Below are 51,847 nucleotides of genomic sequence, written 5' to 3'. Positions count from 1 at the left end.
CACGCAGCCAGATCCTCATCAACCAGCACGAAAACACATGCTACCCAACAACATCACGAAGTGATGCTGGAGTACTAATTGGCGAAGGTGCGCTCCCCCCGCGCCGGAGCGTGCGCGGACACCGCTCCCGCGGGAATGACGATGCGCCAGCTCGGTTGTTTCCGAACCGGAAACGGCGGGAGTTCGGCGGCGCTCGGTGCGGGCTCGTGCCGCTCCGCGGTGATATCCCCGAATTCGACAACGGGCGCCGGGGGTGTCGCCGGTGCGGGCGGCGCCGGATTGGGTGCTGTCGGAGCCGGGTGCGTTGCCGCCGGCACCGGATCGGGAGCCGTCGGCACCGGCTGCGGTCCCGCCGGCGCCGGAGTGGGTGCGGCCTGGACCACCTGCGATGCGGCCGACGTCAAATGAGATGCGGCCGGAACAAGCTGCGTTGCCACCGGAGCCAGCGGGGATGCGGCCGGAGCCGGGTGCGGTGCCATCGGCATCGGATTGGGGGCGGTCGGCACCGGCTGGGATGCGATCGACGCCGGATAGAGCGCGGCCGGCGCCACGTGAGGTGCGGTCGGCGCCGACGGAGATGCCGGCGGCACGAGCTGCGGTGCGGTTGCTGCGGGCGACACCATTTGCAGGGCTGCCGGTACCGGACGAGGTGTGGTCGGTGTCTGCGGCCGTGCGGTCGGTGTCGAGGGGTGTGCGACTGCGACCGATCGCGTCGTCGGCCGGGCAGCGGTGCGCACAATCGGATTGTCGCGCAGGTGATTCGTCAGCACACAGGCCGCGGCGCCGAAAGCCGTGATTCCGGCGAGCATCGCGGCGAAATCGAGATGGGCCCCCGCCAGTTGATGCGCGGCATGTGCCCCACCGAAGAGACCGCGGAGGATGCCGGAGAAACTGCTGTCGTCCGCGACCGCCGCGCGCATCTCGGATTCCTTGTTGTCGAGGTACAGCACATCCGCGAGGACGAACACCGCCACACCGGTCCCCGCCACCGCGGCCGCGGCGGAGAATATCGACGCGCGGGTGCGCAGATAGGCCACCGCGGCGAAGATCGTCGCGAGCACCGCGACACAGGTCAGCACCGCCCACGTGCCGCTGATATCGGTGTCGCGCAGCCCGGCACCCGCCCAGTCCTGCTGGGACACGGTGGTACCGGTCAGCCTGCCGAAGGCATCCGACCGGATCGCGCCGCCCGGTCCGGAGGCCGACAACCAGGGCTGGAACAACAGGACGAGAGTCGCGGCGCTCAACACGGCCCCGCACAGGTATCCCCAGCTCGGACGGCGACCACCCGGTGGCGTCGGTAGTGAGCCGGACGATTCGAGGTCGCCGGTTCCGGGATGAACATCGCTCCAAGGCGTTCGGGTAGCCATAACTCCGGGTCTGTCTGTTACCGATGCGCCGGCCTCGTGGCGGCCGGCCCGGTAGGGGTGGGTGCGGAAATGCGTCGACGACCGCGCTGTACGTCTGCGAAAAATCACGGTAGAACCGCGTCCGAGTACGGGCCACCAGACCTCCCACGGCTGACTGGGGCGCAGGTCACAGCCCTTTTCCGGAGCACCGGCGAGATATGGTGAAAGAAGTTGTCCCGGAACATGTTTCGATCGTCGGCACCGGCGCCGGTAGTGCCCGGCCGGCGGGAAGCGCGGGCGCGAACGTGACCGGGTCGACACCGGCTACGCCGAGTGCCCCCGCGAAGCTAGGCGGTCGGGCACGCGGTGTCGACCGCTCCGAGCACACGGCCGGATTCGAAGGCCGCCGCACTCGCGGGCAGTTCACCGGCGCGGCCGCTGTTGTAGACCGTCACCGTGCCGGCGCCGGCGGTCGGCCGGCCCAGGGCGTCGATGCGCCGAAGTGTCTGGCCCGCAACAGCTTCCGCGCTGTCGAACAGCCGGACGCCCGAGGGCAGCGCGGCCACGATGGAATCGAGGACCAGCGGGTAGTGGGTGCAGCCGAGGACGACCGCCTCGGTGCCGGCGGGAGTCTGCTCGGCGGCGCGGGCGATGGCGTGCTCGACGGCCTGGAGATCTCCGCGGTCGATCGCGTCGGCGAGGCCGTGGCACGCCACACCGGTCACATCGGCGTCACCGCCGAAGCGAGCGATGAGATCGGCCTGGTAGCGGCTCGCGGTCGTGGCCGCGGTCGCCCACACCGCGACCGAGGCACACGCGGCGGCCGCCGGTTTGATCGCGGGGACGGTGCCGATCACCGGCACCTCGGGCCCGACCTCGGCCCGCACCTGTTCGAGTGCGGTGACGCTGGCGGTATTGCACGGCAGCACAATGGCCTCCGCGCCGAGCCGCAACGATCGGCGGGCCGCATCCAGCACCCGATCGATCACCCACTGCTCGGGTTTGGGCCCCCACGGCGCACCATCGGGATCCAGTTGCAGCAGCAGATCGAGGTCGGGACGCAACTTGCGCAGCCACGCCCCCGTCGGCAACAACCCCAGTCCCGAATCGATGAGCGCAACGATCACCCAGCCACTGTATTAGCGTCGCCACGAACCCTTACGCCCGACCGGGGTATCGACCGGACCTGTTCCGCGCGGCGCTGGCGTGCCGTCGCACCGACCGATCCGGGCGGCACGGCCCGTTGCGGGCGTTCAGCTCGCGGGTGCGGCGGACCTGGCGTTGGCTGCGAGTTCGGCGCGCATCTTCATCACCTGCGCGGTGCGACCGCCGCCGACCACGGCGGTCAGGACTCCGCCGTCGAAGTAGTGCGCCAGGAATTTGCGGCCGTCGTCCTCGACGATCCGGATCTCGTCGGCGCCCGCCGGGGTGCCGAGGACCTGGATCTTCAGGTCGTACTGGTCACTCCACACGTACGGCACCCGGGCGGCCGTGGGAACGTCGCCGCCGAGCAGCGCGGTCACCAGCAGCCGTGCCTGCTCGCCGGCGTTGGTCCAGTGCTCCACCCGCTTGTGCCGGCCGTTGTCGTGGCGCCACGCGGCGACATCGCCGACCGCCCACACCCCCTCGACCGAGGTGCGGCCCACCTCGTCGGCGAGGACACCCCCGCCCGCCTGCGGTTCCGCCAGCGGGATGCCGGATCCGGCCAGCCATTCGGTGATCGGCGCGGAGCCGACACCGATGACCACCAGATCGGCGGTGACCGTAGTGCCGTCGGTGAGGGTGGCCCCGGTGACCGCGCCGTCTTCGACCTGCAACGAGCTCAGTCCGACGCCGCAGCGCAGGTCCACCCCTTCGTCGCGGTGCATGCGCCCGACCAGGCGGCCGACCGCCTCGCCCAGCGCGGCGGCCAGCGGGGTGGGCTGTGGTTCCACCAGCACCACGTCGACGCCGCGGGAACGGAAGCTCGCCGCCAGCTCGCAGCCGATGAATCCGGCGCCGACCACCAGCGCCCGGCGCGCGGTGGCCAGTCCGTCGCGCAGCGCGGCCGCATCCTCGTGCCGCCGCAGGACGTGGACACCGGCGGCCTCGGGCAGACCCGGAATCCGCTTGGGGCGCAGGCCTGTTGCGATGATCAGCTGTCCGTACTCGAGCACGGAGCCGTCGTCGAAGGTCACGGTGCGCGCCGCGGTGTCGACTCCGGTCGCGGCCAGGCCCAGTCGCAGCTCGATGTTCTTCTCGGCGAAGAATTCGGCGGGGCGCAGCGTCGTATCCTCGGTCTCGCCGCGCACGAACTGCTTGGACAACGGCGGCCGATCGTAGGGCAGGCGCTGTTCGTCACCGACGAGGATCACTCCGCCCTCGTATCCGGCGCGGCGCAATTCCTCCGCGGTACGCAGGCCGGCCAGACCGGCGCCGACGATCACGATCGGGGCTGTCATCGCTGCGCTCCTGGCTCGGTTCCCACTGCTGGCACGTATTGCTGCACCAATCCACCATAAACTAGAACACGTTCTAGAATGCGGTGACGGGCGCCATATCCGACGCGAGTGCAGGAATTTTCCGGAACAAGTATTGATCGGGCGGTCAATCAGAGTTATACCGAGATCAGAACATAATTCCGCCCCCGAGGAGGCACCCATGCTCACCGAAAACCGCACCCTGAGTTCCGTGGCCGTGGCACTGGGCGTCTACACCGCCCTGTCCCCCATCTGGACCGACCACAGCAACCGCGCCATGTGGACCCTGATCGTGCTCGGCGTGCTGATCGCCCTGGCCGGCCTGGTCCAGTTCACCCGTCCGGGCATCGCCGGAACCGATTACGCGATGGGCCTGTTCGGCGTCCTGCTGTTCATCTCGCCGTGGGTGATGAACTTCAGCTCCTTCAGCGCGGCGTCGTGGACCGCGTGGATCGTCGGCGTACTGACCGTCGTGGTCGCCCTGGCCGCCCTTCCGCAGGTATCGGCACGGATGCATACTGCTCACTGATGCAGATGCCCAAACCCCGTCGAGCGGGGCGTCGCCGCAGCAGCAAGGTCGACGGCGACGCCCGCGCCCTGATTCTGGATGCCGCCGAAAGCCTGTTCGCGGCACACGGATTCGACGCGACCGCGACGGCTGCGATAGCCGCCGCGGCCGGCGTTCCGAAGGGGCTGGTCTTCTATTACTTCCCCACCAAGGACTCGATCCTCTCGGCGCTGATGGCCGAGCGAGTTCCCGCGCATCCGATCGACGACATCGCCACGGTGGTCCGGCCCGGCGATCCGGCGACCAGCCTGGTGAACCTCGACGCGGCACTGAATCTGCGCGACCACCATTCCTCGGTGCTGCGCGTGATCATGTGGCGCGAGGCCGATACGCATCCGGATGTGCGAAAACAGGTGCGCCGCATGCGCGATCAATTGCTCGACGTCACCGCCCGGGTATTGCAGGCGAGCGCGCCCGGGCAGGTACAACCCGGAACCCTGCGGGCCTGCGCAGCCGCCTGGGTGTCGGCCATGCTCACCATCGCGAGCACCGACCGGTTGCACGCACTGGACGGATTGACACTCGCCGGCGCCGAGGAGATCACGAACCTCTCCCGGGTCGTCGCGGCCGGCATGAGCAGCCTGGGCTGAGCCGGCGCCGCCGGTTCAGCGAGCCGGCAGCAGACCATCGACCAACGCGCGCAATCCCTCCGCGTAGGTGTCGGCCGCGGTGAGCGCGCCCCACCGGTCGGCCACGGCCGCCAGGCGCGGAAGTTCGCCGGCATCGATATCGGCGAAGACGCGCTCCCGGAACACCGGCCGGTCGTCGTCGCGACGCCGGCGAGCCGCGGCCCGAATCAGAATTTCCCCGGCGGTGTAGTACCAGATCGTCCGATAGGCGTGCACCGCCCGCTCGGCACCTCGCACTTGTCGACCTGTTCGCCCGCGGCATCCGAATGCTGCCCGACGGCCGGGTTTTCGACGAACAACGCCGTATGTCCGGAGATATGGAGGGGTGGACGCTGGCGACTTTCCGGGTGGCCACCGACGCCGACGTCCACGGCGACCACTGGGAAATGCATCCGAGCGGAGAGGAGTTGGTGGCGGTGCTCTCGGGCGGAATCCGGATGTATCTGCGTGAGCCCGGCGACGCGGCGGGACCGGTATCGCTGCGCGCCGGACAGGCGTTCATCGTGCCGCGGGGGTGTTGGCATCGCATCGAGGTGGACGAGCCGAGTGAACTGATGTCGCTCACCCTGCGCCGCGGTACCGAACTCGCAAAACGGACGGATTGAGCTGCGGCGCAAGGGCGGCGGGAACCGTCGCACACCCCCGCGAACTCGCACCCCGAAACGTGAGCGATAAGAATGGAGTGTATGACGGATCCCGCCAATGCCCGTTTCGGAGAACCCCATACTGCACGAGAGGGGCACCGACTGACCCGCTCCGAGGAGGAGCCGGGCCAGCAGACGGGTGGCGGCGGTCCCGCGCACGGCGGTGCCGAGAAGTTCGGACTGCGCTGGGACAGCGCCGAATTCGGTGAGTCCGGATCGGGTGAGAGCGTTTTCGGCCCGCCCCCGGTCGCCTCGCCCACCGATGTCCCGTCCTTTTCACCCGACTACCTCGCCGGCACCGCGGTTCCGGCACCTCCCGCCGCACCGCCGCTCCCGGTCCGCGACACATCGGCCCGCACGAACATCCCGCCGCTGGCCACCCGAGAACCCGCGCAGCGCAGCATGTTCGCCTCACCGTTCGATGCGGATTACGAGCAGGGTGCGGCGCAGTCGCGGAACAATCCTGCGGCCGACGACGAATCCGCTCCCACCTCCAGTTTCGCGGTGAGCGCGGCGGAGACGCCGGCGGTGGATCCGAGATCGGGTGTCCTGGGATCGTCCACGGCTCCCGGCGACAACGAGAACTCGACGCCGGAGAAGGCAAGCTGGGAAACCGAACTCGATGCCGGAGCCCAGGATCCGGAGGACACCGTCCGCCGCATCGCGGAGAGCCTGGGCATCGACCCCGGGCGGCAGAGTCGCTCCCGTACCGCCGAAACCGAGCCGGCCGAGGCGTCCGCCGAGCCGCCGGAACCGCGGCGATCCGATCCGGTCGAATCCGGTGCCCCGTCGACCGCATCCGTCCCGGCTCCGCCGAAACTCCCGATGCGGCTTCCCACTCCTGCTCACGGCATCGTCCGGACCGAACCGGCCGGTGCCGGAACGGGTCTCGCCGCCGACGCGACACCGGCGAGCACCGACCCGCGCCCGGACACTCCCCGCCGGCCCATTCCCCGTGCGGCTCGGCGGGCACGCGGCGACGAGCAGCCCGCCGCGAACACCGCCGCGGCCCGGCTGCCCGGCGACATCGCGGCAACCGAATCGGCAACCGGTGAGCAGCACACCACCGCGGTGACCGAACCGGCATCCGCCGGCAACGAGCCGCCCGCAGCCGCCTCCGGGAGCGAGAGTGAATCCCGCCCCGCGACAGCGGAAGGTGTGAACCGCACGGCGATCGGTCACGCGACATCGGCCGGCGGCGACGCCGATCCCGCACGGCTCGCCGCGACCCCACTGACCGACCGGTCGCCCGACGAAGCCCTCCGACCCACCGCGACCACCGAATCGGCAGCCGGGAGCGAGCACACACCACACCCCATTACGCGGGCCGAATCCGTCGCCGAGAGCGCCCAGGCCGCCGAACACACCGTCGCCGAGGCGAATACGGGCGCAGCGGAGGACGACAAGGGTGAGCCGGCGACCCCCGCGGCGCGGCTGCCGCACCGGCATTCGAACGAGCCGGCACACTCCCACCGCGCGGAGTCGACGCCCCCGGCCCACTCCGATCCGGCCGACCGAACGGACGAAGCCGGCTCCGGAGATCCGCAATCGTGGCAGAACACCGACATGCTCCCGGCGATCCGCAGCCGCGCGGACAACGCCCACGCCGCTTCCCACCAGCTTCCCTCCCGCAACGGGGCGACGGTGGGCCTGCGCTCGGCCCCGACGAGTACCCTCGCCGAACAGTCCGATACCGACGTCCTGCGACGACGCGCTGCGGAAGCCCGGGTGGCGGAGTCCGTTCCGACCAGCCGGCACCGGTCGCTCGCAGCGGAAACCCGAGCCGACGACTCGACGACCGAGGCCCCGGAAGACGGTGCGACACAGCCGGATTCGGCGATCGGCGCCGCCCACATCGAATCGTCCACCAGTGCCGCGGGTACCGGCGGTCGCCGAAATCGTCGCGCCACCGGGGATCAGCACTCCGGTGACACACCGGACGACATCGCTTCGCGCACCGGCCTGCCCCCCACCTCCCGCCGCGCGGCCCGCCGCCGGGCCGAGACCACCGGCGAACCCCCGGCCATCGACGTCGGCCTGGTGATGCAGTTATTGCTGGCCAGCCACACCCTGGAAAATGTGGCCCGCAACGCCGAAACCGGCGACGTCGACCTCAACGGCCTCATCACCGCCGCCCACCGAACCCGCACCGCCGCAGTCGAACTCGTCACCACCTGGTTCGGCGGCGCCGACCAGATGCGCGAATTCGCCGAAGCTCTCCTGGCGGCGACCGAGAACTGAGCCAGCGACGCGAAAAGGGCCGCTCCCCGAGGGGAACGGCCCTTTTCATGCTGTCACATGTCGTGACGGCCGATCACGAAGTCACTTGATGACCTTGGTGACGCGGCCGGCGCCGACGGTGCGGCCACCCTCGCGGATCGCGAAGCGCAGGCCCTCTTCCATGGCGACCGGCTGGATCAGCTTGACGCTCATCTCGGTGTTGTCGCCCGGCATGACCATCTCGGTGCCCTCGGGGAGGGTCACGACGCCGGTCACGTCGGTGGTGCGGAAGTAGAACTGCGGGCGGTAGTTGTTGAAGAACGGGGTGTGGCGGCCGCCCTCGTCCTTCGACAGGATGTACGCCTGGCCCTCGAACTCGGTGTGCGGGGTGGTGGTGCCCGGCTTGACGACGACCTGACCACGCTCGACATCTTCGCGCTTGATACCACGCACCAGCAGACCGACGTTGTCACCGGCCTGACCCTGGTCCAGCAGCTTGCGGAACATCTCGATGCCGGTGATGGTGGTCTTGGTGGTCTTCTCGCGGATACCCACGATCTCGACCTCTTCGTTGACGTTGATCACGCCACGCTCGACACGACCGGTGACCACGGTGCCACGACCGGTGATGGTGAAGACGTCCTCGATCGGCATCAGGAACGGCTTGTCGGTCTCACGGACCGGGTCCGGGATGGACTCGTCGACGGCGTTCATCAGCTCGACGATCGACTCGACCCACTTCTCGTCACCCTCGAGGGCCTTCAGGCCGGAGACGCGGACGACCGGAGCCTCCTCGTCGAACTCCTGGGCGGCCAGCAGCTCGCGGACCTCCATCTCGACGAGCTCGAGGATCTCCTCGTCGTCGACCATGTCCGACTTGTTCAGCGCGACCAGGATGTAGGGCACGCCGACCTGACGGGCGAGCAGCACGTGCTCACGGGTCTGCGGCATCGGGCCGTCGGTGGCGGCCACGACCAGGATGGCGCCGTCCATCTGGGCCGCACCGGTGATCATGTTCTTGATGTAGTCGGCGTGACCGGGGGCGTCGACGTGCGCGTAGTGACGCTTCTCGGTCTGGTACTCGACGTGGGAGATGTTGATCGTGATACCACGAGCCTTCTCCTCCGGAGCCTTGTCGATCTGGTCGAACGCGAAGCTCTGGTTCAGGTCCGGGTACTTGTCGGCCAGCACCTTGGTGATGGCGGCAGTCAACGTGGTCTTGCCGTGGTCGACGTGACCGATGGTGCCGATGTTGACGTGGGGCTTCGTCCGCTCGAACTTCGCCTTCGCCACTGTTGTCCTCCTGGACTAGTTAGTGCGTGCTTTTGTGCAGCAGTGCGGTTTGTATTTACAGGGGGTCGTACGCGACCGAACGGGGCGGATTCTCGCAAATCCGCCCCGACTGCGATTACTCGCCGGTCGCCTTGGCGATGATCTCCTTCGCCACGTTGGCCGGAACCTCCGCGTACGAATCGAACACCATGGAGTAGTTCGCCCGGCCCTGGGTCTTCGACCGCAGGTCACCGATGTAACCGAACATCTCCGAGAGCGGAACCAGCGCCTTGACGACACGGGCACCACTGCGTTCCTCCATGGCCTGGATCTGGCCACGGCGGGAGTTCAGGTCGCCGATCACATCGCCCATGTAATCCTCGGGCGTGATGACCTCGACAGCCATGAGCGGCTCGAGGATCACCGGACCGGCCTTGCGGGCCGCTTCCTTCAGAGCCATCGAACCCGCGATCTTGAACGCCATTTCCGAGGAGTCGACCTCGTGGTAGGCGCCGTCGAGCAGGGTGGCCTTCAGGTTGACCAGCGGGTAACCGGCGAGGACACCGTACTGCATGGAGTCCTGGATGCCGGCGTCCACCGACGGGATGTACTCGCGCGGAACGCGGCCACCGGTGACCTTGTTCTCGAACTCGTAGGTCGCGCCGTCCTCGCCGGTGAAGGGCTCCAGGCCGATGATGACGCGGGCGAACTGACCCGAACCACCGGTCTGCTTCTTGTGGGTGTACTCGAGCTTCTCGACCTTCTTGGTGATGGTCTCGCGGTAGGCCACCTGCGGCTTACCGACATTCGCCTCGACCTTGAATTCGCGCTTCATCCGGTCGACCAGGATGTCGAGGTGCAGCTCGCCCATACCGCCGATGACGGTCTGGCCGGTCTCCTGATCCAGCTTCACCGAGAAGGTCGGATCCTCTTCGGCGAGCTTCTGGATCGCGGTGCCCAGCTTCTCCTGGTCGGACTTGGTCTTGGGCTCGATCGAGACCTCGATGACCGGGTCCGGGAAGGTCATGGACTCCAGCACGATCTGGTTCTGCGGATCGCACAGGGTGTCACCCGTGGTGGTGTCCTTCAGGCCGATGACCGCGTAGATGTGGCCGGCGGACGCCGAGGGAACCGGGTTCTCCTTGTTGGAGTGCATCTGGAACAGCTTGCCCAGACGCTCCTTCTTGCCCTTGGTCGAGTTGATGACCTGGGCGCCGGAGTCGACCTTGCCCGAGTACACGCGGACGTAGGTCAGCTTGCCGAAGAACGGGTGCACCGCGATCTTGAACGCCAGCGCCGCGAACGGCTCGTCAGCGCTCGGCCGACGGGTGATGACCTCGTCCTCCTTGCCGGGGACGTGGCCTTCCACGTTCTCGACGTCCAGCGGCGAGGGCAGGTAGTCCACGACGGCGTCGAGCATGGGCTGCACGCCCTTGTTCTTGAACGCCGAACCACACAGCACCGGGTAGAGCTCCGAGGCGACGGTCAGCTTACGGATGGCGCCCTTGATCTCGTCGATCGTGAGCTCCTCGCCGCCGAAGAACTTCTCCAGCAGCGCCTCGTCCGACTCGGCGACGGTCTCGAGCAGCTCCTGGCGGTACTGCTCGGCCTTCTCCTTCAGATCGGCCGGGATCTCGGTGACCTCGTACTTCTCACCGAGCTTGGTCTCGCCGGTCCACACCTTGGCGTTCATCTCGACCAGGTCGACGATGCCCTCGAAGGAGTCCTCCGCGCCGATCGGCAGCTGGATGACCAGTGGCTTCGCGCCCAGGCGGTCCTTGATGGTCTGGACGGTGAAGTAGAAGTCCGCGCCCAGCTTGTCCATCTTGTTGACGAAGCAGATTCGCGGCACGTCGTACTTGTCGGCCTGACGCCACACCTGCTCCGACTGCGGCTCGACGCCCTCTTTACCGTCGAACACCGCGACGGCGCCGTCGAGCACACGCAGCGAACGCTCCACCTCGACGGTGAAGTCGACGTGGCCGGGGGTGTCGATGATGTTGATCTGGTTCTGGTTCCAGAAACACGTCACCGCCGCCGAGGTGATGGTGATGCCGCGTTCCTGCTCCTGCTCCATCCAGTCGGTGGTCGACGCACCGTCGTGGGTCTCACCGATCTTGTAGTTCACACCGGTGTAGAACAGGATTCGTTCGGTAGTGGTCGTCTTGCCGGCATCGATGTGAGCCATGATGCCGATGTTGCGGACCTTGTTGAGGTCGGTGAGCACGTCCTGTGCCACGGAAATCTTCCCCGCTCTGCTCTGTTAGCGATCAGCTAGTTGGGATTTTCGGGAACGGCCCGGGCGGTTCCGCTTCGATGCGGGCCCCTGGCCATCACTATGTCAACGTCGGGTGCGGCTGATTGGTGCCCTGCTGAGCACGTGCCGCACCCGACTGTGACTCGCCTCCCGGCGCCGTTCCTTCACCGGCGGACCGGGTGACCAATCACCAGCGGTAGTGCGCGAACGCCCGGTTGGACTCGGCCATCTTGTGGGTGTCCTCGCGACGCTTCACCGAAGCGCCCAGACCGTTGCTCGCATCCAGCAGCTCGTTGGCCAGACGCTCGATCATGGTCTTCTCACGACGCGCGCGCGAGTAGTTGACCAGCCAGCGCAGCGCCAGGGTGTTGGCGCGACCCGGACGAACCTCGACCGGGACCTGGTAGGTGGCGCCACCGACACGACGCGGCTTCACCTCGAGGGCGGGCTTCACGTTGTCGAGCGCACGCTTGAGGGTCACGACCGGATCGGTGCCGGTCTTCTCGCGCGCCTGCTCGAGGGCACCGTAGACGATGCGCTCGGCGGTCGACTTCTTGCCGTCCAGCAGGATCTTGTTGACCAGCTGAGTGACCAGCGGCGATCCGTAGACCGGATCGTTGATCAGCGGACGCTTGGGTGCGGGGCCCTTGCGTGGCATATCAGCTCTTCTCCTTCTTGGCGCCGTAGCGGCTGCGGGCCTGCTTGCGGTTCTTCACACCCTGGGTGTCGAGCGAGCCGCGGATGATCTTGTAGCGCACACCGGGGAGGTCCTTCACACGACCACCGCGAACGAGCACCATCGAGTGCTCCTGCAGGTTGTGGCCCTCGCCCGGGATGTAAGCCGTGACCTCGACCGCGCTGGTCAGGCGAACACGCGCGACCTTACGCAGCGCGGAGTTCGGCTTCTTCGGGGTCGTGGTGTACACGCGGGTGCACACGCCACGACGCTGCGGGCTCCCCTTCAGGGCCGCAGTCTTGGTCTTGGCGACCTTGTCGCGACGACCCTTGCGGACCAGCTGGTTGATGGTTGGCATATACCGGCTTTCCTTATTCAGTAACCAGGTGTCTGGAACTCTTCGATGTCTGTTTGTCGGCGGTGCTGCCCGATTCCCCGGAGTTCACACCGACGTCATAGAGCTGTCACCACTTGCCCGGATCGCGTTTCCACGCGTCCCGAGGTCGGGCGTGTCGCGCGCAGTACATGCCTACTTTTCCGGGCACGCTGAAACGGTCGGCCGCTCTCGCTGGCTTACGTTCTACGCACAAACCTGCCCGCACGCTTCCGGGCACAGCGATCCACGATACCCGTCGGCGCGGCGGGGGGCAAAAGTGGGGTCCGGCAAGCACGCTTCACCACTCACGATGCACAACAACTATCTCTCGAGCGCTCCCCGGCCCCACACGCGGGCACCCGAGGCAATACATCTACCCTGCCGGAGCGAAGCGGAGGCCAAAATTACCGCGCCAGGTTCAAGGTCAACTCCGCCAGCTTCTTCGCCCCGGCGCACGGATCCGGATGACCACCCGGCCGGTAGTTCACCCACCAGCCGATGATCCCGGTGTCCGCGGCCGGCGCCATCACACCGCACGAATCCGGATCGCCCGGCCGCTGCACCTGCAGCGAGCGCCGGCCCTGCACGTTCACATCGGTGGTGGTGTAGCCGAGCCGATCGTTGTTGGCCTTCTCGTTCGGCAGCGAACCCATCTCGTACCAGTTCAGCGTGGCCATACCGTCGCCGCCGGGCGTACCCGACAGATCCCACATGCACACCGCGCCGTTGAACGAACCCTGCGCGTCCTGAGCACCGGTCGCCTTGGCGATGTCCTCCTGTTTGACGACCTCGCATTCGCGCAGCAACTTGTCGAAGTTCATGTTCACGCCGCCGCCGCTACCCGCCGGCAATGCGGTTCCCGAGACCGTGCGACCACAGCCGCCTACCGTCAGCCCGACCGCGAGTGCGAGGACCGCGATCCCGCCCGCCCGCACGCCGCGCCGGACGCGGCCCTGATCACGCATGCCGTCGCTCATTTCAGCCGCCCTCACTTCAGCCGCTGCACGGTCAGTTCGGCCAGTTTGCGGTTCTTGTCGCACGGTGTCGTCGACACCTGCCCGAATGCGCCGGCCGAGGTCGACCATTCGAAGAAGTCGTCGCCCAGCTGCACCGCGAAGTCACAGATGGTGCCGTCCGGGCTCGCATCCTGGAAACCCTGATGCCCGCCGACCTCGATCGACTCCGGATTGCGGCCCTGGGCGGTGACCCACGCCTTCTCCCGCCCGATCGGACTGCCCCGATACGACGCGAACGTCACGCTGGGACCGCCGATTCCGCCGGCCTGCCAATTGCAGCCGACCGAATTCTTGAACACCTGCGAGATCTGACCGAGCCCACCGAGATTCCGGACCTCGTCATCGGTGACATGCCCGCACTCCCCCACGAACGGGCCCAGCGCCGCCACCTTCGCGGGCGGACGAACCGACGGGGAATCACTGTCGGACTTGTCGCCCGAACCGCAGCCCGCCAGCAGTGCCGCGAGAGCCGTCCCGGTGACAATCGCCGCCGTCAATCGCATGATGGGCACTCTACTGGTTTCGGCGTCCTGGGCCCGGGTGTCGCGTAGCACAGGGCCACCACCTCAGTCGGCGGTCGGGTCGGCCAGGCCGTGGCGGTAGCTGTAGCGGACGGCGTCGGCGCGGTTGCGGGCGCCGATCTTGGCGAAGGCGTTGTTGATGTGAGTTTTCACCGTCGCCGGCGAGACGAACAGGTGGGCGGCTATTTCGGCATTGCTCAGTCCGCGCGTGATCAGCGCGACCACCTCCGCCTCGCGAGCGGTGAGGCCGTCGGGATTCGGCGTACCGGCGGCAGGGGCACTCGGCGTCGGCCGGTCCCGTGCTCCGATCAGGGCGTCCACCAGCCGCTGGGACACCGTGGCGTCGAAGGTGGACTGCCCGGCCGCCGCGGCACGGATGGCGGCGACGATCTCCGCCCGGCCGGCGTCCTTGGTGAGGTAGCCGCGCGCGCCCGCGCGCAGCGCGCTCACGATCGAGGCGTCGTCGGCGTAGGTGGTCAGTACCAGTACCGCGGTGCCGGGATGGTCGGCCGCGATCCGGCGGGTCGCCTCGACGCCGTCGAGTACGGGCATCCGCAGATCCATGAGCACCACATCCGGGCCGGTCTCGGCCACCGCCCGCAGCGCCTGTTCACCGTCACCGGCGGCGCCGACCACACGCACCTCGTCGACCAGGCCCAGCAGTGCGACCAGACCCTCACGCATCACCTGCTGGTCGTCGACCACCAGCACCCGGAGCGGTTCCTGTCCCTCACTCAAATCGGAACCTCCGCTGTCACAACCCATTCGCCGTCGGCCGCACCGGACGACAGCGTGCCCCCGGCCAATGCGATCCGCTCACGCATCCCGGTCAGACCGTACCCGCCGCCGGGCAGCGGCTCGCGATTCTTCTGCTCCGCGAACGCGTTTCGCACCGACAGTCGCACCTCGCCGGCCGCGAACTCGAGCGCGACCTGCACCGGCCGGCCCGGTGCGTGCTTGGCGGCATTGGTCAGCGCCTCGCGCAGGGTGCGCAGCAGCGATACCGCGGCACCGGAATCCATCGGCCGGGCGGGGCCGTCGCAGCGCAGTTCCACCGTCATCCGGTGATCGCGCCGATAACTCTCGACCAGTTCACGCACGGCATCGGGCAGCGGTGGCACGTCGCCCCGCAGCGCGGCCACCGCACCGCGCGCCTCGATCAATCCGTCGCGGGCCAGCCGGTGCGAGCGCCGCACATGCGCCAATGCGCCCGGTATATCGCCCCTTTCGTCGAGCAGCAGCTCCGCGACCTCCAACTGCATACTCAGCGCTCCCAGCGAATGTGCCAGTACATCGTGCAATTCCCGCGCGATCCGGGCACGTTCGTCCAGCGCGGCCGCCCGAGCCTGTTCGTCCTGTGCGCGCCGCGTCTGTTCGAGCAGCAGCTGGGTCTGGCGTACGCGCAGTCGATGCTGTCGGCGATACAAACCGAGCAGCAGCAGTATGACGAGCACGCCGACGTAGGTCAGCAGGTCGCCGAGGCTCTTCCCGGCCGCCGCACAACCGGCGATCAGAACCGCGACCTGTGCCGCGAAGCCGAGCAGGATGATTCGGGTAGCGGACCGGAACTGCTGGGCGAGCACACTGGCCGCCGCGCACAGCATGATGAACGCGGAGATGTCCGGGGCCGCTCCGACGACCGCCGCGCTCGACAAGGCGCACCAGGTCAACGCCAGGGTGGCCACCCGGGGATACCGGGATTCGACCACCGCGAACACGAGCCACCCGGCATAGGCGGCCGCCAGCACCGCCCACAGCCACGCCGCCGGCGCTCCCCGGTGGTTGAACACCAGATTGGCCGCGAGCAGCGTCGCGCCGATCGAACGCATCAACGGGCTGGCGTCGGGATCGTTGCCGATCAGCCTTCGCCCGAACTCCCGCAGCCCCTCTCGCATAACCCTCCTGGTGGCATGTCGTGCCGGTACCACGACGGTAGGCGCGGTCGAATCGTTGCCGGAACGACCGTCGGGCCGAGATTCGGCCGCGCAGGCTCCACCCGTGGGTGGAGATCCCGTGGTCCATCTCCCGGCCGAGGCGCACACATGCGCGAAATCCCTAGCGTGTCAACGACATAGCGCCAGTACTCACAGGGGAGATTCCGATGACCGACACCGCCACATTCACCGCCGCCGACACCGGGAGCGAACCACGCCGGCTGTGGCGGGTGCTCGGATTCGCGGCCGATATCGGCCTGTCGCCCGCGACCTACTATCTGCTGCTCGCGGCCGGGTTCACCAGCTATCGAGCGCTGGTGGGTTCGACGATCGTCGCGGGCGGGTGGGCGCTCGGTATCGCGGCGGCGCGCCGCAAGGCCGACGGCATCGCCGTGTTCGTCTTCCTGCTCAACGCACTGGGCCTCGTCCTGGCCGTACTCGGCGGTGACGAGCGAATGATGCTGGCCAAGGACCCGATCACCTCCGCTGTGATCAGTGTGCTGCTGGCGGGCAGCTGCCTGCTGGGCCGACCGGCGATGTTCGCGATCTCGCAGCGCATGCACGCGCTCGGGCCGGATTCCGCCGTGCACTGGGAGACGTTGTGGCACAACGACTCCGTCGTGCGCCGCGCGTTCACGATCGCCACGGCGGTGTGGAGCGCTGGACTCGCGGTCGATGCGGTGGTGCGCCTCCTGGTGATCTATTGCCTGCCGGTGCCGGCGGCGGTCGCGCTGATGAACCCGGTGCAGTGGACGATCATCGCCGCGCTGGCCGTCTACACCGTGCGGTCACGACGGCGCCTCGACATCAAGGCGCGCCTGCGCGCACTGCCCGACGCCGGGTGAGGACGCGCGCCCGGTCACAGGTTCCCGCGCGCGTGCTGTTCCCGCTCGATCGCCTGGAACAGGGCCTTGAAGTTGCCCTTTCCGAAGCCCAGCGAGCCGTGCCGCTCGATCAATTCGAAGAACACGGTGGGGCGGTCGGTGAGGGGCTTGCAGAAGATCTGGAGCAGGTATCCGTCCTCGTCGCGGTCGACCAGGATGCCGCGCGATCGCAGTTGTCGTACGGGGACGCGGACTTGGCCAATGCGGGCGCGCAGATCGGGATCGTCGTAATAGGCGTCCGGGGTGTCGAGGAATTCGATGCCCTCCCGGCGCAGGGCGTCGACGGTGCTCAGGATGTCGCCGGTGGCCAGCGCGATGTGCTGGACGCCCGGGCCGCCGTAGAACTCCAGATATTCGTCGATCTGTGAGCGTTTGCGCCCGGCGGCCGGTTCGTTCAACGGGAATTTCACCCGGTGGTTGCCGTTGGCCACGACCTTGCTCATCAAGGCCGAGTATTCGGTGGCGATATCGTCGCCGACGAATTCGGCCATATCGGTGAAGCCCATGACGCGCCGATAGAACTCCACCCATTCGTCCATCCGCCCGAGCTCCACATTGCCCACGACGTGATCCACGGCCTGGAACAGCCGATGCGGCGCCCGCGGCTGATAATTCGAACGGCGCGCGATATATCCCGGCAGATACGGACCGTGATAGCGCGACCGGTCGACGAGGGTGTGGCGGGTTTCGCCGTAGGTGGCCAGGGCAGCGATGCGGACCGTGCCGAATTCGTCGGACTCGTCGTGCGGCTCGACCAGGATCCGCGCGCCCTGCCGCCGGGCGTGCGCGATGCAGCGGTCCACATCGGGCACCTCGAGCGCGATATCGACGATGCCGTCACCGTGCCGGTCGTGGTGGGCGACCAGCGGACTGGCCGGATCCACCGCCCCGCACACCACGAATCGCGCACTGCCGCTGCGCAAGACGTAGGACTTGTGATCGCGGTTGCCGGTCTCCGGTCCGGAATAGGCCTCCAGCGCCATCCCGAATGCCTGCAGGTAGTGCGTGAACTGGGTCGCGTTGCCGACCACCCACACCAGCGCGTCCCAGCCGAGGACGGGAAACGGATCCGCACCGGGATCGTGGTCGACCAGACCGACGAGCCGGCGCAGCTCCGCATCGCTCGCCACCGCGGGCCGGGTGTCCCGGGAGATGTCCTCGATCGTCATGCATCCAGATAATCTCCGAGCCGTGGTGCTGGGCAATATCGAGGATTTCGAGTAGACACCCTGGCGTAATTGGTCACCATATGCCGCCGAGTGCTGGACAATTTGAATAGCTGCACCCGGTCCTCGTCCGGTGGCGCGGCGCCGGACCGAATACAGGAGACGACGATGACGCGCACCCCCGCCAAACTGGACGAACTGGATCTGGCGATCCTCACCGCCATGCACGAGTACCAGAAGGCGGGCGTACTCGAGCTGTCGCGACGCACCCGGGTGGCGCGGGCGACCGTCCAGTCGCGCATCGCGCGCATGGAGGAGGCCGGGGTCATCGCCTCCTACGATCCGCGGGTCGACGTCACCGCCGCCGGATTCGATGTGCAGGCCTTCGTGAGTCTGGAGATCGCGCAGGGCGCACTGGACGCGGTGACCACCGATCTGGACGCCATCCCCGGCGTGCTCGAGGCCTACGCGACCACCGGTTCCAGCGATGTCCTGTGCCGCATCGGCGCCGATTCGCATTCGAGCCTGCAGGCGGTGCTGCTGAGTATCGACCGCAGCGCCGCGGTGGTGCGCTCGCACAGCGTGATCGTGCTGTCCACGGTGGTCGCACATCGGACGCTGCCGCTGCTGCGCACGCTCACTCCGGCGGGGACGAGCAAGGCTCCGGCATACCGGAATTCGACGCCCTGAGCGCGCGTTTACTTCCCGGTTCTGAGATTCGCTCCGGGTGCGAGGATTTCGACCTCCGGCCGCAAATTCGGTTCCAGAAAGCCCAGCAGATTCCGGGCCTCCGCTTCGACCTCGGACGCTTCCCGCGCCGACCATTCCCGGCTCGGTGCGATGCGCAACCGCGCCGCCGACTTGTCGGCGAATATTTTGTAGATGCCGGCCAGAAACCCGTCGATGAGCACCGGACACACCTGGGCGGCCATATGTTGCAGGGGCAGTGGGGCATTCCCGGGAATGATCCGGCTGCGATCCCGATGCGACAGCAGCACATTGTCGTACCACCCCAGCAGCCGGACGGGTGCGGGCAGATCGGGATCGGCGAGTTCGGCGTCGGCGGCGTCGTAGAGAACGCGGCCGCGCTCGTCGGTGTAGGTGCGTACGCGCTCGCCCAGCCCGGCCAGTATTTCCCTGATTCCGAGCAGCCGCGACCAGGTCTGCACATCCATCGTGGTCGCGGGACCGAAGGCACGCAGATAGCGAAGGACCAACTCCTGCACCGGATATGCGTCATCGAGCGGCACGTCCAGCCACGGTTCGATGCGCGACCACACCGGCCGGCTGTTGTTCCGCCACAGGCCGCGCGGCGGGGTCTGCAGCACCGGGAGCTGGTAGAGCCAGGTCTGGGTCACGGCCGTGGCGTCGCGGTCGGGATAATTCTCGACGGCACGGGCCCGCAGATCCGCCGACGACATCGGCTCCGCTCCCAGCACCTTCTCGCCCCGGGCGCGAACATCCTCCGGATCCAGCCCGACCATCGCGCCGTAGAAGAAGCCCTTGCGAAACGGGATCTTCTCCAACTCCGGCTGGATGTGCGGCGCGATGCGCACCGCATCGGCCGCCGTCACCAGGTGAATCGTGGCGCGCATCAGGGTGATTCGCACCAGCGAACGGTTCTCGAGGCCGACCGAGACCGTCGCCGGATCGAAATCGCTGATCCGGCTCCACAATCCGACGTAGGGCGGCGTCACATCCTGGGCCTGCAGCCCGACCAGATGTTCACACAGCTGCGAGACCGGCACCGGGGACCGCTCGAGCAGGTGCTGCCGGGCCAGCAGGGTGCGATTCAGAATCCGGTCGGACAGTTCCATGATGCGCACACCCTACGGCCCGGCACCGACATCCAGCGGGTGCCGAACGAAGGCCCGCTCAGCGGACGGTGACGACGACTTTGCCCTTCGCCGAACGGTTGTCGAGCGCGGCCACCGCGGCCGCCGTCTCCGTCAGCGGGTACAGCACGGGCTGCGGCGCCGCGATCTTGCCCGATTCCAGCAGCGGCGCCACCTCGTCCCACTGCTCCTGCAGATACCCCGGATGGGTCATCACCCATTCGCCCCAGGCGGCGCCGACCACCTCGACGTTCTTGAGCAGCAGGCGATTCACCTTCACGGTGGGGATCTCGCCCGCGGTGAAGCCGACCACGAGCAACCGGCCGGCCGGGGCCAGCGAGCGAATGCTGTCGGTGAACCGGTCGCCGCCGACCGGGTCCAGCACGATGTCGACGCCGCGTCCGCCGGTCAATTCCTTCACCGCGGCCAGCCAGCCGTCGGTCAGCACCACATCGGATGCGCCGTTGGCCCGCGCGACCTCGGCCTTCTCCTCGGTACTCACCACGGCGATCACCCGGCTCGCGCCCAGCGCCTCGGCCATGCGCAGCGTGGAGGTGCCGATGCCACCGGCCGCACCGTGTACGAGCACGGTCTCGCCCTCGGCCAGCCGGCCCCGGTTGCGCAGGCAGAAGTGCACGGTCAGATCGTTGAACAGAATTCCCGCACCCGCTTCGAGGGAAATGTTGTCCGGCAGCCGGAACACCATTTCCTTCGCGGTCACCGCGGTTTCGGCGACCGCGTTCCCCAGCATGGTCAGCGCCACCACCCGGTCGCCCGCCTTCACGCGCGCGTCCTCGGGGGCCGAGCGCACGATTCCGGCCACCTCGCCGCCGACCACGAACGGCAGTTCGGGTTTCATCTGGTAGAGCCCCCGGGTCATCAGCACATCCGGGAACGCCACCCCCGCGGCATGGACGTCGATTACCACGCCACCGGGGAATTCCGCCGGTTCGGGGATGTCCACGACCTCGATGGATTCGGGCCCCTCGAGCTTGCTCACCTGGGCTGCGCGCATGAAACGACCTCTCTGTCCGCGGCTGCTTTCCAACAAGTTAACCGGTCTTCGCGCACCCCTGTCCACAGGTCCCCGATTTGCTACGCTTGGGCCCGCTGAACTGAGCGAAGAGGGGGATTTCTCATGGCCGGTCCCAACGATCCACCCGCGAACGCGATGAAGATCGATCCCGCGGCCCTGCAAAGTTTCGCGAAGACCCTGCGCGACGAGTCCGATGCCATCGGCAAACTCGACTCCGGACTGGCCGACGCGGCCGGCGCGCTCCCGGGCACCGGCTGGGACGCGGCCTGCACCGGCGCCAAGGATTCGGTCGAGAACGCGTTGAAGCGAATCGGTTCGCGCGTAACGCATATCGCCGACACCGTCGAACAGGCCGGCAAGGTCATCATCGATACCGACCAGCAGTTGCGCGACGATCTGAACAAGATCGGCATCCGCGCATGAGCGGCGCGGCATTGACCATCGGCGATGTCGAAAAATGGGCGCCGGAAAAACTCACCACCGCCGCCACTGCCGTCGCCAAACTCTCCGCAGACCTCGACCAAGCCGTCATCACCGCCGTCGACAGCACTCAAAAACTCGGCCAGGACCAGCAATGGGGCGGCGGCGCAGCCCAAGCCGCCGACGGGCGCATGCAACTGGAGAAGGGGCGTGCCTCGGCGGTAAGTCAGGCGGTGCTGGGGTTGCAGACGGCGTTGAACCAACAGGTCGAGAACCTGATACACGCGAAAGCCGAAGTGGCACGGTTGAAGAACATCGCCGAGACCCCGCCGAGTCCCGGCGTACCGGCGTTCAAGGTCAACGACGACGGCACCGTCTCGGCAACAGACCGCATCCAATGGCTTCGTGACAACAAGAAGGGCCCGCACGGCGAAGACCTGTTCAGCGACGCCAAACTTCAGCAGGAAATCCTGGTGGAGAACATCGACGCCTTGAACCAGCAAGTGGCGATTCAGCACGCCCTGTCCCAGGCGCAAGGCGTCGCCACCTCAGCGATCGACGCGCTCAATCAAGCCAAAACCACGGTCGACACGGCTTCGGTCGCGCTCGGCGACCCCGTGACCGGTGCGGGCGCCGCACCTCCGGCGCCACCCGCTCCCACCGCACCCGCCGCGGCGGCGCCGCCCGCCGCCCCGACCGCCACACCGGTCGCGAGCCATTCGGGCAGCCCGGCGTCCTCCAGCCTGATGGGCAACTCCCACCACGGCGGCGGCACCAGCGCCTACAGCGGCGGCAGCTACGGCGGCGGCAGCTACAACGGTCCAACCAGCGGTCCGCCGCCGACCGCACATCCGTCCGGTGATGTGCAGCAGTGGATCGCCCAGGCCAAGCAGGTCCTGATCGAGATGGGCTATCCCCCGGAATCGATTGACGAGAACGCGATCGCGCTCATCATCGAGCACGAATCCGGCGGCGATCCCAACGCGATCAACAACTGGGACAGCAATGCGGCGGCCGGTCATCCGTCGAAGGGTCTGATGCAGTGCATCGACAGCACCTTCAACGCCCACGCGGCCCCGGGCCACACCGACATCTGGAATCCGGTCGACAACATCGTGGCCGCCACACGCTACTCGATCGATCGCTACGGGTCGCTCGACAATGTGCCGGGAGTTTCCGCGGTCTCCGGTGGTGGCGGCTACGTCGGCTACTGATCGGCGGCCGGAACGCCGGTGGCCGCGACACAACTGGACATTTGCTACGTGTGAGTAGAGCCATCTCGGCGTAACAGTGTGACCTGCGCCCCGTAAAGTCATGTCACAAGAAGCACCGCATGAAGTACGCGGCACACCGTGCAGCGCGAGGAGCACCAGTGTCACTCGATCAGCCACTCGCCCCGCTTCCCCAGGAGGGCATGGGCTTCGCCTCGGCGTGGCCCATCCGGGCTGGCGATGTAGATCCCTACAGCCGGCTGCGGCTCGACGCCGTGGCTCGATATTTGCAAGACATCGCGTGGGAAGAGTTGCACAGCACGTTCTTCCACCGCACCGACCCGGCATGGATCGTGCGCCGCACCGTCATCGACGTGGTGCGTCCGATCGTCTGGCCGGATCGGGTGCAGTTGCGACGCTGGTGTTCGGCGATGTCGACCCGCTGGACGAATATGCGGGTGCGGATCACCAGCGACAGCGGCGGCCTGATCGAGACCGAGGGCTTCTGGATCAATATCAACGAGTCGACGAATATGCCGACCCGGATCAGCGACCAGGGATTGGCGCATCTGGCCCGCACCACCGACGAACATCGGCTGCGCTGGCGGCCGTGGCTGACCGATGCGGTGCCGCCGGAGTCGGATACCGATCTGACGTTCCCGGTGCGCGCGACCGATATCGACCAGTTCAACCACGTCAACAACGCCATGTACTGGCAGGCGGTCGAGCACTTCCTGGTGGACTATCCGAAGCTGGTGGCCGGGCCGCATCGCGCGGTGATCGAATATGTGGCGCCGGTGCTGGCCCGTCAGCACATCAGCGTGCGCAGCCGCTACGAGCCCGGTGACCGCAACGGCCAGCCGGTGCTGCGGCTGTGGTTCATGGTCGGTGGCACCATCACCACCACCGTGCGGATCGGCGCGTTACCGACCTGAGTGTGGATAGCGGAGAGTTCGCGAAGGAGCCCCGCCGAGGTCCGGACCCTCCCCGCGGGGAGGGTCCGGACGCACCGGTGTTCAGCCGCGCGCGGCTTTGAGCAGATCTTCGATGGTGGTGAACTTGACCCGCGGGCGGCCGCCGGACATGCCGGCGCTCTTCTCGGCCGCGTCGATGGCCTTCCAGCCCTCTCGGCCGACGGCGTCGGGCTGGCGCTGCGCGAGCAGGGCCTCGAGCGCGGCCCGATCACCTTGCGGGGCAGCCAGTTTGCCCGAGGTGAAGTCCTCGAGCAGCTGTTCCACGGTTTCGGTGGCATCCACGCGGTTGGAACCGATCACGCCGCGCGGACCGCGCTTGATCCAGCCCGAGACGTAGACGCCGGTGACGTGAGCGCCGTCGGCGACGACGCGGCCGTGCTCGTTGGGCACGATCCCGGCGCGCCCGTCGAACGGCAGATCCGCGATGGGAACACCGCGATAGCCGATCGAGCGCAACACCATCGACGCCGGCAGCGTCTCGGTGCGATCCGACGCCCGCGCCACGACGCGGCCGTCCTCGCTGACGAGTTCGTTGTGCACGAACTCGAGCTCGGCGACGTGACCCTCGCCGCGGATCTCGGTCGGTGACGCCAGGTAGCGGAACACGATGCGCTTGTTGTCCGGGTTCGGGGCCTTGGCCGCGTACTCCTGCGCCAGTTCGTACTTCAGGCGCAGCGAGGGCTCGATATCGGGATCGTCGAGCAGCGCCTGGCTGGCGGGATCCAGCTCCAGCTCGGCGGGGTCGATGATCACATCGACGCCCTTCAGATGTCCCAGCGCCAGGAACTCCGCCGAGGTGTAGGCGGCCTGCAGCGGACCGCGCCGGCCCAGCACCACGACCTCACGGATATTGCTCGAGCGCAGCGCGTCCAGGGCGTGGTCGGCGATATCGGTCTTGGCCAGCTCGTCGGGCGACAGCGTCAGCACGCGTGCGACGTCGAGGGCGACGTTGCCGTTACCGACGATCACCACGCGTTCACCGGACAGGTCGAAGCTGCGCTCGGCGTAGTCGGGGTGGCCGTTGTACCAGGCCACGAATTCGGTCGCCGAATGGCTGCCGGGCAGATCCTCACCGGGCACGTCCAGGCGGCGGTCGGTGGAGGCGCCCACGGCGTAGATCACCGCGTGGTGATGGGCGGCCAGTTCCTCGTGCGAGATGTGTTTGCCCACCTCGACATTGAGCCGGTACTGCAGGGTGTCACGCCGGAACGCGCTCTCGAACATGGCAGACACCGACTTGGTCCCCGGATGATCCGGGGCCACACCGGCGCGCACCAGACCCCACGGGGTGGGCAGCCGGTCGAACATCTCGACCTCGACATCGGCGCGGCGCAGCAGCTCGTCGGCGGCGTAGCAGGCCGCCGGACCGGCGCCCACGATCGCCACCCGCAGCGTGCCCAGCTCCTTGGGCGGGCGTGCCGGGGTCACCAGCGGGTCGAAATTCGACTCCAGCGGGTGGCGCTGGAAGTAGGCGGCGTTGATATCGCGGAAACGAGCCAGCGACGCCGTCAGATCGTCCTCGGAGAAGATGGCCTCCACCGGGCAGGCATCCACACACGCACCACAGTCGATACAGGTGTCGGGGTCGATGTACAGCTGCTCGGTCGTCGCGAACTCGGGTTGCTCCGGAGTGGGACGAATGCAATCGACCGGGCACTCGGGAACGCAGCTGGCGTCGTTGCAACAACGCTGCGTGATCACGTAGGCCATATCTCGCAGATCCTCGAAACATCATGGGACGTCCCCACCCGGGTTTGGACAGGGCGTGCATCGCACCGGTTGCCTTCGGCCCCCGCTGTGACACTACCTTCAGTGTGCCTCGAGAGTGAGTTACATCTCTCATCAGGTAGCGATTTAGATAACACCGTTTACTTTCTACGGCGCTACGGTATTGCTCATGGCGCGGACGCTGATCCTGATGCGACACGGTAAATCCGCATATCCGCCGGGTGTCGACGACCACGATCGGCCGCTGGCGCCCCGGGGGCGGCGCGAGGCCGCGCTGGCCGGCACCTGGCTGCGCGAGACCCAGCCGGCGATCGACGCGGTGTGCTGTTCGGACGCGGTCCGGACCCGCGAAACGCTCGACGCGACCGGCATCGACGCGCCGGTCGTCTACGAGCATTCGATCTACGAGGCCACGCCGCACACGCTGATCGAATTGATCCAGTTGACCGGCGACGAGGTGGAGACGCTGCTGCTGATCGGCCACTCGCCGGGGATGCCGTGGACGGCGTGGGAGCTGGCGGCCAATCGCGCCTCGCTGCCGGCGGAGGAGCTCAGCCGCAAATTCCCGACCTCCGCACTGGCGGTGCTGGAATTCGACCGGCCGTGGTCACGCGCGGACCCGGGCACCGGCGAATTGGTCCGGTTCCACGTGCCGCGCTGACGCGCTGGTGTCGAAAAGGCTTGTCAGCGTAGGAATTTGCCGCGCACGACGACGACCGCGCCGAGCAGCACGAGCACCAGCAACGCGACGAACCAGTTCGTCAGCGCCCAGACGACGCCCAGTACGACGATCACCGGGACCGCCGCGACGAGGGCGATGAACGGGCTTTCCTTGACCGTCTCCAGCGCCGACCGCGCCCGGACCCGATCGATTTCCTTGGCCATGTACTCAGAGTAGGTGCTCGGCGCTGGTTGTGCCCGAATTGTCCGGCAACCCGGATTGTCGGTGGTCGATGAGATGCTCCTCACATGGATTGGAAAATCGAACTCGTCGCCATCCCGGTCACCGACGTCGACCGGGCGAAGGACTTCTACACGAGCATCGGATTCAACGCCGACCACGACGCCAGCCCGACCGAGGACATCCGGTTCGTGCAGCTGACTCCGCCGGGTTCGGGGTGTTCGATCTGCATCGGCAAGGGCATCACCGACGCCGCGCCGGGCAGCGTGGTCGGTATGCAGATGGTGGTGTCCAGCGCCGAGGATGCCTATCGACAACTGGTGGCCGCCGGCGTCGAGGCCACGCCGGTCAAGGACGAGGGCTGGGGCCTGTTCACCTATTTCGCCGATCCCGACGGCAACAAGTGGGCCGTGCAGGAATTGCCGCAGCGGGGTTGAGCCGCCGCCGAGTCGGCCCGGGCTGTGCGTTCCGATGCGCTCGGGCTTGCATGGAGTGCACTCCAGGTGGGTACTGTCGAGGCGCAGATCCGGCGCAGCCGGTGCGGGTCGGCAAGCGGGGCTCAGGAAGGCGAGGGGCGATGACGGCAACCACGGCGAATCCGCTCGAGCACACCGAGGATTACGAGCGCCCGAAGTATTCGATCGGCGATGTCGCGGAGCGGTCCGGCCTCACCCGCGACACGCTGCGCTGGTACGAGCGAATCGGCCTGATGGACTACATCGGCCGCGATTCCAGCGGCAAGCGCCGGTTCAGCGATCGGGACCTGAGCTGGCTGCACCTGATCGGCTGTCTGCGCACCACCGGGATGTCGGTCGCCGATATGGTCCACTACGCCGAGCTGGTGCGCGCCGGCGACGAGACCACTCCGGAGCGGCTGGAGATGTTCCGCAAGACCCGAGAGGGCGTGCTCGCCCAGATCGAGGACCTGCACAGCACACTCGCCGTGCTGGACCGCAAGATCGGCCTCTACGAGGGCAGAGTGGCTGCCATGCAAGACATCTGAACCCGCGTGACGTCGCATACATCCCGCGCAAGGTGACGCAGCGCACGGTTAGGATGCCTCCGCTATGCAAACCCCCGCCGCCGATGCCCGCATCTGGATCGACAAACAGAGTCCCGAGCCCTTCCGCGCGCTCAACAGCGTCGCACTGGCCGTCCGCAACGCCGCCGCGGCCGCCGGTCTCGACCGCTCCCTGGTCGAGCTGGTCAACGTGCGCGTCTCGCAGATCAACGGATGCGCGTACTGCCTGGATCTGCACTCCCAGGCAGCACTGAAGGCAGGCGTGACCCGACAGCAACTCGACGTGTTGCCGGCCTGGCGGCGTACCGAGTTGTTCACCCCGTCCGAATGCGCCGCCCTCGCACTCGCCGAGACGACCACCACGTTGCCCGATGAGGACACCCTGCAACGTGTGTACGCCCATGCGCGGCAACAGCTCTCGGACGAACAGGTTTCGGTGATCGTCTGGGTCGCGACGACCATCGGCGCGTTCAATCGCGTGTCGATCATGAGCAGGCATCCGGTGCGGGAACGGAAGGAGTAACCCGATGATCGATCAGGCCGCGACCGCAGCAGTCGTCCGCAACGACGCGCAGCACCGCTACGAGGTGTGGTACGGCGACAAACTCGCCGGATTCGCCGAATATCGCGACAACGGCGAGGACACCACCTTCATCCACACCGAGGTGGATTCGGAGTTCAGTGGGAAGGGCCTGGCCGGCACGCTGGCGCAGCACGCGATCGTGGACACGATCGACCGCGGCCGTGCGATCGTGCCCCGCTGCTCGTTCATCAAGAGCTGGCTCGACAAGCACCCGGACTACGATGCTCACGTAGTGGGCAAAGGCATTCAGCGGTAACCGCGCCCGGCATCAGCGGTGACCCCGGACCGGAGGTGGCCGATGAGCGATCTCGAGGCGAATCCCGCCGAGGCGCTGTGCGAATCGTCGCCGACGCCCGGCCCGCGGGCGGATTTCTATCCGGCGCGGGAGGTGCCACTGGGCGGCGTGCGCGGCGTCACGGTGATGCGGGTGCTGCCCCAGCGCGATCTGCCGACGGTCGGGGCCTGGTGTTTCCTCGACCACTTCGGTTCGACCGAGACCTCGCATCGGCTGCCGCCGGATATCGATCCCCATCCGCATATCGGATTGCAGACGGTGACCTGGCCGTTCGACGGCCGGATCCGGCATCGCGACAGCGTCGGATCCGATGTGGAGATCGAACCCGGCCAGCTGAATCTGATGACCTCCGGACGCGGTATCGCGCATTCGGAGTACACCGTGCCCGGTGCGCCCGCCGGGCAGGGGCTGCAGTTCTGGATCGCCCTGCCGGACGCGCACCGCGATATCGACCCGCACTTCGAGCAGCATCGCGAGCTGCCCGTGCTGGCCCGCCCGGGACTGCGGGCGACCGTGCTGATCGGCTCGCTCGGGGATGTGCACTCCCCGGCGATCACCTACTCCCCGATCGTCGGCGCGGACATCACCGTCGGCCCGGGCGCGGACGCACATCTGCCGCTGGCACCCGAATTCGAGCATGCGGTACTGGTGATGTCGGGTGAGGTGCGCATCGACGACGTACTCGCCGAACCCGGTCCGCTGCTGTATCTGGGCAGCGACCGCGCCGAACTGCGGCTGCGCAGCGCATCCGGTGCGCGGGTGGTGCTGATCGGCGGCCGGCCCTTCGGCGAGGATCTGGTGATGTGGTGGAATTTCGTCGGCCGCAGCCACGACGAGATCGACGCCGCCCGCACCGCATGGGAGAAGCACGACACCGAACGCTTCGGCGACGTCGCGGGACATACTCCGCAGCAACGCATTCCGGCGCCGCCGCTGCCCAACCTGCGGTTGCGACCGCGCACCCGCCGCACGTTCCCGCCCCGCTGATCAGCCCCGATCGAAAACCGTGCTGCCCGAATCGGTCTCGTCGGTCATGGTCTGGGTTCCGATGACGCGCAACAGTTCCAGCCGCTCCTTGGCGTCGGTACCGGGGCGCGGATAGTAGACCAGCAGATGCTGGGCGGCATTCGGCGTCACCAGCGTTTCGCAGACCAGGTCGAGCAGCCCTACCTGCGGATGCCGGATCCGCTTGGCATCGCTGATCCGGACCGCCACCTCGTGCGCCGACCACAGCCGTTCGAATTCGGGACTGACCGCCCGCAGCTTGGTCACCAGTTCCGTCACGTCGGGGTCGCCCGCCCGCCGCGCGGCGGTCGCCCGCAGATCGGCGACGTGCCGGCGGGTCAGCCGGTCCCAGTCGGCGTCGGGGAACGTCTCCCGGCCGGCCGTATCGGTGAACCAGCGCCACAGCAGGTAGCGATCCATGCCGGTGAAGCGGGTGTGGTCACCCATCATGTTGATGTGCATGCGGTTCTGCGCGAGGATCTCGCCGAGATCCGACACCACGCAGGCGGGCGTGTCCTCCAGCTTGTCCAGCAGGTAGAGCAGCCCGGGTCCGACGTGCCGGTCGCCGCCGCCACGGTGGGGCGCCGCATGGCCGCACAGGTGGTAGAGATGGTCGCGCTCGTCGTCGGTGAGCCGCAGCGCGCGGGCGAGTGCGCCGAGAACCTGCACCGAGGGCCGCGGGCCCCGCGACTGCTCGAGACGGGTGTAGTAGTCGGTGGACATCCCGGCGAGCAGGGCGACCTCGTCGCGACGCAGGCCGGGAGTCCGGCGGCGGGTACCGGGCAGCAGTCCCACATCGGCTGGCTGTAGCTGTTCGCGCCGGCGCCGCAGGAAATCGGCCAGTTCATCGCGATCCATCACTCCACTGTGCCCCGGCGCGGCGGCCGCAGCCAGGGATCGCCGATCCCCCGATAAACGATCTCTGCCGAAGGCGGCGGATCGAGGCGCAGGATTCGAGCATGACTATCGAGCAGACACAACTGGGCGCGACGGGCCCGAAGGTCGGACGCATCGGTCTCGGCGCGATGGGGATGTCGGGCGCCTACGGGAAATCCGACGAGACCGAATCCATCGCCACCATCCACGCCGCCCTCGACTCCGGCGCCACCCTCGTCGACACCGGCGATTTCTACGGCGCCGGACACAACGAAATGCTGATCCACCGGGCCCTCGCCCAGCGCCCGCGCGAGGACTACCAGCTGAGCGTGAAATTCGGCGCCCTGCGCGGTCCGGACGGCAGCTTCGGCGGCGTCGACACGCGCCCCGAGGCGATGCGCAACTTCCTGCACTATTCGCTGCAGCGGCTGGGAGTGGACTACGTCGACATCTACCGCCCCGCACGGCTGGATCCGGCGGTTCCGATCGAGGACACCGTGGGCGCGATCGCGGAGATGGTGCAGGCCGGCTATGTGCGCCACATCGGACTGTCCGAGGTCGGCGCGCAGACCCTGCGGCGTGCGGCGGCAGTGGCACCGATCGTCGATCTGCAGATCGAGTACGCCCTCATCACCCGGGGCATCGAGCGCGAAATCCTGCCCACGGCACGGGAACTCGGCATCGGGATCACCGCCTACGGTGTGCTCTCGCGCGGCTTGCTGAGCGACTCCCTGCGCGCGAACCAGACCTTCGCCCCCGATGATTTCCGCGCCCACAGCCCGCGATTTCAGGGCGAGAACCTCACCACCAATCTCCGGCTGGTCTCCGCGCTGGCGGAGATCGGCGACCGGCACGGCGTGAGCGTGGCACAGCTGGCGATCGCCTGGGTCCTGACCCGAGGCGCCGATATCGTCCCGCTGATCGGCGCGCGCCGGGTCGACCGCTGGACCGAAGCGGTTGCCGCACTGGATATTCGGCTCTCCGAGTCGGAGCTCGCCGCGATCGAGGCGGCGGCGCCCGCCGAGGCGGTCGCCGGTGACCGCTACGCCGCCCCGCAGATGGCCATGCTGGACAGCGAGCGCTGAATCTCCTTCACCGCCCGCGTATTCGCGGCGCGGCTACTTGCGGCGCGGCCGGATCACCGCGGTGAACGTGGCCGCGGCGACCGACTTGCCGGTGCTGTCGGTGATGTCGACCGGCATCGCCAGTTCCACCGGCTGCTGCGCGGCGATATCGGCGCGGGCCTGTTCCAGTTCCGCCGCGGTCAACTCCGAGGTGGCGCGGAACGGGCCCGCCTCGCCCTTGGCCCGGGCCAGATATTCGATCCGGCCGTCGCGCGCGACGATGAACGTCTCGCCCATCAGGTCGACGATGCCGGAAATGGAGGCGCCCATCGCGGCCGTCTCCGCGAGGCCGAACAGGATCGCGGCATGCACGTCGCCGTTGTGATTGAGGTGTTCCGGCTTCGGCGCCATGCTCACCACATTGCGGCCGGGCAGATATTCCACCCCTTCCACCCCCGCGAACTGGATGAATCCCAGCTTCTGAAATCCGGCCATCACCAGCTCGCCCATGGCAGCGTGGTCCATTGCGTCTCCCGTCGCACCCAAAATTGAAACGTGTTCCACTTTTTTACTCTGTACGAGGAAACCTGTCCACAGCACGCCGCCACACCGATCCGACAGGAGTGCCCGAAAAATCCGAAAAGAAGGTTGTTCAGATTCGGCTGATTTTGGTTAAGCTTCATTCCACTGCGCTGAGCACGGCAGGACAACCAACCGGGTCCGCGGACCCATGATGCACGAGGAAGCAGTTCATGAACGCCTTTATCGCCCTGATCGACTCCAACTCCGCCGGCACAGTGAACTCGAACAGCGTCTTCACCAACATCATGAACCTGTTCGTGACGGGGTCGGCGGGGTCCGCCACCCAGGGCGGCGGCATCTTCAACTGAGCCGCGCTCCGCAACCTCGGCCCGCCCCCGACCCCATGCACGGAGGCGGGCCGTCGGCATTCCGGCGGACGACCGGGATGTTCAGGCGCGCAGCTGACCGGGAGTGGTGTGGAAGCGGCGGCGGAACGCCTTGGTGAAACTACTGGCCGAACCGAATCCCAGATCCGCGCCGATATCGGCGACGCTGCGCTGCCGGTAGGCAGGATTCCGCAGGCGGTCGCGGGCGATCTGCAGCCGCTGCTCCCGGATGACCTCGCTCGGCGTGGTGCCGGCCTGACTGAAGGCGAGTTGCAGCTGGCGCAGCGACCAGCCGAGGGCCGCCGCGACGCGCGCGCCGGTGAGCTCCGGATCGCCCGCATGCGTGCGGATGTAGCGCCGGGCACTCACCTCCACCTGCGCCAGCTGGGCGGGCGCACTCGGTGGTTCCCCGAGAATCTGCATACACAGCAGATCCACCAATTGTTCTGCGACCGTGTCGAATTGGTGGTCGGTGAGCGCTGCGCGCTCGGTGTACAGGGTGCCGGCCACCGCCCCGGCGACGCCGCCGATCCCGGTGCTGAGATCGAGCGGCCGCGGCGGTGGCTCCCGGCGGTTCAGACGATGCCGGATGTCCTCGCGCGCGATCGTGACGATGAGCCCGTGCGAGCCCTCACACATCGACATCTCGAAGGGTTCGTCGGTGGAGACCAGGCACGCGCTGCCGGGCGGCAGGGAACCGGTGTCGTCGCCGTGGCGGAAGGCCAGGGTCCCGGTGATCGGTACGAGCAGACGATAATCGTGGTCGGGGTCGGTGCGAATGAGCCGCGCACTCCGGAAATAGGTGACGGCATCGGATTCCCAGCTGACGAGTTGATACGACTCGGTACGGCGCAGCGAGGTCCGGCCGTGAAAGTCCGCGGAAGTCGGGAACCGGTAGCCCAGCGCGCACTGGTACGAGCTGATCAGATGAGCCCAGTAATCGACCCGCTCGTGCGGCTCGATCGCACTCGTCGTCTCCGATTCGGCAGTGGTCATCGTGGATATCATCGCCGGTTTTCCGATTCTGCGCACGCGAACAATGGCCGTGCGTTTCAGGACACGTGGGCACGCCCCGGCGCTCGCTACCGTGCCGGAGAGCTGATATCCGGAAACGGGCTGTACAACGGCGGAATACGGGTCCGGATCAGCGCGGAATGGATGAGGATCAGGAGGTTTTCATGCGCAGGATCGTGGTCGGGGACGACGGCGCCGGACAGGGCACAGTACTTTCCGACGAGAAGGTCGAGCCGCTGACGCTGGCATTGTTGCAGGGGGCGCAACTGCATCGGATGTGGGAGGTCGACGAGCTGCCCACACTTCCCGTCGACCGGATGCCGTCCGATGCCGACACCAGCTACTTTCCCGGCCCCGGCGGAGTGCGCTTCGGATTCATCTCCGTCCCACCGGGTTTGAGTTACGAGCCCGACGCCGAGCTGTCCGAGGCCGAGATGGCGGCGGTGGCGGCCGAGGCGGAGCAGAAGCTGCCGGGCATGATGGCGGCCTTCGACCCGGCTCGTCCCGGCGTGCACGCCACCGAGAGCGTCGACTTCGTGGTGGTGCTCAGCGGAGAGGGCCGCCTGCGGATCGGCGACGGTGAGGATGTGGCACTGCGACCGGGCGATTGTGTTGTGCAGCACGGCGCCCCGCATGCCTGGTTCAACGACGGCACCGAGCCGTTCGTGTTCTGCTACACCCTCTGCGGCGTCGAGCGGACCACGCCGGCCGCACCGTGAGGCGAGCGCGACGATGAGAATTTCCGGAAGTCGTTGGCGCAGCTTCGAATACACGCCCGTCGACGCCGGTCCGTGCGCGGTGGAACTGCCCTCCGCCGCCGTGGGCGTACCGCGGCGATTCTTCGACTGCCTGCTGGTGCGCATCGTCGTCGAACCCGGGGACTGCCCCATCAGCGGTGACGCCGTGCGCGCGGTCCGGCAACTGTGCGCCGACAGCGACGCATCCTTCGTCGTCCTCGCCGGCAGTCCGTCCTGCGTGGCGGGCGGCAGTCGTTTCACCTTCGCCTCCGGTCAGGCCGACGTACTGACCCATCTCGCCGACACCCTGGACGTGCTGGCCGAGTTCGCCGATCGCCTGGAGGAACACGGCGAACGCGCCCACGCGATTCCGTTCGGCTGGAACGTCGCGTGCCGGATGGAGATGCCGGCGCGGCCGTGGACGTCGACGCTGACGCTGCGCGCACCGGCCCCGCCGCTGCGCTTCGACGGATTCGCACCCGCACCCCGCGGCCGTCCGCATTGCCCGCACGCCCTCGTGTCGGCGCATTCGCGCACCTTCCGGCGGTGAGGTCGAGCCACCGCTCGTGAAATTCACCGCTCTTGACCTTCAGGTCGGCTGAAGCTTCATGATGGGGCGGTGGCGGAATCCGGAATGGTGACGATCGGAGCGTTCGCGCGGGCCAGCGGGCTCACGGCGAGCGCACTGCGGTTCTACGCAGACTCCGGACTGCTACCGCCCGCGATCGTGGATCCGGTGTCGGGATATCGGTACTACGCCGACGACCAACTGGAACGGGCGGTGGCGATCCGCGGTTTGCGCGAGATCGGCATGCCGCTGGACACCATCGCGGCGGTGCTGGCGGCCGGGGACGAGAGCGCGGGACAGCTCATCGACGAGCACGTCGCCGGGCTGGAACAGCAGGTGCGCCGCGCTCGGGGAAGGGCAGCCGAGATCAAGGCGACGCTCGGCACCGGGCGCGGGTGGGCGGTCGCGACGGTCAGTGGTCCCGTCTTCGCGACGGCGGTCGAGCAGATACTCGCCGCGACCGTGCACGAGCCGGAGCATCCCGTCTTGAGCGGTGTCCACGTCGAGGTCTCGGCGGAGGCGCTGACGCTCACGGCCACCGATCGCTACCGGCTCGCCACCCGCACCCTCGTCCCCGAGCGGCCGAGTTCGACCGAGTGGGCCGCGACCGTCGACGGTGACGATCTGCGGCTGGCCGTGCCGCGGATCCGCCGCCACCACCAGGTCCGGCTGGATGCCGGACCGCATTCGGTCCGGTTCCGGGCCGGTGAGTCGCCGGCCGGTACGTGCCGCATCCTGCCGGGACCGTTTCCCGACCACCGCATGCTGCTGGGTTCCATCGACACCGCCCGCACGCGCGTCGTGACGCCGAGGGACGCACTCGTCCGGGCGGTGGAATCGCTACGCGCACGCCATATCCGGCTGTGCGTCCGCACCGGGGCGATCGCACTCGCCGGGGCCGGTTCCGATGCGGCCGAACAGGTTTCGGCCGCGGTCACCGGACCGGATGTCGAGCTCACCTTCGACATCACCACCCTCTACCCGGCGATCGGCGCGGCCATCGGCCCGGACGTGATGATCGACATCGCCGGTCCGAAGCAGCCCGTCGTCATCCGATCCGCGGACGACGGCGACCTCACCACTCTGGCGATGCCCGTCGCCCCCGCCCAGTTCGAGGAATCATGACCGACACCGTTGCCCACGACCCCACCATGGCGGCCATCGGCGCGGCCGTGGAACGCGGCCGGCAGGGCGAAACCGACTCCGCCCGAGGGCAACTCGCCGAACTGTGGGAGACGATCGGACCGGTGGGCGATCCGCTGCACCGCTGCACCCTCGCCCACTACCTGGCCGACCTCCACACCGATCCGGCCCAGGCACTCGTGTGGGACATACGGGCTCTCGACGCGGCCGACGCCCTCACCGAGGCGCGGGTGCAGAGCCATCACTCGAGTCTGCACATCGCCGGGTTCTACCCCTCGCTGCATCTGAACCTCGCCGACAACTACCGGCTGCTGGGTTCGTTCGACGCCGCCGCGGAGCACATCGCCGCGGCGCGCGACCGTGCCGGCGCGCTGGCCGAGGACGGCTACGGCCGGCTCATCCGCACGGCGATCGACGAGGTCGGCGCGGCGATCGATCGACGATCGACCCGGCGCCGCGATTCCGCGCCGTCGCCGTCGTGACCGAAAGCCGCGGGGCCGGAGCCACTATCCGCCGACGACCACCGGTACCAGTTGTTCGTCGTCGGTCCACGCGCCGTGGTGGCCGAGCAGTGTCGATTCGACAGGTTCGCGACCGGGGCAGACGAGCACGCTGCGGTCGCGTGCCACGGCGATGATGTCGCCGATCCGTTCGGCGATCGCCGGACCGGGCGGGGTGGGCCCGAACCAGTGCTCGGCCAGCGCCTGGTCGCGACTCACCACACGTGCGTGCCCGGCCAGTTCCTCGGCCCACGCGGCCAGCACATCGGGCAGCGCGCCGGGACGTTCCAGGTAGACGTGCCGCGCCCGGGCCTCCCCGCCGATCAATCGCACCTCGCGATGCAGGTCGGCGCGTGCGTCCAGATCGACGACCTCGCCCGCGCGAATCATGCCGTGATCTCCGGTGACGATCAGCGTGCACGTCGCGGGCAGTTCGGTCAGCAGATCCGCCACGAGCGCATCGATCCGAGCCAGTTCCGCCAGCCATTGCGCCGATCCCGGACCGTACAGATGTCCGTTCGCGTCCAGCTCCGGATAGTAGGCGTAGGCGAATCGGGACCCGGAGCCGGAACCGGCCGCGACGGAAAGGATTCCGTCCCGGACGCCGTCCAGGTCTTCGGCCGGGTGCAGCGTGCCCGGGGCGCGGAAGACGGCGCGCGTCAGACCGGATCCGCCCTGATATCCGGGAACGACGTAGTGCACCTCGACGCCGTGCGCGGCGAGGTCCTGAACCCGGCTGCGAGCCGGCTGTATCTGCTCGGGCGGGTACTGCTCGCGGGCATCCGGACCGGTCGCACTGTCCAGACGCCAGCGCAGCGCGTTGAGCAGTCGCGGCCCCGCATCGGCGGGCACGGCGAAGCTGTAGCCGATGATGCCGTGGGTCGCGCACGGTGCGCCGACTGCAAGGCTCGCGAGCCCGACCGCGGTCGTGGCCGGGAATCCGGTGGCCACGGTGGTTGCCACATGTGCGGCCAGCGTCGGCGCGGTGTCGCGGTGGCGGGCGAGCAGTTCGGCGCCCAACCCGTCGACCAGCAGCACCACGACATCGCGGTTCGGCCTCAGGCCCAGCGGATTGTGCACATCCATCCCCAGGGCGGCGGCCACCGAGGGCAGGAGGTCGGCGAGTGAGTAACGCATCATCGCCCATGGTGCCGCATCGATTCCGCTGCGACGAGCCGATTTCCGAGCCGACCCGCGGCGGCTCCGGTTTCCCGCTCAAGCGAGAGGTTCGCGCAGTTCCCGGACGACGATGGCATTGCCGCCCCGTTGTTTCGCCCGATACATGGCGGTGTCCGCGAAGCCGAGAAGCCGCTCGGGCGAGACACCGTCATCGGTCGCCGCACCGAGGTCGACGACCACCACGCCGATGCTGGCGGTGACCGCGGCCCCATCGCTCGAATTCTCGACCGCCCGCCGCAGCCGCTCGGCCATCGCCCGAGCGGCTCCGGCGTCCAGCGGACCGACGATCGTGAACTCCTCACCACCGGTGCGCGCGATGGTGACAGTGGGGTCGGCGGTGTCGCGCAACCGTGCCGCGATTCTGGCCAGCACCCGGTCGCCCTCCTGATGCCCGAAGGTGTCGTTGACCTCCTTGAATCGATCCAGGTCGATGACCATCGCGCAGAGCGGCGCGCCGGGGGCGAACACTCTCGGTAGGTGGTAATCGAGGCCGCGCCGGTTCAGCAGGGTTGTCAGCGGATCCGACAACGCGTTCGTGCGCAGCACCCAATAGAAGAACTGCAGCGTGGGGAGCACGAAAACGACGGCGAGGACCATGATCAGCGCGGTGGCCATCGCAAGGGGGACGTCGCGATCGGAGTCGGAAGAGATCATCATTCGTCCCGTGACCAGCAGCACCGAGAACAGCGACCACCCCGCGTGCACGGCGAGAGCCTTGGCGCTGTGGAAGAGCGCGAGGTAGCCGCCGGTCAGGATGAGGGTGGTCGCGTTGATCATCGCCACGCGGCCGGAGACCAGCAGGCTGCAGATCGTGATGGCGATATCCGCGACTGCTATCAACGCCAGGGAAACCGAAGCAGTCGGCCAGGGCAGTAGATACCAGCGCAGGGCCGCCAACAGCGCCACAACGGCGAACAGGCCGATCACCGCCCGGCCGAACGCGCTCTGCGGGCCTTCGGGCGACAGCAGGAGCATGAGGGCGACGAAGCACAGGCCCAGCCCGGATGTGCCGATCGAGAATTTCAGCAGGCCGAGCGCCCCCTGGTTCCGGAGCGTGCTCAGCAACCAGCGATAGTCGATGGGTTCTCGCCACCACATCCGCACGGCGCGCAGTCCGCCGGAGTTCAGCGCGTCGGCGACACGTGTCCGCGCGGACACGCCCCTGCTGCGGCGAGGCTCGACGCCGACCGGCTCGGGTGCAGCCATCCGACAACGTTAGGACCGCGTCGGACGCCCTGTGAAGTGCCGCAGGACCAGCGATCGATGGCCGTTATGCCCTCCTCCGCCCAAACCTCGAACGAGCCGGCTCGGTGCCGGGGTCAGTTCCTGATTTCCCGGATGAACACCCGGCCGTCACGGGTGGTGGTGATGGCGGTGTAGGCGCGATAGAGGAAACCGCGGTCGGGGCGGCGCTCGAACACCTGCACCCGGTAGCGGTCCGGGACATCTCCACCGGTCACGTGCACACAGTGCTGGGTGCCGACGGGGACCTGGTCGATCTGCCTCTGCAGGGTTTCGGCGGAGGGGACGGCGGTCGATTCCGGAGCGACGTATTCCCGGGCCGCCGAACCGCTTCGGGTGTCGTACCGCGCGTATTCGTAGCCCAGCACGGCGTCCGGGCCGGATGCGGTGCCGCCGGGCGCGTCGTCGTTGACGTCGGTCGCGGTCCGGGTGGCGTAGCACCACGGAACACTGTCGGGCGCCGCGGCGCTCGCATCGGGGGTGGCTGTCGCATCCGGCGCGGCGACACCCATCGGCAGCTGCGGCCACCAGCGATCGTAGATCTCCAGCGCCGCATGTTTGGTCCAGCGCAGGCCGAGGACGAATCGGGAACGCTGCGCGTCCCGGGGGAACAATGTGTACAGGTCCTGCGTCCCGGTCGAGTCCGGCGTCGGCAACACCACATCCAGCGGATCCGCGAAACCTGGATGCTTCGCCAGCAGGTCCCCACTGTGTCTACTGGCGTCTGCGGCGAATTCAATTGCGGCATCGCTGTTTTCGAGATCGACGATCTCCACGCGCAGATCCCGATCCGGATTCTCGCAGGCGACGGCCGCTCGCTCTCCCGCCGTCGCATCGACCGCGCACCGCGTCCCCGACCACCCCGTCTCCCCGGGCCGATCGGACAACAGCTGCGGGAAACTGTCCACGATCAGCCGATGTTTCGCATCCCAGCCGACAGGAGCCGAACCCCGGCCCGACAGTTCCCCGATCGCCAGCCCCGCTCCGGCCACGAGGACCACGACTGCGGCGACGGCCGCGCCTCGCCGGATCCACCTCCTCGGCCGCGCCCCGACGCGAACCGCCGGCGAAGCGATCGACGGCTCGCCCGGCGTCGGTCGATGCCCCCGCCCCGGCACGTCGAATGCCTGCCGCACCGGAAATCCCGCCTGCGTGACTGCCACCGCCCCTTCCTCCTCGGCACGGTCCGGGGCGTGATACACATCGCGTACCGAACCAGATCCTCGGCCGTGGAAGGCATTTCGTAGATCGGCGGCGAATTCCCCACAGCTGCCGTACCGCTCGCCCGGGTGTTTCGCCATCCCCCGCACGAGCACCGCGTCGAGCGCCGGCGGCAGGTCCGATCGCACCGCGGTCAGCCGGGGAATCGGTTTGGTGACGTGCCCGGCGACCACCTGCCCGGGATTGGTTCCGGCATAGGGCGGCCGGCCGCACAACAGGGTGAACAGGGTGCAGGCCAGGGAATACTGGTCGCACCGATGGTCGAGCGGTTCACCGGAGAGCTGTTCCGGGGAGGCGTAGGCGAGAGTGGCGGTGAGGGTGCCGGTCACCGTGAGTTCGGTATCGGCGTCCTGTAATCGGGCGATGCCGAAATCGGTGAGGACCGCCCGTTCGGCGCGACCGGCCTCGGGTGTCTCGAGCAGGATGTTCGCCGGTTTGATGTCGCGGTGCAATACCGCCTTGCTGTGCGCGTAGTCCAGTGCCGCAGCGGTTTCGGTGACGATGCGCAACACCCGCTCGGTGGTGAGAGCCCGCCGGTCCAGCCGCGCCGCATCGGTACCGTGCACATACTGCATGGATATCCACAGGTGTCCGGCATCGGCGCCGCGGTCGTAGATCCGCACGATGCCCGGATGTTCCAGGCGGGCAACGATATCGGCTTCCTGATCGAACCGGCGGCGGCGCTCGTGATCGGCGGAGACCTCGCGGTCGAGCAGCTTCAGTGCCACTCGGCGCGGCAGCCGCGGGTGGCGGGCGAGATAGACCGTTCCCATTCCGCCACGGCCGAGGACGCCCTCGATGAGGTAACCGGCGAACGTCTCGCCGATCGCGAGTGCGGCCACGGTCCCCCTTCTGGTCGAACCCACCGAGGCGTCAGCAGCTTACCGGGCGGATCCGCCGGCCCTCGCCGGGCGGTGGCCTCCTCCGATACCGTGGATATCCAGCGTCGCGTATGTCGATGAAGGTGGTGAGATCGCAGTGTTCGACCCGTTGGCCGATATCGACCGGGCCCTCGCCGACCGGGCCGGATGGACGTGGTTCGACGACCACCTGCTGTACACCTGCGGGGTGCTCGATCTGCTGCGTCGCGAGGAGTTGGCGCGGATGCCCGTCAAGTCCACCCGGATCCGGATCGACCCGGGCGAGGTCTGTATCGCGGAAGGCCCGGCGACCTGGTCGTTCTGGCGGGCGCCCGGGGACGGCAGCTGGACCCGCAACAACATCTACGTCGCGGGCAGCGCCTCCTTCGTCGCGGCCGCGCAACTGGGGAACGCGCTGGTGAATCAGGCCCGGCGCCAGCGTGCGGAGGCCGCGTCGCAACCGCGCTGGATCGCCGAACGCCCCGGTTCGGTGATGATCTCCGACCGCCGCATCCACCTCACCAACCCCGACTACTCCTTCCGGATCCGGTGGGCATCGCTGGAGACGATCGACCTGACCGCCGCCGATCAGGTGGTCGCGCGCTACGTCGACCGCAATCGGACCTTCCACCAGTGGCAGGTCCGAACACCTTGGGCCGTACTGATATTCGTCGTCGCCGCCCATCTGCACTTTCCGAATCATCCGCTGCTGCTGTCCGGAAATTGGCTACCCGCGGGTTTCGAGGACAAATGCCATCTCGCGGGGAAGAAATGCCCACCGGTCCGAGAGCGCTGACCTCGTCCGCCGCCACCCCTCGTCCCGCTCGTGGTGAGGGTTGCTGGGCAATGTCGGCGCCGCGTGGCACCATCGCGTTGTGAGCAGCACACCTGCCCCCGACCCGCGCCTGCGCGATCTCGCCCGGCTGCGCAAGGTCCGCGACCGCATCGACCGGGAATATGCGAAACCCCTGGATGTGGAGGCCCTCGCGCGCGATGTGCACATGTCCGCGGGGCATCTGAGCCGGCAGTTCCGCCTCGCCTACGGGGAATCGCCGTACGGATATCTCATGACGCGGCGAATCGAACGCGCGATGGCGCTGCTGCGCCGGGGTGATCTCAGCGTGACGGAGGTCTGCTTCGAGGTCGGCTGCCAATCGCTGGGCACCTTCAGTACCCGCTTCACCGAACTGGTCGGAGTGCCGCCGAGCGTCTACCGGCGCGAGGCCGCCGACGCCACTCTGGGCATGCCGTCGTGTGTCGCGAAACAGGTGACCAGACCGATCAGGAATCGAGAAGCGCAGGTTACCGAGTAGGAATTAGCGTGAGCGACATGGACATCACCATTCACGACACCTTCCTCCCGCAAGACGATCCGGAGGCCGCGCTGACGTTCTACCGCGACACCCTCGGCTTCGAGGTGCGCAACGACGTCGGCTTCAAGGGCATGCACTGGATCACGGTCGGCCCCGCCGGACAGCCGGACATCTCGATCGTGCTCTACCCGCCGAACGCCACCCCCGGCGTCACGGAAGAAGAGCAGCGCACCATCTCCGAAATGATGGCCAAGGGCACCTTCGCCAGCCTCAACCTGGCGACCAAGAACGTCGACGAGGTGTTCGAGCGGCTGCAGGCGAACGGGGCCGAGGTCGTGCAGGAGCCGACCGACCAGCCCTACGGACTGCGCGACTGCGCGTTCCGCGATCCCTCGGGCAATCTGCTGCGGATCCAACAGGCCTCCTGAGCCGACCCCGACAACCGAGCCGGCCGGCGGACCAGGCCGCCCACCCTGAATTGGAGAAACCATGAGCAAGGCCTCGACGCCGGACCGGCACGTTGCCGACACCCACGACCTGATCCGCGTACACGGTGCGCGGGTCAACAATCTCAAAGACATCAGCGTCGAAATTCCCAAGCGTCGCCTGACCGTCTTCACCGGCGTCTCGGGATCGGGGAAGAGTTCGCTGGTCTTCGGCACCATCGCCGCGGAATCGCAGCGGATGATCAACGAGACCTACAGCGCCTTCGTCCAGGGCTTCATGCCGACGCTGTCGCGGCCGGAGGTCGACTTCCTGGACGGCCTCACCACCGCGATCTCGGTCGACCAGGAGCGAATGGGCGCCAACCCCCGCTCCACGGTCGGCACCGCCACCGACGCCAACGCGATGTTGCGCATCCTGTTCAGCCGCCTCGCCCAGCCGCAGATCGGCTCGCCGAACGCCTATTCGTTCAATGTGCCCTCGGTGACCGCCAGCGGTGCGATCACCGTCGAGCGCGGCGGTAAGACCAAGGCCGAGAAGGCGACCTTCCACCGGCTCGGCGGTATGTGCCCGCGCTGTGAGGGCATGGGCTCGGTCACCGATTTCGACCTGACCGCCCTCTACGACGAGAGCCTGTCGCTCAACGAGGGTGCGCTCACCATCCCCGGCTACAGCATGGACGGCTGGTTCGGCCGCATCTACCGCGGTTGCGGGCTGTTCGACCCCGACAAGCCGATCCGCAAGTACAACAAGCGGGAACTGCACGACCTGCTCTACAAGGAGCCGACCAAGATCAAGGTCGAGGGCATCAACCTCACCTACGAGGGGCTGGTCCCGAAGATCCAGAAGTCGATGCTGTCCAAGGATGTCGATTCGCTGCAGCCGCATATCCGTGCGTTCGTCGAGCGTGCGGTGACCTTCACGACCTGCCCGGAATGTGAGGGCACCCGGCTCAGCGCCGAGGCCCGGTCCTCGAAGATCGGCGACAAGAGCATCGCCGACGTCTGCCGGATGCAGATCAGCGATCTCGCCGAATGGGTGCGCGCTCTCGACGAGCCGTCGGTCGCACCGCTGCTGAAAGGTCTGCAGCACCTGCTCGACTCGTTCACCGAGATCGGCCTCGGCTATCTGTCACTGGATCGGCCGGCGGGCACGCTCTCCGGCGGTGAAGCCCAGCGCACCAAGATGATTCGCCACCTCGGCTCGTCCCTGACCGATGTCACCTACGTCTTCGACGAACCCACCATCGGCCTGCATCCGCACGATATCGAGCGAATGAACAACCTGCTGTTGCAGTTGCGCGACAAGGGCAACACGGTGCTGGTGGTGGAGCACAAGCCGGAAGCGATCGCGATCGCCGACCATATCGTCGATCTGGGTCCGGGGGCCGGAAGCCAAGGCGGCACAGTCTGTTTCGAGGGCGATATCGAGGGGCTGCGCGCCAGCGACACGATCACCGGCCGCCATCTCGACGATCGGGCGAAACTGAAGGACGCGCCCCGGAAGTCGGCCGGCGCGTTGGAGATTCGCGGCGCCTCCACCCACAACCTGAAGCATGTCGACGTCGACATCCCGCTCGGGGTGCTGTGTGTGATCACCGGCGTGGCCGGATCCGGTAAGAGTTCGCTCATCCACGGGTCGGTCGCCGACCGCGACGATGTCGTGGTGGTCGACCAGGGCGCGATTCGCGGCTCCCGGCGTAGTAATCCGGCCACCTACACCGGACTGCTCGAGCCGATCCGCAAGGCATTCGCCAAGGCCAACGGCGTCAAGCCGGCGCTGTTCAGCGCGAATTCCGAGGGCGCGTGCCCCACCTGCAACGGCGCCGGCGTGATCTACACCGATCTGGCGATGATGGCCGGCGTCGCGACCACCTGCGAGGAATGCGACGGTAAACGCTTCCAGGCGGCGGTTCTGGACTATCACCTCGGCGGGCGCAACATCAGCGAGGTGCTGGAGATGTCGGTGGCGGAAGCCGAGGAGTTCTTCGGCGCGGGTGAGGCGAAACTCCCGGCGGCACACAAGATTCTGCAACGCCTCGGCGATGTGGGACTCGGCTATCTGAAACTGGGTCAGCCCCTCACCACGCTGTCGGGTGGTGAACGCCAGCGCATCAAACTCGCCACCCACATGGGCGAGAAGGGCGGGATCTACGTTCTCGACGAGCCGACCACGGGCCTGCATCTCGCCGATGTGGAGAACCTGCTCGGCCTGCTCGACCGCCTCGTGGACTCGGGCAAATCGGTGATCGTCATCGAACACCACCAGGCGGTCATGGCGCATGCCGACTGGATCGTCGACCTCGGTCCCGGGGCCGGCCACGACGGCGGGCGCATCGTCTTCGAGGGAACGCCGGCCGATCTGGTCGCCGATCGCTCGACGCTCACCGGCGAACACCTCGCCGCCTACGTCGGCGGGTAATTCGCGACCCCCCGCGACAGCGATCGCTTCTCCGAGCGCCTGCCGGTTCCGGTCGACCGGAACCGGCAGGCCGGGTGCGTCGGCGCGGGCGGCTCAATGCTGCGCCGACGCGGTCTGTGGTCGCCCGAATCAGCGAGCGGGCGGGTAGGGCGTCATGCGGTGTCCCCACCGGTGGGATCGGCCAGGCCGCGTTCGTAGGCCGCGCGGGTGGTGGAACCGCGGGTCGCGGCGACCTGATCGGGAACCATGCGCCGGAAGGTCAGGTCGCGCAGGCGCTGCGGGAGCAGTTCGGCGAGCCGGACGAGAGGACCGATGTATCGCGGCACGGTGACCTCGAAACGAGGGTGTTCGAGGGTCCGCAGCACCGCGCGGGCGACATCGGCGGGCTGGAGCAGTTTCGCGGCGCCGGTGGCGGTTCCCGCGGCCAGTTCGGTCGCGACCACCCCCGGCATGATCACCGAGATCCGCACGCCGCTGCCGCGCAGTTCCTCGCGCACGCCGGTCAGATAGCCGAGCACCCCGTGTTTGGTCGCGGCGTAGGTCGATTCGCCGGGCGGGGACAATCGCGCGGCGGCCGAGGCGATCGTGACGATATGGCCCTGCCCCCGCGCCCGCATGCCCGGTGCAACCAGCCGCACGCCGCGGATGACGCCGTGCAGATTGACCTCCAGCATGCGCGCGGTCGCGACCTCGGGCTCCGCGTCGAACGGACCCACCCACATCACCCCGGCATTGTTGACCAGCACGTCGATCGGACCCCACAGCGATTCCACGGCGGTGACGAAGCCGCGGAAAGAGTCCGTGTCGGTGACGTCGAGCGCGAAACCGCGCACGGTACCGGACAATTCGGCCGCGGTGGCGACAGCCGCCGGTTCGTCCCGGTCGCCGATGGCAACCCGGGCACCGGCCTCGGCGAGCACGCGCGCGATCTCCCGGCCTATGCCCCGCGCCCCGCCGGTCACCGCGACGACACGACCGGCAATCGGTGAGGTCATGGATGTTCTCCATTCTGACATGCCTGCGTGTCAGCAACGATGCTCTAGTGTGCCATAGGCCGGGACGTAAGGACAGGGGCATGTCGGGACGGAAGTATCAGGGACTGATGCCGGACGAGCGTCGAGTGCAGCGGCGCGCGGCGATCCTGGACGCCGCGCTGGAGGTTTTCGGCACCACCGGGTATGCGGGCAGTTCGGTCAAACAGATCTGCCGGGTCGCGCGGCTCACCGAACGGTATTTCTACGAATCCTTCGCCGACCGCGAAAGTTGCCTGGCCGCCTTGTATTCCGAGGTCGTGGACCAGGTGCGCGCCGCCACCACGGCCGCGATGATATCGGCGGGCGACGACATCGATGACCGAACCCGTGCCGGAATACAGACGTTCATCGAATATCTGACCGAGGATCGGCGACTTGCCAGAGTGGCCCTGATCGAGGCCGTCGGCGTGTCCTCCACCATGGAGGAACGCCGCCACGAGGTACTGCGCGAATTCGCCGAGATCGTCACCACCACCTGGGCCGCCGCCCGCTCCGAACCCCTGTCGGCCAAACAACATGCGGCCGCGGTCGCCCTCGTCGGCGGCGTCAACCACCTACTGGTCGACTGGCTGATGAGCGGCACACCCCACACCCCCGCCGCACTCACCGACGTCTGCACCACCCTGTTCATCGCCGCCCGCCACACCCTCGAAGCGGAAGCCTGATCGGCGGACCGACCCGCCGGCGGGTTTCCGAGGCCGCCTACCAGGTTATTTCGGGCAGTTCCACGTCGATCGGGAAAGGCTTCTCGATGCGCAACTGTTTGCGGAAGACGCCACTGGGCGCGTAGCAACCGCCCTCGGGCAGCAGCTCGAACGTGTAAACGACCATCGCGTCATCCTCGTTCTCGACGCGCCAGAAGCACTTGATGCCTGCCTCGGCATACTGCGCGGGACGAAGTTTGCGATCCTTGGTCTTCGTGCTGGGCGAGACGATCTCTACGGCGAGATGCACGTCCCCCGACTGGTAGACCGACGTATGCGGCCCGAACGCGGCCCGCGACACGATCAGAACATCCGGCTCCGGCACGGAATGGCCCAGGTCGATGCCCTTCTCGGAGATCACGACCATCTCCGTCGGCAGGATCGGTCGTAACGCGGCCTTCAGCGTGTCCCGGACCTCGTCGTGCCAGGGATCAGCAGGGGCCATCATCACGACTTCACCGTCCAGCAGCTCGAAGTTGCCATCGACTACTTCCATCAAGCGAGGTAGATCTTCGGCGGTGAACCCGCCGGGTGGCGGCGTCGGCAACAGCACCATCCGACCGCGGATCGGTTCGTCGTGGTGATGGTGGGCGACGGTCATACCTGAAGGCTACCCGCTGGATCGATCGTGATCGGGTCCGTTTCCTCGCTCATTCGACTCGGTTCCACCCGAAGGCGCTCGCACCGAGCGAACCGTGAATACGATTCGGCCCCCGTTCCGTTCGGAACGGGGGCCGAATGTGGTTGTCCTCTACCGGATTACCGGTAGTCGCTGAAACCGTAGTCGTCCAGCGGGACCGCGGCACCGGTGGTGGTGCCGAAGCCCTCCGGGCTGTAGTAGGTGTCGTCGTAGGACGGCACCGCGTACGCCGCGGCACGGGCCTCTTCGGTCGGCTGCACCTGGATGTTGCGGTAGCGGTTGATACCGGTACCGGCCGGGATCAACTTACCGATGATCACGTTCTCCTTCAGGCCGATCAGCTTGTCGGAGCGGCAGTTGATCGCCGCGTCCGTCAAGACACGAGTCGTTTCCTGGAAGGAGGCCGCCGACAGCCACGAATCGGTGGCCAGCGACGCCTTGGTGATACCCATCAGCACCGGGCGACCCGACGCGGGCTCGCCACCCTCGGCGACGACGCGGCGGTTGGACGCCTCGAACTCCGAACGCTCCACCAGCGAACCGGGCAGGAACTCCGTCGCACCCGAGTCGATGATGGTCACGCGGCGCAGCATCTGGCGAACGATGACCTCGATGTGCTTGTCGTGGATGGACACACCCTGCGACCGGTAGACCTCCTGGACCTCGTGGACCAGGTGGATCTGCACCTGACGCGGGCCCATCACACGCAGCACCTCGTGCGGATCGGCCGAGCCCTCCAGCAGCTGCTGGCCGACCTCGACGTGGTCGCCGTCGGCGAGCAGACGCTCGGAGCCGTCCTCGTGCTTGAACACCCGCAGACGCTGACGCTTCGACAGCTTGTCGTAGACCACCTCGTCCGAACCGTCGTCCGGAATGATCGTGATCTTGTAGAAGCGGTCGTCGTCCTCGAGCCGCACCCGGCCCGAGACCTCCGCGATCGGCGCCTTGCCCTTGGGCACACGAGCCTCGAAGAGCTCCTGCACGCGGGGCAGACCGCCGGTGATGTCGTCACCCGCGACACCACCCTGGTGGAAGGTACGCATGGTCAGCTGGGTACCGGGCTCACCGATGGACTGGGCGGCGACGATACCGACGGCCTCACCGATGTCGACCAGCTTGCCGGTCGCCATCGAGCGGCCGTAGCAGGTCGCACACACGCCGGTGCCGGTGGTGCAGGTGAGCACCGAGCGGACCTTGACGTCGGTGATGCCGGCCTCGAGCAGCGCCTCGATGGCGGGGTCGCCGAGGTCGTGCCCCTTCTCCACGATGACGTTGCCTCCTGCGTCGACCGCGTCGGCGGCCAGCGTCCGGGCGTAGGTGCTGGTCTCCACGTGCGGATCGCGGATGAGCAGGCCGTCGGGCTGCTTCTCGGCGATCGCGACGAGGATGCCGCGCTCGGTGCCACAGTCCGTCTCGCGCACGATGACGTCCTGCGACACGTCCACCAGACGACGGGTCAGGTAGCCCGAGTCGGCGGTACGAAGCGCGGTGTCGGCCAGACCCTTTCGCGCACCGTGGGTGTTGATGAAGTACTCCAGAACGGTCAGGCCCTCACGGAACGAGGACTTGATCGGCCGCGGAATGAACTCACCCTTCGGGTTGGTCACCAGACCCTTCATGCCCGCGAGGGTACGAGTCTGGGTGAAGTTACCCGTGGCGCCCGAATCGACGATCGTGATGATCGGGTTGTCGGCCGGGTAGTGCGCACGCAGCGCCTTACCGACCTCTTCGGTCGCTTCCTGCCAGATCTTGACCAGGGCGTTGTTGCGCTCCTGGTGGTCGAGAGCACCACGCTGGTACTTCTTCTCGATCTGGTCGGACTGCGCCTCGTAGCGCTCCATGATCTCGGCCTTCTCCGGCGGAACGAGAACGTCCGACATGGAGACGGTGACACCCGAACGCGTGGCCCAATAGAAGCCGGCGTCCTTGAGCTTGTCGACGGTCTGCGCGACCACGATCATCGGGTAGCGCTCGGCGAGATCGTTGATGATCGTCGCCTGCCGCTTCTTCGGCATCTGCTCGTTGATGAACGCATAGTCCGCGGGCAGCAGCTCGTTGAAGATGACCCGGCCCAGGGTGGTCTCGCACAGCCACGCGTCGCCGCGCTGCCAGCCCTCGGGGAACAGCTCAGCCTCGATGTCCTTCGGCGGGCGCTGATCGGTCAGGCGCACCTTGATCAGCGAACGAACCGTCAGCTCGCCGCGGTCGACGGCCATCTGGGCCTCGGCCGGCGACGCGTAGACGCCCTGCTCGCGAGCATCCGCGGTGGCAGGCCGGTACTCGCCCTTGGCGCCCTCTTCCAGGCGGGTCAGGTAGTACAGACCGGTCACCATGTCCAGACGCGGCATGGCCAGCGGGCGGCCGGACGCCGGGGACAGGATGTTGTTCGACGACAGCATCAGGATGCGGGCCTCGGCCTGCGCCTCCGCCGACAGCGGCAGGTGCACGGCCATCTGGTCACCGTCGAAGTCGGCGTTGAAGGCCTCACAGACCAACGGGTGCAGCTGGATGGCCTTACCTTCGACCAGCAGCGGCTCGAAGGCCTGGATACCCAGGCGGTGCAGCGTGGGCGCACGGTTCAGCATGACCGGGTGCTCGGCGATGACCTCTTCGAGGACGTCCCACACCTGGGCACGCTGCCGCTCGACCATCCGCTTGGCGGACTTGATGTTCTGCGCGTGGTTCAGGTCGACCAGACGCTTCATCACGAACGGCTTGAACAGCTCCAGCGCCATCAGCTTGGGCAGACCACACTGGTGCAGCTTCAGCTGCGGACCGACGACGATGACCGAACGGCCGGAGTAGTCGACGCGCTTACCGAGCAGGTTCTGACGGAAACGACCCTGCTTACCCTTGAGCAGATCGCTCAGGGACTTCAGCGGGCGGTTACCGGGGCCGGTCACCGGGCGACCGCGACGGCCGTTGTCGAACAGCGCGTCCACGGACTCCTGCAGCATCCGCTTCTCGTTGTTGACGATGATCTCGGGGGCGCCGAGGTCGATCAGTCGCTTGAGGCGGTTGTTGCGGTTGATCACGCGGCGGTACAGGTCGTTCAGGTCGGAGGTGGCGAAGCGGCCACCGTCGAGCTGAACCATCGGGCGCAGCTCCGGCGGGATCACCGGAACGGCGTCGAGGACCATGCCCATCGGCGAGTTGCCGTTGGACTGGAAGGCCGCGACGACCTTCAGGCGCTTGAGCGCGCGCAGCTTCTTCTGGCCCTTACCGGTGCGAATGGTTTCGCGCAGGTTCTCGGCCTCGGCGTCGATGTCGAAGTTCTCCATCAGCTTCTGGATGGCTTCGGCACCCATCGCGCCGGTGAAGTACTCGCCGTAGCGGTCCTGCAGCTCGCGGTAGAGGACCTCGTCCACGATCAGCTGCTTGGGAGCCAGCTTGGTGAAGGTGGTCCAGATCTCGTCGAGCCGGTCCAGCTCGCGCTGGGCGCGGTCGCGCAGCTGGCGCATCTCGCGCTCGCCGCCGTCCTTGACCTTGCGGCGGACGTCGGACTTGGCACCCTCGGCCTCGAGCTCGGCCAGGTCGGCCTCGAGCTTCTGGGCGCGGGCCTCCAGGTCGGCATCGCGCTGGTCGGCGATCGCCTTCTTCTCGACCTCCATCTCCGCCTCGAGCGTGGACAGCTCGTTGTGGCGCAGATCCTCGTCGACGGTGGTGATGACGTAGGCGGCGAAGTAGATGATCTTCTCGAGATCCTTCGGCGCCAGGTCCAGCAGGTAACCGAGGCGGCTCGGCACACCCTTGAAGTACCAGATGTGGGTGACCGGCGCGGCCAGCTCGATGTGGCCCATCCGCTCACGACGCACCTTGGCGCGAGTCACCTCGACGCCACAGCGCTCACAGATGATGCCCTTGAAGCGGACGCGCTTGTACTTGCCGCAGTAGCATTCCCAGTCCCGGGTGGGACCGAAGATCTTCTCGCAGAACAAGCCGTCCTTCTCCGGCTTGAGCGTGCGGTAGTTGATGGTCTCCGGCTTCTTGACCTCACCGTAGGACCAGTTGCGAATGTCTTCGGCGGTCGCCAGGCCGATCCGGAGTTCATCGAAGAAGTTGACGTCTAGCACGTAACTTCCTTTCCCCTGTTCGGGTTCAGTATCGAGCAAAGTTCGCTAGTTCGTCCGCCGTGGCGGACCACTTCCGCGGAGCGGGAAACTATGCCCCGGCGCCCAATGCGGGCGCCGGGACCGATCGGCTACTGCGCGAGGTCGTCGACCGTCGCAGCTTCGTTGCGGGACAGGTTGATGCCGAGGTTGGCCGCGGCACGCTCGAGGTCCTCGTCGTCACCGTCGCGCATCTCGATCGCCGCGCCGTCGGAGGACAGTACTTCGACGTTGAGGCACAGCGACTGCAGTTCCTTGAGCAGAACCTTGAACGACTCCGGGATACCCGGCTCGGGAATGTTCTCGCCCTTGACGATCGCCTCGTACACCTTCACACGACCGACCACGTCGTCGGACTTGATCGTCAGCAGCTCCTGCAGCGTGTAGGCAGCGCCGTAGGCCTGCATGGCCCAGCACTCCATCTCACCGAAACGCTGACCACCGAACTGCGCCTTACCACCGAGCGGCTGCTGAGTGATCATCGAGTACGGACCCGTCGACCGCGCGTGAATCTTGTCGTCCACCAAGTGATGCAGCTTCAGGATGTACATGTACCCCACCGCCACCGGATACGGGAACGGCTCACCCGAACGACCATCGAACAACACCGACTTACCGTTGGCGTCGACCATGGTCTCGCCGTCGCGGTTCGGCAGGGTGGAACCCAGCAGACCCGTCAGCTCGTCTTCCTGCGCACCGTCGAACACCGGGGTCGCGATGTTGGTGTCGGCTTCCTGACCCAGCATCTCCTCGGGCAGGTTCTTCGCCCAGTCCGGCAGGTTGCCGGATTCGGCGCCGTCGACCTGCCAGCCGGCCTTGGCGATCCAGCCGAGGTGTGTTTCCAGGATCTGGCCGATGTTCATACGACGCGGCACACCATGAGTGTTCAA

Annotated in this window: 52 protein-coding genes and 1 pseudogene; 26 read left to right on the top strand and 27 right to left on the bottom strand. The window is 67.6% G+C overall.

Annotated features, from left to right (window positions below; genetic code table 11):
- Nucleotides 1–74 precede the first annotated feature (74 nt).
- The 3 genes from A5789_RS32585 to A5789_RS32575 all read right to left on the bottom strand — a co-directional run bounded on the left by A5789_RS32585 (nt 75) and on the right by A5789_RS32575 (nt 3,790).
- Complete coding sequence (locus tag A5789_RS32585; protein WP_146100916.1) at nt 75–1,247, bottom strand: hypothetical protein; 1,173 nt, start codon at nt 1,245–1,247, stop codon at nt 75–77.
- A gap of 449 nt (nt 1,248–1,696) precedes the next feature.
- A complete protein-coding gene (locus tag A5789_RS32580) occupies nt 1,697–2,476 on the bottom strand; it encodes a glutamate racemase (protein ID WP_064906676.1) in 780 nt (259 codons plus the stop codon).
- A 126-nt stretch (nt 2,477–2,602) separates the two neighbouring features.
- Complete coding sequence (locus A5789_RS32575; RefSeq protein WP_064906679.1) at nt 2,603–3,790, bottom strand: NAD(P)/FAD-dependent oxidoreductase; 1,188 nt, start codon at nt 3,788–3,790, stop codon at nt 2,603–2,605.
- A 199-nt stretch (nt 3,791–3,989) separates the two neighbouring features.
- Here A5789_RS32575 and A5789_RS32570 point away from each other — a divergent pair, with 199 nt between their 5' ends.
- Both A5789_RS32570 and A5789_RS32565 read left to right on the top strand, forming a co-directional pair.
- On the top strand, nt 3,990–4,337 hold the full coding sequence (locus A5789_RS32570) for an SPW repeat protein (RefSeq protein ID WP_030517125.1): 348 nt from the start codon (nt 3,990–3,992) through the stop codon (nt 4,335–4,337).
- Nucleotides 4,337–4,966 (top strand): TetR/AcrR family transcriptional regulator, encoded by a 630-nt coding sequence (locus A5789_RS32565; RefSeq protein ID WP_155525539.1) that lies wholly within the window; start codon nt 4,337–4,339, stop codon nt 4,964–4,966. The genes A5789_RS32570 and A5789_RS32565 overlap by 1 nt, the downstream gene beginning before the upstream one ends.
- A gap of 15 nt (nt 4,967–4,981) precedes the next feature.
- On the opposite strand, the gene A5789_RS32560 is transcribed toward A5789_RS32565, so the two are convergent.
- Nucleotides 4,982–5,242 carry a hypothetical protein gene (locus A5789_RS32560; protein WP_197516787.1) on the bottom strand — a complete coding sequence of 87 codons (261 nt, stop codon included), beginning with the start codon at nt 5,240–5,242 and terminating at the stop codon, nt 4,982–4,984.
- A gap of 68 nt (nt 5,243–5,310) precedes the next feature.
- On the opposite strand from A5789_RS32560, the gene A5789_RS32555 reads away from it, so the two are divergent.
- Both A5789_RS32555 and A5789_RS32550 read left to right on the top strand, forming a co-directional pair.
- Nucleotides 5,311–5,610 (top strand): cupin domain-containing protein, encoded by a 300-nt coding sequence (locus A5789_RS32555; RefSeq protein ID WP_227462687.1) that lies wholly within the window; start codon nt 5,311–5,313, stop codon nt 5,608–5,610.
- Nucleotides 5,611–5,691: 81 nt separating this feature from the next.
- Entirely contained in the window at nt 5,692–7,890 is a 2,199-nt protein-coding gene (locus A5789_RS32550) for a hypothetical protein (RefSeq protein ID WP_064906683.1), read from the top strand.
- An 81-nt stretch (nt 7,891–7,971) separates the two neighbouring features.
- Here the strand turns inward: A5789_RS32550 and tuf are convergent, their stop codons facing one another.
- The 8 genes from tuf to A5789_RS32510 all read right to left on the bottom strand — a co-directional run bounded on the left by tuf (nt 7,972) and on the right by A5789_RS32510 (nt 15,882).
- Complete coding sequence (gene tuf, locus A5789_RS32545) at nt 7,972–9,162, bottom strand: elongation factor Tu (RefSeq protein ID WP_064906685.1); 1,191 nt, start codon at nt 9,160–9,162, stop codon at nt 7,972–7,974.
- 115 nt (nt 9,163–9,277) lie between these two features.
- Nucleotides 9,278–11,380: an elongation factor G gene (gene fusA, locus A5789_RS32540; RefSeq protein ID WP_063013628.1), complete on the bottom strand. Its 2,103-nt coding sequence runs from the start codon at nt 11,378–11,380 to the stop codon at nt 9,278–9,280.
- Nucleotides 11,381–11,585: 205 nt separating this feature from the next.
- Complete coding sequence (gene rpsG / locus A5789_RS32535) at nt 11,586–12,056, bottom strand: 30S ribosomal protein S7 (RefSeq protein ID WP_030517120.1); 471 nt, start codon at nt 12,054–12,056, stop codon at nt 11,586–11,588.
- Between the two features lies 1 nt (nt 12,057).
- Nucleotides 12,058–12,432 carry a 30S ribosomal protein S12 gene (rpsL, locus tag A5789_RS32530; RefSeq protein WP_014353064.1) on the bottom strand — a complete coding sequence of 125 codons (375 nt, stop codon included), beginning with the start codon at nt 12,430–12,432 and terminating at the stop codon, nt 12,058–12,060.
- 422 nt (nt 12,433–12,854) lie between these two features.
- Nucleotides 12,855–13,427: a DUF3558 domain-containing protein gene (locus tag A5789_RS32525; protein ID WP_227462686.1), complete on the bottom strand. Its 573-nt coding sequence runs from the start codon at nt 13,425–13,427 to the stop codon at nt 12,855–12,857.
- 11 nt (nt 13,428–13,438) lie between these two features.
- The gene (locus A5789_RS32520) at nt 13,439–13,969 is read right to left on the bottom strand and encodes a DUF3558 domain-containing protein (RefSeq protein WP_063013630.1); all 531 of its coding nucleotides are present in this window, start codon (nt 13,967–13,969) and stop codon (nt 13,439–13,441) included.
- A 63-nt stretch (nt 13,970–14,032) separates the two neighbouring features.
- On the bottom strand, nt 14,033–14,725 hold the full coding sequence (locus A5789_RS32515; protein WP_227462685.1) for a response regulator transcription factor: 693 nt from the start codon (nt 14,723–14,725) through the stop codon (nt 14,033–14,035).
- Nucleotides 14,722–15,882 (bottom strand): sensor histidine kinase, encoded by a 1,161-nt coding sequence (locus A5789_RS32510; protein ID WP_082941110.1) that lies wholly within the window; start codon nt 15,880–15,882, stop codon nt 14,722–14,724. The genes A5789_RS32515 and A5789_RS32510 overlap by 4 nt, the downstream gene beginning before the upstream one ends.
- A 206-nt stretch (nt 15,883–16,088) precedes the next feature.
- Here A5789_RS32510 and A5789_RS32505 point away from each other — a divergent pair, with 206 nt between their 5' ends.
- Nucleotides 16,089–16,766 (top strand): VC0807 family protein, encoded by a 678-nt coding sequence (locus A5789_RS32505; RefSeq protein ID WP_064906688.1) that lies wholly within the window; start codon nt 16,089–16,091, stop codon nt 16,764–16,766.
- Between the two features lie 14 nt (nt 16,767–16,780).
- Here the strand turns inward: A5789_RS32505 and hppD are convergent, their stop codons facing one another.
- Nucleotides 16,781–17,974 carry a 4-hydroxyphenylpyruvate dioxygenase gene (hppD, locus tag A5789_RS32500; RefSeq protein WP_064906689.1) on the bottom strand — a complete coding sequence of 398 codons (1,194 nt, stop codon included), beginning with the start codon at nt 17,972–17,974 and terminating at the stop codon, nt 16,781–16,783.
- 165 nt (nt 17,975–18,139) lie between these two features.
- On the opposite strand from hppD, the gene A5789_RS32495 reads away from it, so the two are divergent.
- On the top strand, nt 18,140–18,661 hold the full coding sequence (locus A5789_RS32495) for an Lrp/AsnC family transcriptional regulator (RefSeq protein WP_064906690.1): 522 nt from the start codon (nt 18,140–18,142) through the stop codon (nt 18,659–18,661).
- Between the two features lie 8 nt (nt 18,662–18,669).
- On the opposite strand, the gene A5789_RS32490 is transcribed toward A5789_RS32495, so the two are convergent.
- A complete protein-coding gene (locus A5789_RS32490; protein WP_082941112.1) occupies nt 18,670–19,788 on the bottom strand; it encodes a winged helix DNA-binding domain-containing protein in 1,119 nt (372 codons plus the stop codon).
- Nucleotides 19,789–19,846: 58 nt separating this feature from the next.
- The gene (locus tag A5789_RS32485; RefSeq protein ID WP_063013642.1) at nt 19,847–20,821 is read right to left on the bottom strand and encodes an NADPH:quinone oxidoreductase family protein; all 975 of its coding nucleotides are present in this window, start codon (nt 20,819–20,821) and stop codon (nt 19,847–19,849) included.
- A 123-nt stretch (nt 20,822–20,944) separates the two neighbouring features.
- Here A5789_RS32485 and A5789_RS32480 point away from each other — a divergent pair, with 123 nt between their 5' ends.
- The 3 genes from A5789_RS32480 (at nt 20,945) to A5789_RS32470 (ending at nt 23,408) form a co-directional block, all read left to right on the top strand.
- Nucleotides 20,945–21,265, top strand: coding sequence for a hypothetical protein (locus A5789_RS32480; RefSeq protein WP_051756726.1), 321 nt, complete (start codon nt 20,945–20,947; stop codon nt 21,263–21,265).
- On the top strand, nt 21,262–22,476 hold the full coding sequence (locus tag A5789_RS32475) for a transglycosylase SLT domain-containing protein (protein WP_064906692.1): 1,215 nt from the start codon (nt 21,262–21,264) through the stop codon (nt 22,474–22,476). Before A5789_RS32480 ends, A5789_RS32475 begins: the two co-directional genes overlap by 4 nt.
- A 158-nt stretch (nt 22,477–22,634) precedes the next feature.
- Complete coding sequence (locus A5789_RS32470) at nt 22,635–23,408, top strand: acyl-[acyl-carrier-protein] thioesterase (protein WP_181064150.1); 774 nt, start codon at nt 22,635–22,637, stop codon at nt 23,406–23,408.
- Between the two features lie 81 nt (nt 23,409–23,489).
- On the opposite strand, the gene A5789_RS32465 is transcribed toward A5789_RS32470, so the two are convergent.
- Nucleotides 23,490–25,157, bottom strand: coding sequence for an FAD-dependent oxidoreductase (locus tag A5789_RS32465; protein WP_064906693.1), 1,668 nt, complete (start codon nt 25,155–25,157; stop codon nt 23,490–23,492).
- A 187-nt stretch (nt 25,158–25,344) separates the two neighbouring features.
- On the opposite strand from A5789_RS32465, the gene A5789_RS32460 reads away from it, so the two are divergent.
- The gene (locus tag A5789_RS32460) at nt 25,345–25,836 is read left to right on the top strand and encodes a histidine phosphatase family protein (protein ID WP_064906694.1); all 492 of its coding nucleotides are present in this window, start codon (nt 25,345–25,347) and stop codon (nt 25,834–25,836) included.
- A 23-nt stretch (nt 25,837–25,859) separates the two neighbouring features.
- Here the strand turns inward: A5789_RS32460 and A5789_RS32455 are convergent, their stop codons facing one another.
- Complete coding sequence (locus A5789_RS32455) at nt 25,860–26,060, bottom strand: hypothetical protein (protein ID WP_030517105.1); 201 nt, start codon at nt 26,058–26,060, stop codon at nt 25,860–25,862.
- Between the two features lie 84 nt (nt 26,061–26,144).
- Here A5789_RS32455 and A5789_RS32450 point away from each other — a divergent pair, with 84 nt between their 5' ends.
- From A5789_RS32450 to A5789_RS32430, 5 genes are all read left to right on the top strand, one after another.
- Nucleotides 26,145–26,513, top strand: coding sequence for a VOC family protein (locus tag A5789_RS32450; protein WP_063013654.1), 369 nt, complete (start codon nt 26,145–26,147; stop codon nt 26,511–26,513).
- 140 nt (nt 26,514–26,653) lie between these two features.
- The gene (locus A5789_RS32445) at nt 26,654–27,079 is read left to right on the top strand and encodes a MerR family transcriptional regulator (RefSeq protein WP_030517103.1); all 426 of its coding nucleotides are present in this window, start codon (nt 26,654–26,656) and stop codon (nt 27,077–27,079) included.
- Between the two features lie 64 nt (nt 27,080–27,143).
- Nucleotides 27,144–27,620, top strand: a complete 477-nt coding sequence (locus A5789_RS32440) for a carboxymuconolactone decarboxylase family protein (RefSeq protein ID WP_063029230.1) — start codon at nt 27,144–27,146, stop codon at nt 27,618–27,620.
- A gap of 4 nt (nt 27,621–27,624) precedes the next feature.
- The gene (locus A5789_RS32435; protein ID WP_063013658.1) at nt 27,625–27,936 is read left to right on the top strand and encodes a GNAT family N-acetyltransferase; all 312 of its coding nucleotides are present in this window, start codon (nt 27,625–27,627) and stop codon (nt 27,934–27,936) included.
- A gap of 42 nt (nt 27,937–27,978) precedes the next feature.
- The gene (locus A5789_RS32430; RefSeq protein ID WP_064906695.1) at nt 27,979–28,962 is read left to right on the top strand and encodes a pirin family protein; all 984 of its coding nucleotides are present in this window, start codon (nt 27,979–27,981) and stop codon (nt 28,960–28,962) included.
- On the opposite strand, the gene A5789_RS32425 is transcribed toward A5789_RS32430, so the two are convergent.
- Nucleotides 28,963–29,838, bottom strand: a complete 876-nt coding sequence (locus A5789_RS32425; protein WP_063013660.1) for a helix-turn-helix transcriptional regulator — start codon at nt 29,836–29,838, stop codon at nt 28,963–28,965.
- A gap of 101 nt (nt 29,839–29,939) precedes the next feature.
- Between A5789_RS32425 and A5789_RS32420 the strand changes: the two genes are divergently transcribed.
- Nucleotides 29,940–30,941: an aldo/keto reductase gene (locus A5789_RS32420; protein WP_064906696.1), complete on the top strand. Its 1,002-nt coding sequence runs from the start codon at nt 29,940–29,942 to the stop codon at nt 30,939–30,941.
- A gap of 33 nt (nt 30,942–30,974) precedes the next feature.
- Here A5789_RS32420 and A5789_RS32415 read toward each other — a convergent pair whose 3' ends face one another.
- A complete protein-coding gene (locus tag A5789_RS32415) occupies nt 30,975–31,445 on the bottom strand; it encodes a PaaI family thioesterase (RefSeq protein WP_063013662.1) in 471 nt (156 codons plus the stop codon).
- Between the two features lie 227 nt (nt 31,446–31,672).
- Between A5789_RS32415 and A5789_RS37085 the strand changes: the two genes are divergently transcribed.
- A complete protein-coding gene (locus tag A5789_RS37085) occupies nt 31,673–31,810 on the top strand; it encodes a hypothetical protein (RefSeq protein ID WP_156055745.1) in 138 nt (45 codons plus the stop codon).
- A gap of 81 nt (nt 31,811–31,891) precedes the next feature.
- On the opposite strand, the gene A5789_RS32405 is transcribed toward A5789_RS37085, so the two are convergent.
- Nucleotides 31,892–32,824: an AraC family transcriptional regulator gene (locus A5789_RS32405; RefSeq protein WP_193615609.1), complete on the bottom strand. Its 933-nt coding sequence runs from the start codon at nt 32,822–32,824 to the stop codon at nt 31,892–31,894.
- Nucleotides 32,825–33,006: 182 nt separating this feature from the next.
- On the opposite strand from A5789_RS32405, the gene A5789_RS32400 reads away from it, so the two are divergent.
- From A5789_RS32400 to A5789_RS32385, 4 genes are all read left to right on the top strand, one after another.
- Entirely contained in the window at nt 33,007–33,561 is a 555-nt protein-coding gene (locus tag A5789_RS32400) for a cupin domain-containing protein (RefSeq protein WP_193615610.1), read from the top strand.
- A 13-nt stretch (nt 33,562–33,574) separates the two neighbouring features.
- On the top strand, nt 33,575–34,129 hold the full coding sequence (locus A5789_RS32395) for a hypothetical protein (RefSeq protein ID WP_155525914.1): 555 nt from the start codon (nt 33,575–33,577) through the stop codon (nt 34,127–34,129).
- Nucleotides 34,130–34,198: 69 nt separating this feature from the next.
- Nucleotides 34,199–35,272 carry a MerR family transcriptional regulator gene (locus A5789_RS32390; protein WP_104364588.1) on the top strand — a complete coding sequence of 358 codons (1,074 nt, stop codon included), beginning with the start codon at nt 34,199–34,201 and terminating at the stop codon, nt 35,270–35,272.
- Entirely contained in the window at nt 35,269–35,772 is a 504-nt protein-coding gene (locus A5789_RS32385) for a hypothetical protein (RefSeq protein WP_064906700.1), read from the top strand. Before A5789_RS32390 ends, A5789_RS32385 begins: the two co-directional genes overlap by 4 nt.
- 24 nt (nt 35,773–35,796) lie before the next feature.
- Here the strand turns inward: A5789_RS32385 and A5789_RS32380 are convergent, their stop codons facing one another.
- From A5789_RS32380 to A5789_RS32370, 3 genes are all read right to left on the bottom strand, one after another.
- On the bottom strand, nt 35,797–36,927 hold the full coding sequence (locus A5789_RS32380; protein ID WP_063013696.1) for an alkaline phosphatase family protein: 1,131 nt from the start codon (nt 36,925–36,927) through the stop codon (nt 35,797–35,799).
- A gap of 78 nt (nt 36,928–37,005) precedes the next feature.
- Nucleotides 37,006–38,175 (bottom strand): diguanylate cyclase, encoded by a 1,170-nt coding sequence (locus A5789_RS32375; protein WP_082941109.1) that lies wholly within the window; start codon nt 38,173–38,175, stop codon nt 37,006–37,008.
- A 113-nt stretch (nt 38,176–38,288) separates the two neighbouring features.
- A complete protein-coding gene (locus A5789_RS32370; protein ID WP_064906702.1) occupies nt 38,289–40,274 on the bottom strand; it encodes a serine/threonine-protein kinase in 1,986 nt (661 codons plus the stop codon).
- 136 nt (nt 40,275–40,410) lie between these two features.
- Between A5789_RS32370 and A5789_RS32365 the strand changes: the two genes are divergently transcribed.
- The 4 genes from A5789_RS32365 to A5789_RS32350 all read left to right on the top strand — a co-directional run bounded on the left by A5789_RS32365 (nt 40,411) and on the right by A5789_RS32350 (nt 44,470).
- Nucleotides 40,411–41,088 carry a hypothetical protein gene (locus A5789_RS32365; protein WP_063013675.1) on the top strand — a complete coding sequence of 226 codons (678 nt, stop codon included), beginning with the start codon at nt 40,411–40,413 and terminating at the stop codon, nt 41,086–41,088.
- A 79-nt stretch (nt 41,089–41,167) separates the two neighbouring features.
- Entirely contained in the window at nt 41,168–41,605 is a 438-nt protein-coding gene (locus A5789_RS32360) for a helix-turn-helix transcriptional regulator (RefSeq protein ID WP_030517087.1), read from the top strand.
- Nucleotides 41,606–41,622: 17 nt separating this feature from the next.
- Complete coding sequence (locus tag A5789_RS32355; protein WP_030517086.1) at nt 41,623–42,033, top strand: VOC family protein; 411 nt, start codon at nt 41,623–41,625, stop codon at nt 42,031–42,033.
- A 61-nt stretch (nt 42,034–42,094) separates the two neighbouring features.
- Nucleotides 42,095–44,470: an excinuclease ABC subunit UvrA gene (locus A5789_RS32350; RefSeq protein ID WP_064906703.1), complete on the top strand. Its 2,376-nt coding sequence runs from the start codon at nt 42,095–42,097 to the stop codon at nt 44,468–44,470.
- A 152-nt stretch (nt 44,471–44,622) separates the two neighbouring features.
- On the opposite strand, the gene A5789_RS32345 is transcribed toward A5789_RS32350, so the two are convergent.
- Nucleotides 44,623–45,465, bottom strand: a complete 843-nt coding sequence (locus A5789_RS32345) for an SDR family oxidoreductase (protein ID WP_082941108.1) — start codon at nt 45,463–45,465, stop codon at nt 44,623–44,625.
- A gap of 80 nt (nt 45,466–45,545) precedes the next feature.
- Here A5789_RS32345 and A5789_RS32340 point away from each other — a divergent pair, with 80 nt between their 5' ends.
- Nucleotides 45,546–46,169, top strand: coding sequence for a TetR/AcrR family transcriptional regulator (locus tag A5789_RS32340; RefSeq protein WP_063013681.1), 624 nt, complete (start codon nt 45,546–45,548; stop codon nt 46,167–46,169).
- Nucleotides 46,170–46,206: 37 nt separating this feature from the next.
- On the opposite strand, the gene A5789_RS32335 is transcribed toward A5789_RS32340, so the two are convergent.
- The 3 genes and pseudogenes from A5789_RS32335 to A5789_RS32325 form a co-directional block, all read right to left on the bottom strand.
- The gene (locus tag A5789_RS32335) at nt 46,207–46,809 is read right to left on the bottom strand and encodes a Uma2 family endonuclease (protein WP_063013683.1); all 603 of its coding nucleotides are present in this window, start codon (nt 46,807–46,809) and stop codon (nt 46,207–46,209) included.
- A 158-nt stretch (nt 46,810–46,967) separates the two neighbouring features.
- Entirely contained in the window at nt 46,968–50,921 is a 3,954-nt protein-coding gene (locus A5789_RS32330; RefSeq protein WP_064906705.1) for a DNA-directed RNA polymerase subunit beta', read from the bottom strand.
- Between the two features lie 128 nt (nt 50,922–51,049).
- Nucleotides 51,050–51,847 (bottom strand): annotated as a pseudogene (locus tag A5789_RS32325) (DNA-directed RNA polymerase subunit beta); the annotation flags it as partial.

This window comes from Nocardia sp. 852002-51101_SCH5132738, assembly GCF_001665695.1.
Taxonomy (GTDB): Bacteria; Actinomycetota; Actinomycetes; order Mycobacteriales; family Mycobacteriaceae; genus Nocardia; species Nocardia nova.
This window is presented reverse-complemented; position numbering and strand designations above follow the sequence as displayed.

Coding starts and splice junctions, on each gene's coding strand:
- A5789_RS32575 (WP_064906679.1), bottom strand. CDS start 3,790: ATGACAGCCCCGATCGTGATCGTCGGCGCCGGTCTGGCCGGCCTGCGT.
- A5789_RS32570 (WP_030517125.1), top strand. CDS start 3,990: ATGCTCACCGAAAACCGCACCCTGAGTTCCGTGGCCGTGGCACTGGGC.
- A5789_RS32565 (WP_155525539.1), top strand. CDS start 4,337: ATGCAGATGCCCAAACCCCGTCGAGCGGGGCGTCGCCGCAGCAGCAAG.
- A5789_RS32555 (WP_227462687.1), top strand. CDS start 5,311: ATGTCCGGAGATATGGAGGGGTGGACGCTGGCGACTTTCCGGGTGGCC.
- A5789_RS32550 (WP_064906683.1), top strand. CDS start 5,692: ATGACGGATCCCGCCAATGCCCGTTTCGGAGAACCCCATACTGCACGA.
- rpsG (WP_030517120.1), bottom strand. CDS start 12,056: ATGCCACGCAAGGGCCCCGCACCCAAGCGTCCGCTGATCAACGATCCG.
- rpsL (WP_014353064.1), bottom strand. CDS start 12,432: ATGCCAACCATCAACCAGCTGGTCCGCAAGGGTCGTCGCGACAAGGTC.
- A5789_RS32525 (WP_227462686.1), bottom strand. CDS start 13,427: ATGAGCGACGGCATGCGTGATCAGGGCCGCGTCCGGCGCGGCGTGCGG.
- A5789_RS32520 (WP_063013630.1), bottom strand. CDS start 13,969: ATGCGATTGACGGCGGCGATTGTCACCGGGACGGCTCTCGCGGCACTG.
- A5789_RS32510 (WP_082941110.1), bottom strand. CDS start 15,882: ATGCGAGAGGGGCTGCGGGAGTTCGGGCGAAGGCTGATCGGCAACGAT.
- A5789_RS32505 (WP_064906688.1), top strand. CDS start 16,089: ATGACCGACACCGCCACATTCACCGCCGCCGACACCGGGAGCGAACCA.
- hppD (WP_064906689.1), bottom strand. CDS start 17,974: ATGACGATCGAGGACATCTCCCGGGACACCCGGCCCGCGGTGGCGAGC.
- A5789_RS32495 (WP_064906690.1), top strand. CDS start 18,140: ATGACGCGCACCCCCGCCAAACTGGACGAACTGGATCTGGCGATCCTC.
- A5789_RS32490 (WP_082941112.1), bottom strand. CDS start 19,788: ATGGAACTGTCCGACCGGATTCTGAATCGCACCCTGCTGGCCCGGCAG.
- A5789_RS32485 (WP_063013642.1), bottom strand. CDS start 20,821: ATGCGCGCAGCCCAGGTGAGCAAGCTCGAGGGGCCCGAATCCATCGAG.
- A5789_RS32480 (WP_051756726.1), top strand. CDS start 20,945: ATGGCCGGTCCCAACGATCCACCCGCGAACGCGATGAAGATCGATCCC.
- A5789_RS32475 (WP_064906692.1), top strand. CDS start 21,262: ATGAGCGGCGCGGCATTGACCATCGGCGATGTCGAAAAATGGGCGCCG.
- A5789_RS32465 (WP_064906693.1), bottom strand. CDS start 25,157: ATGGCCTACGTGATCACGCAGCGTTGTTGCAACGACGCCAGCTGCGTT.
- A5789_RS32460 (WP_064906694.1), top strand. CDS start 25,345: ATGGCGCGGACGCTGATCCTGATGCGACACGGTAAATCCGCATATCCG.
- A5789_RS32455 (WP_030517105.1), bottom strand. CDS start 26,060: ATGGCCAAGGAAATCGATCGGGTCCGGGCGCGGTCGGCGCTGGAGACG.
- A5789_RS32450 (WP_063013654.1), top strand. CDS start 26,145: ATGGATTGGAAAATCGAACTCGTCGCCATCCCGGTCACCGACGTCGAC.
- A5789_RS32445 (WP_030517103.1), top strand. CDS start 26,654: ATGACGGCAACCACGGCGAATCCGCTCGAGCACACCGAGGATTACGAG.
- A5789_RS32440 (WP_063029230.1), top strand. CDS start 27,144: ATGCAAACCCCCGCCGCCGATGCCCGCATCTGGATCGACAAACAGAGT.
- A5789_RS32435 (WP_063013658.1), top strand. CDS start 27,625: ATGATCGATCAGGCCGCGACCGCAGCAGTCGTCCGCAACGACGCGCAG.
- A5789_RS32430 (WP_064906695.1), top strand. CDS start 27,979: ATGAGCGATCTCGAGGCGAATCCCGCCGAGGCGCTGTGCGAATCGTCG.
- A5789_RS32425 (WP_063013660.1), bottom strand. CDS start 29,838: ATGGATCGCGATGAACTGGCCGATTTCCTGCGGCGCCGGCGCGAACAG.
- A5789_RS32420 (WP_064906696.1), top strand. CDS start 29,940: ATGACTATCGAGCAGACACAACTGGGCGCGACGGGCCCGAAGGTCGGA.
- A5789_RS32415 (WP_063013662.1), bottom strand. CDS start 31,445: ATGGACCACGCTGCCATGGGCGAGCTGGTGATGGCCGGATTTCAGAAG.
- A5789_RS37085 (WP_156055745.1), top strand. CDS start 31,673: ATGAACGCCTTTATCGCCCTGATCGACTCCAACTCCGCCGGCACAGTG.
- A5789_RS32405 (WP_193615609.1), bottom strand. CDS start 32,824: ATGACCACTGCCGAATCGGAGACGACGAGTGCGATCGAGCCGCACGAG.
- A5789_RS32400 (WP_193615610.1), top strand. CDS start 33,007: ATGCGCAGGATCGTGGTCGGGGACGACGGCGCCGGACAGGGCACAGTA.
- A5789_RS32395 (WP_155525914.1), top strand. CDS start 33,575: ATGAGAATTTCCGGAAGTCGTTGGCGCAGCTTCGAATACACGCCCGTC.
- A5789_RS32385 (WP_064906700.1), top strand. CDS start 35,269: ATGACCGACACCGTTGCCCACGACCCCACCATGGCGGCCATCGGCGCG.
- A5789_RS32380 (WP_063013696.1), bottom strand. CDS start 36,927: ATGCGTTACTCACTCGCCGACCTCCTGCCCTCGGTGGCCGCCGCCCTG.
- A5789_RS32375 (WP_082941109.1), bottom strand. CDS start 38,175: ATGGCTGCACCCGAGCCGGTCGGCGTCGAGCCTCGCCGCAGCAGGGGC.
- A5789_RS32355 (WP_030517086.1), top strand. CDS start 41,623: ATGGACATCACCATTCACGACACCTTCCTCCCGCAAGACGATCCGGAG.
- A5789_RS32350 (WP_064906703.1), top strand. CDS start 42,095: ATGAGCAAGGCCTCGACGCCGGACCGGCACGTTGCCGACACCCACGAC.
- A5789_RS32345 (WP_082941108.1), bottom strand. CDS start 45,465: ATGACCTCACCGATTGCCGGTCGTGTCGTCGCGGTGACCGGCGGGGCG.
- A5789_RS32340 (WP_063013681.1), top strand. CDS start 45,546: ATGTCGGGACGGAAGTATCAGGGACTGATGCCGGACGAGCGTCGAGTG.
- A5789_RS32335 (WP_063013683.1), bottom strand. CDS start 46,809: ATGACCGTCGCCCACCATCACCACGACGAACCGATCCGCGGTCGGATG.